49 protein-coding genes (2 of these 49 cut by a window edge) are annotated in these 57671 nt (G+C 67.3%); 28 read left to right on the top strand and 21 right to left on the bottom strand.

Annotated elements, in window-relative coordinates; translation table 11 throughout:
* The 4 genes from ABLE92_RS01480 to ABLE92_RS01465 all read right to left on the bottom strand — a co-directional run.
* A protein-coding gene (locus ABLE92_RS01480) for an SGNH/GDSL hydrolase family protein (RefSeq protein WP_348802739.1) crosses the window boundary here: on the bottom strand, window positions 1-669 show its 5' portion. Its footprint begins 213 nt before the window's first position; only the first 669 of its 882 coding nucleotides appear in the window; the start codon lies at window positions 667-669; its stop codon lies off the left edge, out of view.
* 118 nt (window positions 670-787) lie between these two features.
* Window positions 788-1285 carry a transcription elongation factor GreA gene (gene greA / locus ABLE92_RS01475; protein ID WP_348802738.1) on the bottom strand — a complete coding sequence of 166 codons (498 nt, stop codon included), beginning with the start codon at window positions 1283-1285 and terminating at the stop codon, window positions 788-790.
* Window positions 1286-1453: 168 nt separating this feature from the next.
* The gene (locus ABLE92_RS01470; RefSeq protein ID WP_348802737.1) at window positions 1454-2206 is read right to left on the bottom strand and encodes a queuosine precursor transporter; all 753 of its coding nucleotides are present in this window, start codon (window positions 2204-2206) and stop codon (window positions 1454-1456) included.
* Window positions 2207-2282: 76 nt separating this feature from the next.
* On the bottom strand, window positions 2283-2756 hold the full coding sequence (locus tag ABLE92_RS01465) for a DUF4307 domain-containing protein (RefSeq protein ID WP_348802736.1): 474 nt from the start codon (window positions 2754-2756) through the stop codon (window positions 2283-2285).
* Window positions 2757-2888: 132 nt separating this feature from the next.
* Between ABLE92_RS01465 and mca the strand changes: the two genes are divergently transcribed.
* Window positions 2889-3755, top strand: a complete 867-nt coding sequence (gene mca / locus ABLE92_RS01460; RefSeq protein ID WP_348803196.1) for a mycothiol conjugate amidase Mca — start codon at window positions 2889-2891, stop codon at window positions 3753-3755.
* Window positions 3752-4114 (top strand): hypothetical protein, encoded by a 363-nt coding sequence (locus ABLE92_RS01455; RefSeq protein ID WP_348802735.1) that lies wholly within the window; start codon window positions 3752-3754, stop codon window positions 4112-4114. Before mca ends, ABLE92_RS01455 begins: the two co-directional genes overlap by 4 nt.
* 17 nt (window positions 4115-4131) lie before the next feature.
* On the opposite strand, the gene ABLE92_RS01450 is transcribed toward ABLE92_RS01455, so the two are convergent.
* Window positions 4132-4353 (bottom strand): PIN domain-containing protein, encoded by a 222-nt coding sequence (locus ABLE92_RS01450; RefSeq protein ID WP_348802734.1) that lies wholly within the window; start codon window positions 4351-4353, stop codon window positions 4132-4134.
* Window positions 4354-4371: 18 nt separating this feature from the next.
* On the opposite strand from ABLE92_RS01450, the gene ABLE92_RS01445 reads away from it, so the two are divergent.
* Entirely contained in the window at window positions 4372-6378 is a 2007-nt protein-coding gene (locus ABLE92_RS01445) for a thioredoxin domain-containing protein (RefSeq protein ID WP_348802732.1), read from the top strand.
* Window positions 6379-6417: 39 nt separating this feature from the next.
* On the opposite strand, the gene ABLE92_RS01440 is transcribed toward ABLE92_RS01445, so the two are convergent.
* The 3 genes from ABLE92_RS01440 to rocD all read right to left on the bottom strand — a co-directional run bounded on the left by ABLE92_RS01440 (window position 6418) and on the right by rocD (window position 10002).
* Entirely contained in the window at window positions 6418-7242 is an 825-nt protein-coding gene (locus tag ABLE92_RS01440) for a patatin-like phospholipase family protein (protein WP_348802731.1), read from the bottom strand.
* Window positions 7242-7862 carry a histidine phosphatase family protein gene (locus tag ABLE92_RS01435; protein WP_348802730.1) on the bottom strand — a complete coding sequence of 207 codons (621 nt, stop codon included), beginning with the start codon at window positions 7860-7862 and terminating at the stop codon, window positions 7242-7244. Before ABLE92_RS01435 ends, ABLE92_RS01440 begins: the two co-directional genes overlap by 1 nt.
* Before the next feature lie 64 nt (window positions 7863-7926).
* Window positions 7927-10002, bottom strand: coding sequence for an ornithine--oxo-acid transaminase (gene rocD / locus ABLE92_RS01430; RefSeq protein WP_348802729.1), 2076 nt, complete (start codon window positions 10000-10002; stop codon window positions 7927-7929).
* A gap of 97 nt (window positions 10003-10099) precedes the next feature.
* Here rocD and ABLE92_RS01425 point away from each other — a divergent pair, with 97 nt between their 5' ends.
* The 5 genes from ABLE92_RS01425 to ABLE92_RS01405 all read left to right on the top strand — a co-directional run bounded on the left by ABLE92_RS01425 (window position 10100) and on the right by ABLE92_RS01405 (window position 16237).
* A complete protein-coding gene (locus tag ABLE92_RS01425) occupies window positions 10100-10546 on the top strand; it encodes an Lrp/AsnC family transcriptional regulator (protein WP_348802727.1) in 447 nt (148 codons plus the stop codon).
* Between the two features lie 71 nt (window positions 10547-10617).
* On the top strand, window positions 10618-11247 hold the full coding sequence (locus tag ABLE92_RS01420; protein ID WP_348802726.1) for a TetR/AcrR family transcriptional regulator: 630 nt from the start codon (window positions 10618-10620) through the stop codon (window positions 11245-11247).
* Between the two features lie 58 nt (window positions 11248-11305).
* Window positions 11306-12280, top strand: coding sequence for a DUF7064 domain-containing protein (locus ABLE92_RS01415; protein WP_348802725.1), 975 nt, complete (start codon window positions 11306-11308; stop codon window positions 12278-12280).
* Entirely contained in the window at window positions 12277-14868 is a 2592-nt protein-coding gene (locus ABLE92_RS01410; RefSeq protein ID WP_348802724.1) for a PEP/pyruvate-binding domain-containing protein, read from the top strand. The genes ABLE92_RS01415 and ABLE92_RS01410 overlap by 4 nt, the downstream gene beginning before the upstream one ends.
* A 274-nt stretch (window positions 14869-15142) precedes the next feature.
* Entirely contained in the window at window positions 15143-16237 is a 1095-nt protein-coding gene (locus ABLE92_RS01405) for a 3-deoxy-7-phosphoheptulonate synthase (protein WP_348802723.1), read from the top strand.
* 36 nt (window positions 16238-16273) lie between these two features.
* Here the strand turns inward: ABLE92_RS01405 and ABLE92_RS01400 are convergent, their stop codons facing one another.
* The 3 genes from ABLE92_RS01400 to ABLE92_RS01390 form a co-directional block, all read right to left on the bottom strand.
* Window positions 16274-17890: an alkaline phosphatase D family protein gene (locus ABLE92_RS01400; protein ID WP_348802722.1), complete on the bottom strand. Its 1617-nt coding sequence runs from the start codon at window positions 17888-17890 to the stop codon at window positions 16274-16276.
* Between the two features lie 110 nt (window positions 17891-18000).
* Window positions 18001-18666 carry a PAQR family membrane homeostasis protein TrhA gene (gene trhA, locus ABLE92_RS01395; RefSeq protein WP_348803195.1) on the bottom strand — a complete coding sequence of 222 codons (666 nt, stop codon included), beginning with the start codon at window positions 18664-18666 and terminating at the stop codon, window positions 18001-18003.
* Between the two features lie 85 nt (window positions 18667-18751).
* The gene (locus ABLE92_RS01390; RefSeq protein ID WP_348802721.1) at window positions 18752-19201 is read right to left on the bottom strand and encodes a MarR family winged helix-turn-helix transcriptional regulator; all 450 of its coding nucleotides are present in this window, start codon (window positions 19199-19201) and stop codon (window positions 18752-18754) included.
* 65 nt (window positions 19202-19266) lie between these two features.
* Here ABLE92_RS01390 and ABLE92_RS01385 point away from each other — a divergent pair, with 65 nt between their 5' ends.
* Together ABLE92_RS01385 and ABLE92_RS01380 are read left to right on the top strand one after the other, a co-directional pair.
* Window positions 19267-20340 carry an ABC-2 transporter permease gene (locus ABLE92_RS01385; RefSeq protein WP_348802720.1) on the top strand — a complete coding sequence of 358 codons (1074 nt, stop codon included), beginning with the start codon at window positions 19267-19269 and terminating at the stop codon, window positions 20338-20340.
* A gap of 41 nt (window positions 20341-20381) precedes the next feature.
* Window positions 20382-21194: an isoprenyl transferase gene (locus tag ABLE92_RS01380; RefSeq protein WP_348802719.1), complete on the top strand. Its 813-nt coding sequence runs from the start codon at window positions 20382-20384 to the stop codon at window positions 21192-21194.
* A gap of 57 nt (window positions 21195-21251) precedes the next feature.
* Here ABLE92_RS01380 and pdxR read toward each other — a convergent pair whose 3' ends face one another.
* Complete coding sequence (gene pdxR / locus ABLE92_RS01375; protein ID WP_348802718.1) at window positions 21252-22745, bottom strand: MocR-like pyridoxine biosynthesis transcription factor PdxR; 1494 nt, start codon at window positions 22743-22745, stop codon at window positions 21252-21254.
* A gap of 386 nt (window positions 22746-23131) precedes the next feature.
* Between pdxR and ABLE92_RS01370 the strand changes: the two genes are divergently transcribed.
* From ABLE92_RS01370 to ABLE92_RS01360, 3 genes are all read left to right on the top strand, one after another.
* Window positions 23132-25294 carry an HNH endonuclease signature motif containing protein gene (locus ABLE92_RS01370; protein ID WP_348802717.1) on the top strand — a complete coding sequence of 721 codons (2163 nt, stop codon included), beginning with the start codon at window positions 23132-23134 and terminating at the stop codon, window positions 25292-25294.
* Between the two features lie 176 nt (window positions 25295-25470).
* Window positions 25471-26238 carry an SDR family oxidoreductase gene (locus tag ABLE92_RS01365; protein WP_348802716.1) on the top strand — a complete coding sequence of 256 codons (768 nt, stop codon included), beginning with the start codon at window positions 25471-25473 and terminating at the stop codon, window positions 26236-26238.
* Window positions 26239-26264: 26 nt separating this feature from the next.
* Entirely contained in the window at window positions 26265-26732 is a 468-nt protein-coding gene (locus ABLE92_RS01360; protein WP_348802715.1) for a carboxymuconolactone decarboxylase family protein, read from the top strand.
* A gap of 49 nt (window positions 26733-26781) precedes the next feature.
* On the opposite strand, the gene coaA is transcribed toward ABLE92_RS01360, so the two are convergent.
* Entirely contained in the window at window positions 26782-27723 is a 942-nt protein-coding gene (gene coaA / locus ABLE92_RS01355; protein ID WP_348802714.1) for a type I pantothenate kinase, read from the bottom strand.
* A 143-nt stretch (window positions 27724-27866) separates the two neighbouring features.
* Here coaA and ABLE92_RS01350 point away from each other — a divergent pair, with 143 nt between their 5' ends.
* The 4 genes from ABLE92_RS01350 to phoH2 all read left to right on the top strand — a co-directional run bounded on the left by ABLE92_RS01350 (window position 27867) and on the right by phoH2 (window position 33259).
* Window positions 27867-29123: a DUF885 domain-containing protein gene (locus ABLE92_RS01350; protein ID WP_348802712.1), complete on the top strand. Its 1257-nt coding sequence runs from the start codon at window positions 27867-27869 to the stop codon at window positions 29121-29123.
* A 117-nt stretch (window positions 29124-29240) separates the two neighbouring features.
* Complete coding sequence (gene glyA, locus ABLE92_RS01345) at window positions 29241-30518, top strand: serine hydroxymethyltransferase (RefSeq protein ID WP_348803194.1); 1278 nt, start codon at window positions 29241-29243, stop codon at window positions 30516-30518.
* Window positions 30519-30615: 97 nt separating this feature from the next.
* Window positions 30616-31488: an acyl-ACP desaturase gene (locus tag ABLE92_RS01340; RefSeq protein WP_348802711.1), complete on the top strand. Its 873-nt coding sequence runs from the start codon at window positions 30616-30618 to the stop codon at window positions 31486-31488.
* Between the two features lie 463 nt (window positions 31489-31951).
* Window positions 31952-33259: an RNA 5'-3' helicase PhoH2 gene (gene phoH2 / locus ABLE92_RS01335; RefSeq protein WP_348802710.1), complete on the top strand. Its 1308-nt coding sequence runs from the start codon at window positions 31952-31954 to the stop codon at window positions 33257-33259.
* Between the two features lie 66 nt (window positions 33260-33325).
* Here phoH2 and ABLE92_RS01330 read toward each other — a convergent pair whose 3' ends face one another.
* Complete coding sequence (locus ABLE92_RS01330; protein WP_348802709.1) at window positions 33326-34714, bottom strand: NAD(P)/FAD-dependent oxidoreductase; 1389 nt, start codon at window positions 34712-34714, stop codon at window positions 33326-33328.
* Between the two features lie 170 nt (window positions 34715-34884).
* On the opposite strand from ABLE92_RS01330, the gene ABLE92_RS01325 reads away from it, so the two are divergent.
* The 8 genes from ABLE92_RS01325 (at window position 34885) to ABLE92_RS01290 (ending at window position 44853) form a co-directional block, all read left to right on the top strand.
* The gene (locus ABLE92_RS01325; protein ID WP_348802708.1) at window positions 34885-36534 is read left to right on the top strand and encodes an amidohydrolase; all 1650 of its coding nucleotides are present in this window, start codon (window positions 34885-34887) and stop codon (window positions 36532-36534) included.
* Entirely contained in the window at window positions 36531-37661 is a 1131-nt protein-coding gene (locus ABLE92_RS01320; RefSeq protein ID WP_348802707.1) for an ABC transporter ATP-binding protein, read from the top strand. Before ABLE92_RS01325 ends, ABLE92_RS01320 begins: the two co-directional genes overlap by 4 nt.
* Window positions 37658-38842: a polyamine ABC transporter substrate-binding protein gene (locus ABLE92_RS01315; protein ID WP_348802706.1), complete on the top strand. Its 1185-nt coding sequence runs from the start codon at window positions 37658-37660 to the stop codon at window positions 38840-38842. The genes ABLE92_RS01320 and ABLE92_RS01315 overlap by 4 nt, the downstream gene beginning before the upstream one ends.
* Complete coding sequence (locus ABLE92_RS01310; RefSeq protein ID WP_348802705.1) at window positions 38839-40698, top strand: ABC transporter permease subunit; 1860 nt, start codon at window positions 38839-38841, stop codon at window positions 40696-40698. The genes ABLE92_RS01315 and ABLE92_RS01310 overlap by 4 nt, the downstream gene beginning before the upstream one ends.
* Window positions 40699-40779: 81 nt before the next feature.
* Complete coding sequence (locus ABLE92_RS01305) at window positions 40780-41601, top strand: SDR family oxidoreductase (RefSeq protein WP_348802704.1); 822 nt, start codon at window positions 40780-40782, stop codon at window positions 41599-41601.
* 76 nt (window positions 41602-41677) lie between these two features.
* The gene (locus ABLE92_RS01300; RefSeq protein ID WP_348802703.1) at window positions 41678-42946 is read left to right on the top strand and encodes an acyl-CoA dehydrogenase family protein; all 1269 of its coding nucleotides are present in this window, start codon (window positions 41678-41680) and stop codon (window positions 42944-42946) included.
* A gap of 31 nt (window positions 42947-42977) precedes the next feature.
* A complete protein-coding gene (locus ABLE92_RS01295) occupies window positions 42978-44027 on the top strand; it encodes a phosphotransferase family protein (protein WP_496560759.1) in 1050 nt (349 codons plus the stop codon).
* A 106-nt stretch (window positions 44028-44133) separates the two neighbouring features.
* Window positions 44134-44853 carry a TetR/AcrR family transcriptional regulator gene (locus tag ABLE92_RS01290; protein WP_348802701.1) on the top strand — a complete coding sequence of 240 codons (720 nt, stop codon included), beginning with the start codon at window positions 44134-44136 and terminating at the stop codon, window positions 44851-44853.
* On the opposite strand, the gene ABLE92_RS01285 is transcribed toward ABLE92_RS01290, so the two are convergent.
* The 3 genes from ABLE92_RS01285 to ABLE92_RS01275 all read right to left on the bottom strand — a co-directional run bounded on the left by ABLE92_RS01285 (window position 44854) and on the right by ABLE92_RS01275 (window position 48823).
* Window positions 44854-46104 carry an MCE family protein gene (locus ABLE92_RS01285; RefSeq protein ID WP_348802699.1) on the bottom strand — a complete coding sequence of 417 codons (1251 nt, stop codon included), beginning with the start codon at window positions 46102-46104 and terminating at the stop codon, window positions 44854-44856. It lies immediately after the preceding gene.
* A gap of 147 nt (window positions 46105-46251) precedes the next feature.
* Window positions 46252-47754: a class I adenylate-forming enzyme family protein gene (locus ABLE92_RS01280; RefSeq protein WP_348802698.1), complete on the bottom strand. Its 1503-nt coding sequence runs from the start codon at window positions 47752-47754 to the stop codon at window positions 46252-46254.
* A 109-nt stretch (window positions 47755-47863) separates the two neighbouring features.
* Entirely contained in the window at window positions 47864-48823 is a 960-nt protein-coding gene (locus ABLE92_RS01275) for a phosphotriesterase family protein (RefSeq protein WP_348802697.1), read from the bottom strand.
* Between the two features lie 198 nt (window positions 48824-49021).
* Between ABLE92_RS01275 and ABLE92_RS01270 the strand changes: the two genes are divergently transcribed.
* Complete coding sequence (locus ABLE92_RS01270; protein WP_348802696.1) at window positions 49022-49984, top strand: L,D-transpeptidase family protein; 963 nt, start codon at window positions 49022-49024, stop codon at window positions 49982-49984.
* A 78-nt stretch (window positions 49985-50062) separates the two neighbouring features.
* Here ABLE92_RS01270 and ABLE92_RS01265 read toward each other — a convergent pair whose 3' ends face one another.
* The 3 genes from ABLE92_RS01265 to ABLE92_RS01255 form a co-directional block, all read right to left on the bottom strand.
* The gene (locus ABLE92_RS01265; protein WP_348802695.1) at window positions 50063-50749 is read right to left on the bottom strand and encodes a PIG-L deacetylase family protein; all 687 of its coding nucleotides are present in this window, start codon (window positions 50747-50749) and stop codon (window positions 50063-50065) included.
* Window positions 50750-51004: 255 nt separating this feature from the next.
* Complete coding sequence (locus tag ABLE92_RS01260) at window positions 51005-52420, bottom strand: class II fumarate hydratase (protein ID WP_348802694.1); 1416 nt, start codon at window positions 52418-52420, stop codon at window positions 51005-51007.
* Window positions 52421-52525: 105 nt separating this feature from the next.
* Complete coding sequence (locus ABLE92_RS01255; RefSeq protein WP_348802693.1) at window positions 52526-53269, bottom strand: VIT1/CCC1 transporter family protein; 744 nt, start codon at window positions 53267-53269, stop codon at window positions 52526-52528.
* Between the two features lie 173 nt (window positions 53270-53442).
* Between ABLE92_RS01255 and ABLE92_RS01250 the strand changes: the two genes are divergently transcribed.
* Window positions 53443-54402, top strand: a complete 960-nt coding sequence (locus ABLE92_RS01250) for a hypothetical protein (RefSeq protein WP_348802692.1) — start codon at window positions 53443-53445, stop codon at window positions 54400-54402.
* Between the two features lie 56 nt (window positions 54403-54458).
* Here the strand turns inward: ABLE92_RS01250 and ABLE92_RS01245 are convergent, their stop codons facing one another.
* The gene (locus ABLE92_RS01245; RefSeq protein ID WP_348803193.1) at window positions 54459-56159 is read right to left on the bottom strand and encodes a fumarate hydratase; all 1701 of its coding nucleotides are present in this window, start codon (window positions 56157-56159) and stop codon (window positions 54459-54461) included.
* Between the two features lie 126 nt (window positions 56160-56285).
* Between ABLE92_RS01245 and ABLE92_RS01240 the strand changes: the two genes are divergently transcribed.
* A protein-coding gene (locus ABLE92_RS01240) for a glycerol-3-phosphate 1-O-acyltransferase (RefSeq protein ID WP_425476170.1) crosses the window boundary here: on the top strand, window positions 56286-57671 show its 5' portion. Its footprint extends 882 nt past the window's final position; 1386 of the gene's 2268 nt are visible here — the first part of the coding sequence; it begins with the start codon at window positions 56286-56288; the stop codon falls past the right edge of the window.

The following is a 57671-nucleotide window of genomic DNA, read 5'->3' as shown; positions in this document are numbered from 1 at the left end:
CAGTGCCGCTTGGATTCGGTGGGTGTAGGCGACGTCTCCGGTGGCGACGGGGAAGGTCGGGCAGGGCTGGTATCGGGCGGGCATGATCCACGGATAGCCGATCACCGCGACGCGTGCCCGGGGGGCCTTGGCACGGACGGCGGCCATGGCGCGGACCAGCTTCGGGTAGGTCTCGGTGGTGATCTGCGCAATGATGCTGTCGCCGTAGGTGTTCGCGCACGGCGATCCCTGGCCGCCGGTGGTAGCCGCCGCGGCCACGCACTTGGCGACGGTCTCGGCGAAGACCATGCCGTCGTTGCCGCCGATCATGAAGGTCACCAGGTCGGCGTCCGGGGTGACCGCATCGAGTTGCGGTCGCAGGCCCGGATATTGGGCGGCGAAGAAATCGTCGGTCTTCGCGCCGCCGCAACTCGCGTCGGTGAGGTGATATCCGAGCCGGCGGGCGATGAGGTGGGCGTAATTGTGCTCGGACTGCGCGCACAGGGGAGACGTGCCCGGGGCGGTGGGCATCACGCCCGCCCCGGAGGAGTAACTGTCACCGATGTTGACGTAGGTGACCGGTGCCGGGGCGGGTGCGGCGGCGGCAGAACCGGCGCCGACGATCGCGGCCGCGAACCACGCGGATACGACGAGGACCCCCGCTCTGCGCGCGTATGCGAGCAGACTCATACCTCATGTGTAACACGTTCTAGTTTGCGTGGGGTGGGTTTGGTCGGCATCGAGCCCACAAACGCAACGATCGCGGCCGCCCGGGTGGGCGACCGCGATCGAGGACTCGTCGATCAGATCAGCTGTGGTACGGCTCCGCCTTGACCAGGGTCACCTTGACGGTGGCTCCGCTGGGCACGGTGTACTCACGGGTCTCGCCGACCTTGGCGTCGATCAGTGCCGCGCCGAGCGGGGAGCTCGGCGAGTAGGTCTCCAGCGAACCGCCGTTGGCGCCGCCCTCTTCGCGGGTGGCGATCAGGAAGGTCTCCGAATCGGACTCGTCGCCGTCGTAGTAGACGGTCACGACCGAACCGGGCAGTGCCACACCCGACTGGGTGGGTGCCTCGCCGACCTTGGCGTTGTTGAGCAGCTCCTGCAGTTGCCGGATGCGCGCTTCCTGCTGGCCCTGCTCCTCGCGGGCCGCGTGGTAACCGCCGTTCTCCTTGAGATCGCCCTCTTCGCGACGCTCGTTGATCTCGGCGGCAATGACCGGACGATTGGCGATCAGGGAGTCCAACTCGTCCTTGAGACGGTCATGCGACTCCTGGGTCAGCCAGGTCACCTGGGTGTCGGTCATCGGTCACTCCTTTGTGTTGTCCGCGCCCCGGGCGTTGGTTTCAACCGGGACATATGGACTGCTGTAAAACTTGTGTGTGGGACTGTCGTCCGCTCTAAATGCAGCAACACGACCCCTCGCGGAGCCGTGTTTCAATACAGGATAGCAGTGATTGCCATGAGGCGCACATCACGTGTCGGCGGAATGAACCCGTTCCAACGCCTGGGCATACGACGGTTCGGCACGTTTGAGCCAGCCGACCACCAGGTAGGTGATGGGCATGACGACCACCTCGACGAGGGTCTTCCAGACGAATCCGACCGCGGTGTAGTTGATGAAGTCGCCCCAGGTGGAGATGCCGAGGGCGGATGCGGCGACCGAACAGAAGACCAGGGTGTCGGCGAACTCGCCGACGACCGTCGAGCCGATCAGCCGGGCCCACAGGCGACGCTCGCCGGCGCGTTCCTTCATCTTCACCAGCACAAAGGAATTGAGGAACTCACCGGCCAGATATCCGAGCAATCCGGCGAGCAGGAATTGGGGGACCACGCCGGCGACGGTTTCGAAGGATTCCTGGCCGGAATAGAAGGGCGCGGCGGGCAGGTGAATCGTCAGCCAGAAGCAGGCGGAGGCGATCAGCAAGACCACGAATCCGGCCAGGATCACCCGGCGCATGGCGCGGAAGCCGTAGACCTCGCTGATGACGTCGCCGAGCACGTAGGCGAGCGGGAACAGGAAGAACGCGCCGTCGGTGACGAGGCCGTTGAGATGGATCGGGCCGGCGTCGAGATGCAGCCACTGGTCGAACAGCAGCACACCCTTGGTGCCGGTGATGTTGCTGATCAGCATCACCCCGACGAACAGGGCGGTCAGCATCGGCAGATAGGGGCTCGAGACGGTGGCGAAGATCGCCCGCGACTCGCGTGGTTCGGTCTGTGTCACCGGTGCTGCCCCGTCACTGTGGTTATCGGCACTGTGGTTGTCGGTCACTGTGGTGGTAGGTAATTGTGTTCGGCGGTCACTGCGGTTGCTCGGTGAGGTAGGCGGGCACGTCGGTGGTGCACCCGAACACCTCGCCGATCACCGGCGGTTCCGACGTCGCCACGTCGACGCGGTGGCCTTCTTGCACCTCACCGGGGCCGATCAGGACTTCGCGGCGACCGGTCTCCGAGCCGTCCTTGGATCGGGCGCGCACCACGCAGGCGACCGGGCGTGACGGATCGGCGCGGTTGACGGTGAACTGCACGGCCACCGTCGAGGGGTCGAGGATCTCGTAGCCGGTGGCCGATCCGGAGACGTCGGGGTCGGCGAACTTCTGGTAGCCGATGACCGCCAGGACGACGCCGGTGATGACGACGAGCGCCGACAATCCGAGGAACCAGAACCGGCGACTCGACGCCGATTGTGTGACGGGGTACGTCGCCCGCGGCCCACTGTGGGGGCGATCATGCAGGTCGGGGCCCGATGGGCGGCCCCCGTCTGAACTGTTCACGCGTCAATACCTACCATGAGAGGAGTAACGACCCGAAGGCGAGGAACTGTGCCCGAGACCCACACCGCCGGACCCGACGTATCGACGCCGTCGGTTCCCTCGACATCTGGGGCGCGTGGCGGATTCCGTCTGATGGCCGTGCATGCGCACCCCGATGACGAATCGAGCAAGGGGGCGGGTACCTCCGCCAAGTACGCCGCCGAGGGCAATGACGTCCTCATCGTCACCCTCACCGGCGGTGAACGCGGCGACATCCTGAACCCGGCGATGGATCGCCCGGGGGTCAAGGAACGGATGAGCGAGGTCCGCAAGGAGGAGATGGCCAAGGCCGCGGCGGCGCTCGGCGTCGAGCAGATGTGGCTCGGGTTCGTCGACTCCGGGCTTCCCGAGGGCGATCCGCTGCCGCCGCTGCCGGAGGGTTCGTTTGCGACGCTGCCGCTGGAGGTGCCCACCGAGGCGCTGGTCAAGGTGGTCCGGGAGTTCCGCCCGCACGTGATGATCACCTACGACGAGCACGGCGGATATCCGCATCCCGACCACATCATGTGCCACAAGGTGTCGGTCGCCGCCTTCGACGCGGCCGGCGATCCGGAGGCCTATCCGGGAACCGGCGAACCGTGGACGGTGTCCAAGCTGTATTACACGCACGGCTTCATCCGGGATCGGATGGTGCTGTTCTCCGACGAGTTCGAGCGGCACGGCCAGGAAAGCCCCTTCAAGGAGTGGCTGAGCAAATGGGACCCGAGTCGCGGCGACCTGATGGGGCGGGTGACCACCCAGGTCGAATGCGGCAAGTACTTCCCGCAACGTGACGACGCGCTGCGCGCCCACGCCACGCAGATCGATCCGAACGGCATGTTCTTCGCGGTGCCCCTCGAATGGCAGCAACGACTGTGGCCGACCGAGGAATTCGAACTCGCCCAGACGCGGGTGACCACCTCGATCCCGGAGAACGATCTGTTCACCGGCGTCGACGCGACCAGTGAGGTGCCGCGATGACCTCCGCGCTCTACACCACGATCCTGGCCGCGCAGGAACAGCCGCAGGGCCCCGAGTTCGGCAAGGCGTCCCCCCTCGGGCTGCTCATCATCATTCTGCTGCTCGTCGGTACGGCGCTGCTGATCTGGTCGATGAATCGCCAGCTCAAGAAGCTTCCGAAGACCTTCGACACCGATCACCCCGAGGCCGATCAGGCCTTCGATGAGGGAACCGATTTCGACGGCGGCAACGGGCCCGGGTCGGTCGTGGCGCGCGGTGCGGCCGGCGAGCAGGTCGGCAGCGAGAAGGTCGGCACCGAGAAGGTCGTCCCCGGAAAAGTCGTGACCGACAAGGGAATCGGGCGCTCGTCGGAGTCCTGAACTCGCGTGACGTGCCCTCAGTCCTCGGCGCCGACCAGTACCGTGCAGTCGGGCAGCGAAGCGACGAGGCCTTCGTCGAAGGTGGCGAGCACGCCGCCGTGGAGTTGGGCAAGCCGCGCGAGGTAGGCGTCGGTGACCTGACGATGTCCCCGGACATGAGCCAGATCGATGTCGGCGTAGGACGCCGTATCCGGCCAGAAGTCGCAATTCGGTAGTGCCCGCACGGCTGTGAGTACCACCCGTGCCACGCTGGAGTCATGGCCAACCTCCTCGCCGCGTCCACGAGTCCGTATCTGCGCCAGCATGCGCAGAACCCGGTGCACTGGCACGAATGGGGTGACGCCGCGCTCGACGAGGCGCGCCGTCGTGATGTGCCGGTGCTGCTGTCGGTGGGTTACGCCGCGTGCCACTGGTGTCACGTGATGGCGCACGAATCCTTCGAGGACGCCGCGACCGCCGAGCAGATGAACGCCGACTTCGTGTGCGTGAAGGTGGACCGGGAGGAACGTCCCGACATCGACGCGATCTACATGAATGCCACCGTCGCGATGACCGGCCAGGGTGGCTGGCCGATGACGTGTTTCCTGTTGCCCTCGGGGGAGCCGTTCTATTGCGGCACCTACTTCCCGTCGACACCGCGATCGGGGATGCCGTCGTTTCGTCAATTGCTCACGGCGATCACGCAGGCCTGGACCGAACGTCGCGAGGAGGTTCGAGACGTCGGGGCCAAGATCCGTGATCACCTGACTGCCAACGCATCCGCACTGCCCGCGGCGGCAATCCCGGTCGATGACCGGTTGCTGGCCCACGCGGTCACCAGCGCCCTGGGCGACGAGGACCGCGAATCCGGCGGATTCGGTGGTGCACCCAAGTTCCCGCCGTCGGCGCTGCTGGAGGGACTGATCCGCCACAGCGAACGCACCGGGGTACCCGACGCCGCCGACGCCGCGCGTCGCACATGTGAGGTGATGGCGCGCGGCGGCATCTACGATCAAATCGGTGGCGGCTTCGCCCGGTACGCCGTCGACAACGACTGGGTGATACCGCATTTCGAGAAGATGCTCTACGACAATGTGCAGCTGCTGCGGGCCTATGCGCATCTCGCGCGCATCGATGGTGATGCGTTCTCGCTGCGGGTGACCGGTGAGATCGTCGAGTTTCTGGTGCGGGATCTGCGGGTGCCCGGGGGCTTTGCCTCCGCGCTGGATGCCGACGCCGACGGGACCGAGGGGTCGACATACGTGTGGACGCCCGCTCAGTTGGTCGAGGTCCTCGGCGAGACCGATGGGCATTGGGCCGCAGACCTTTTCGGGGTGACCGCGGCGGGCACCTTCGAGCACGGTACGTCGACGCTGCAACTGCGGGCGGACCCCGACGACGCGCCACGCTACGCCGAGATCCGGCGTCGGCTGCTGGAGGTGCGCGCCGGTCGGCCACAACCCGAGCGTGACGACAAGGTCGTCACCGGCTGGAATGCCATGGCGATCACCGCGCTCGTCGAGGCCGGCGCGGGACTGGGCCGCCCCGATTGGGTTGATCTGGCCGCCGAGGTGGCACGCGAGGTGGTCGACGGCCACATCGTCGACGGGGTGCTGCACCGTTCGTCGCTGGGTGGTCGGGTCGGCGCTCCGATCGCCGCGCTGGACGATCATGCCGCGCTGGTCACGGCGCTGCTCGCGCTGTACCAGGTGGCCGGCGAGAAGCAATGGTACGACACCGCATTCGCGGTTCTCGAGGTCACGATCGACACGTTCGCCGACCCGGCGGAACCGGGCAGTTTCTACGACGCGGCCGGTGATGACCTGATCGCCCGCCCACGCGATCCGATCGATGGTGCCACACCGTCGGGTACCTCGTTGATGGCGGAGGCGCTGCTCGTCGCCTCGACACTCGCCCCGGTCGAGGCGGCATCACGCTACACCGAACTTCTCGACGCCACCCTGGCCCGGGGTGCGGTGGTGCTGGCCAAACTGGCCCGCTCGGGCGGCCACTGGCTGGCCGTCGCGGAGGCCGTCGTGGCCGGTCCGCTGCAGATCGCGGTCTCGCAGGCGCAGGGGAGTGCGGGGGAGTTGGCCGCGCGTGCTCGTGCGGTCGCTCCCGGCGGTACGACAATCGTTGCCGGAAAACGCGATTCGAATCCGTTGCTGGCCGACCGCGGGACCGTCGGCGGTGCCGACGCCGCCTACGTGTGCCGCGGTACGGTGTGCGATCTTCCGGTCACCGGCCTCGACGAGCTGACCGTGGAGTCCTTCCGTCGCCCGTGAATCGACGGGGTCTCATGCGCGCGGTGTGAACGGCCGCGGTCACGCAAGCCGGCTGAGCGAATCCAGGCCGTCCTCGTATCCCAGAACCGCTGCCACGCCTCGAACTTCGGGGTCGAACGGATCGGTGCCGAATCCGACGACGGTGCGCTGCGACGGGGTGATCACGGTGGCGGCCCTCAGTACCGCGGCCACCGCCGGTGTGGCGGTCTGCGGATCCTCCGGTACCGGTGCGAGCACCAGCGTCCGCGAATTCGGTTCCGCCAGATCCGCATTGGTGATCGACAGGACGCCGCCGTCGACATAGGTGGCGTCGCCGATGGTCACCGCGGGCCACAATCCGGGTACCGCACAACTCGCGGTGATCGCGTCGACGAGGTTCACCTCATCGGTGGCGGTGAACACCACGCGGCGGCCATCGGCGCGCATCGCGGTGACGGCCAAGGAACTCGGCCAGGTGTCGTCGGTCAGACGGGACTCGATGGCGGCGCGGCGTGCGCCCGGTTCGACGCCCGCCATCGATCGGGACAGCTCGACGAATCTGGCGACCTTGCCGTCGTCGGAGTCGGTGGAGGTGGAGATCTCGACGAAGGATGTCAGGGTGGTGACCACATCGGCCGTCGGTGTCAGTTCGGCGGATCGGCGTGAGCGGCGCACCATGGTGTCGAATTGTGTGGTGGCCGAACCGGATTGCAGGATCGCCGCGGCGGTTGCCGAACCGGCCGAGGTTCCGATGACGCGGTCGGCATCGCGGAGGTGGAAGCCGCCGTCTTCCTCCAGCGCGGCCAGAACCCCGGTGAGCCAGCCGATACCGGCCAGTCCGCCACCGCCGAGGACCACGGTGGTCGGCGAGATCGATTGCGCCATCAGATCGCCGTCGGGGATGCCCACTGTCCGGCCGGGAGCAGTTCGGACAGACGACGGTCTCCCTCCGCGTCGATGAGCAGCGCCGATCCGGCGGGACGCAGGTCGATGCTGGCGCCCTGGGCGATGGGCCAGTGCAGGAACCGGCAGATGAACGACCGGGAGAAGTGGCCGTGCGAGACGATGATCACGTCACGTGAGTCCCACGTCTCCTCGACGTGTGCGACGGCGGCGTCGACGCGTCGGGTCATCTGCTCCACCGATTCGCCGTCGGGCGCGCCCGTCGTCCAGATCGCCCACTCCGGGTCGTGTTCTGCGTGGATCTGGATCCGGGTCAGCCCCTCGTATCGCCCGTAATCCCATTCGGCGAACAATTCGCTGGTTTCGTCGACCGTCAAGCCCGCCAACTCCGCGGTGCGCTGAGCACGGCGTCTCGGGGACGCCATCACGTACGGCTCGACGAGGCCGACGCGGTCGGCGATTCCCCGCAGGCTCGTCGCATCCTGCTCACCCCGCGGCGTGAGATTGATGTCGGTCCGGCCGGTGTGCCGGTCGGTCAACGACCACTCGGTCTGGCCATGACGGATGAGCAGGACTCGACGACGAACACGTTCGGTGGACACGCTCGTCAGCGTAGTCGCACCGCACGTGTCGCGGCGGGAACCCGGCAGCGGGCCATCTACGGGCTCAGGCCTGCAGGGCTTCTGCGAAACGCCCGATCATCCAGTCGATCTCGTCGTGGGTGATCACGATCGGCGGCGCGAAACGGATCGTCGAGCCGTGGGTGTCCTTGGCGAGGACACCGAGGTCCGCCAGTCGCAGGCAGATCTCCTTGCCGGTGCCGAGCGCCGGGTCGATGTCGACGCCCGCCCACAGTCCCTTGCCGCGCACGGCGTGCACGCCCTTGCCGATGAACTCGCGCAGCCGGGTGTGCATGTACTCGCCGAGGTCGGCGGCGCGGGCCTGCCAGGTGCCCTCGGCCAGCATGCGGACGACGGTGTGGCCGACGGCGGCGGCCAGGGGATTGCCGCCGAAGGTCGAGCCGTGCTGTCCGGGATGCAGCACGCCGAGCACATCGGTGTTGGCGACCACCGCCGACACCGGCAGGATGCCGCCCCCGAGGGCCTTGCCGAGGGTGTAGACGTCGGGCACCACATCCCAGTGCTGGCAGGCGAAGGTCTTGCCGGTGCGGCCGAGGCCGGACTGGATCTCGTCGGCGATCATCAGCACGTCGTTGTCGGTGCAGAGTCGACGCACGGTGGGCAGGTAATCGTCCGGCGGCACGATGATGCCGGCCTCACCCTGGATGGGTTCGACGAGCACGGCGACGGTGCGCTCGGTGATCGCGTCGGCCAGCGCGGTGGCGTCGCCGTAGGGCACGCGCACGAAACCCGGTGTGAAGGGCCCGAATCCGCCGCGGGCATCCTCGTCGTCACTGAAGCTGACGATGCTGATGGTGCGGCCGTGGAAGTTGCCGCCGGCGACGATGATCTCGGCCTGCCCGTCGGGCACCCCCTTCACGTCGTAGCCCCACTTGCGGGCGACCTTGAGCGCCGACTCGACGGCCTCGGCGCCGGTGTTCATCGGCAGCACCATGTCCTTGCCGCAGAGGGTGGCCAGCGCCGCGCAGAACGGCTCGAGCTGATCGGACTGGAACGCGCGGCTCGTCAACGTCACCCGACCGAGCTGTTCCATGGCGGCGGCGGTGATCTCGGGATTGCGGTGCCCGAAGTTCACCGCCGAGTACGCGCCCAGGCAGTCGAGGTACCGGCGTCCGTCGACGTCGGTGATCCACGCGCCCTCGGCGGTCGCCGCGGTCACCGGAAGCGGTGAATAGTTGTGGGCCACATGGGGTTCTGCCGTCGCAGAGTGCATCGTTGCCTCCCTCGCATCCGTACCGGCCGCCGACGAACCGGTGTCGGCGAGCCGCATCTCCAGTGTGCAACACTTCACACCGCCGCCGCCCTTGAGCAGCTCGGACAGATCCAGGGGGACCGGTTCGTATCCGGCGTCGCGCAGCAATCCGGCCAGGTGTGGTGCCGCGTCGGTCATCACCACGTGATGTCCGTCGGACACCAGGTTCAGGCCGAGGACCTCGGCATCGGCGGCCGAGGCGATGATGGCGTCGGGGAACAGCTCCTCGAGCAGGTGCCGCGACGATTCGGAGAATGCGGCGGGGTAGTAGGCCACGGTGTTCTCGTCGAGCACGCCGAGGGCGGTGTCGAGGTGGTAGTAGCGCGGGTCGACGAGGTCGAGGGTGATCACCGGCAGCCCGGTGAGGGCGGCGATCTCGGCGTGGGTGTCGGGATGGGTGCGGAAACCGGTGCCGGCCAGGATGCGTTCACCGACGACGAGGAAGTCGCCCTCGCCCTCCTGGACACCACTGGTGCGGTGGACCTCGGTCAGGCCGGCCGTCTGGAACCACGCGGCGTAATGATCGGCCTCGGCGGCACGTTCGGGAAAGGTGAAGCGGGCCGCGATGGCACGGCCGTCGACGACGAGACCACCGTTGGCGGCGTAGACCATGTCGGGCAGCCCCGGCTGCGGATCGACCAGATGCACGGTGTGACCCAGCGACTCATAGGTGGCACGAAGCGTGTTCCATTGGGCGAGTGCGAGTTCGGTGTTCACCGGGATGCTCGGATCCATCCACGGATTGATCGCATAGCTGACCGTGTAGTGGGCCGGCGGGGTCATGGCGTAGGTCCGGGTGCGCGCGGACCGGAGCGAGGGCGCGGAGCAGTAGGGCGTCGTCAGCGTCATAATTCCAGGGTAGAAGCGCCCCTGGATGCAATCAATCACTGTACATTGCGCATTGACGAAACAATTCGTTGTTCAACCGTACGTGAAAGGCGATCCGTTGCGCGGACTCGATGATCTTGATGAGAAGGTGCTGGCATGCCTCACCCGCGACGCCCGCGCGACGTACGCGCAGATCGGCGACGAGGTGGGACTGTCGGCGCCCGCGGTCAAACGGCGGGTCGATCGGCTCCTCGATGACGGGGTGATCAAGGGCTTCACCACCGTCATCGACCCGGCGGCCATGCAATGGACCACCGAGGCCTACGTCCAGGTGTTCTGCCGGGGCAACATCTCGCCCGAGGTGCTCGCCGCGTCCTGGGAACCGATCCAGGAGGTGGTCAGTGCCGCCACCATCACCGGTCAGGCCGATGCGATCCTGCGCTTGATGGCCCGCGACGTCCACCACCTCGAGCAGGCGCTCGAACGGATTCGGCAGGCCGGTGGGGTGGACCGGACCGAGTCGATCATCGTGCTCAGCCACCTCATCGACCGGGGTCATCCCTGATCGGTACCTCGGCCCGGTCGCGCGCCGTTGTGACCGCCGGGCGACGCACGGGGCGTCCCTATACTGGTCGGGTGCCTCGTCCCATGGTCATCGGGGAGACCGAACTCCTTGAAAGTCTGCTCGACGCGTTCGCCGATCTCGGATTCGAGGGCACCAGTGTGCGCGGGATCTGCCGGCACCTCGGGATCAGCCACAATCTGATCCACAGTCGCTACCAATCCAAGGAGGCCGCGTGGTACGCGGCGGTGGATCATGGCTTCGCCCAATTGTTCTCGCTGATGACGATGGAACCCGACGAGGTTCCCGACGACACCATGGAACTGCTGCGGCACGCGATGCACAAGTACGTCGCCGCGACGCTGGCACATCCCGGGCTCGCACGCGTCATCCAAGAGGAGTCGTCACGGCCGGGCCCCCGGTTCGACTACATGCTCGAGCGCTACATCACCCCGACCCGCGAGTTGACGGCGGCGCTACTGCTCGAACTCCAGGAGGCGGGTGTGGTCCGCGAGGGAGCCGTGGAGGCCGTCTACTTCTTCCTCACCACCTGGGGGATCGGCGGACTGGCCAGCGCGGCCCCGGAGATCCGCGGGTCGGCGGCGTTGTCGAGCGAGGACGTCGCGCGATTGGCCGTCGACGTCGTCCTCGACGGTCTGCGTGTCCCGGGTTCCCGAGAAATCGACGTGGATCGCGCCGAATAGATTGACATCTGACAAACAACTCATAGAGTGATCTCAACTACTCTATGGAGGTGCTGTCGTGTCGATCACGATGTCCGACGAGGAAGCCCACACGCCCACGGGTGAGGCCGCATGGCAGGAGAGCTTCTACTTCAACTGGGCCGATCTCGACGGGGAGTCGTTCGGGCTGACCCGGATCGGCTTCAATCCCGCCGACGGCAAGGCCGACGGTCTGCTCATCACCGTGCGCGACGGTCGACTGGAATACGTCTATCCCGCCATCGGGGTACGCGTCGACGACGCCGAACGCACCACCCCGGCACGACGCGGCGTGCGCGTCGGCGCGTTGGGGTACACGATGCGAGAACCGTTGACCCGCTGGCACATCGACCTCGCCGGCCGCACCCGCGTCGATCTCTCCTTCACCGCGCTCGGACCACCGCACGATTACTCGCCGGCCGGTGCCGACACCAACGACGCCGCACCCTCGGGTGCGCACCACTTCGAGCAGTTCGGTGCGGTGACCGGACACATCACCGTCAACGGCCGCGAACACCGGGTCGACGCGTTCGGGCAGCGGGACAAGTCCTGGGGAGTGCGCGAATGGGGCGCCATCCGCGGTTGGGAGTGGCTCACCGGGCACTTCGGTCCGGACCTGGCGTTCAACGTCACCCTGTCGCTGGTCCCCGGTCAGGACGGGCCGTCGGGCTTCCTGTTCCGGGACGGCGAGAACGTCGCGGTGACCGACGCCTCGGTCGACTACACGTGGGGCCGGACCCCGCACGTCCCCGCTGCCGCCGACATCCGGTTGTGCGACGAGCGCGGGGACGTCCACCACATCCACGCCACCGCGCTGGCCCAGGTCCCGCTGGTGAAGAAGGGTTTGTTCCTGCAGGAAACCCACGCCCGATTCGAGATGCAGATCGACGGCGTCACCCGCACCGGCGCCGGCGTGCTCGAGCACGCATGGCACGCCGGAACCGGAGCCGCGCTGCGCCGGCTGCCCGACCTCGCCCCGGTCCTGGCCCGTTCGATCATGGGCCGGATTCGATGATCGCCCGCGTCACCGCCGAATCGCACTGGCGTATCGACGACGTCGGCGGCAAGACCCTGGGATTGGTCCGGCTGCTGCGCGCCGGGCTGCCCGTCCCGGACGCCTGGGTGATCCCGGCGAGCGATTCCCGCGACGAGGTGGCCCGCCGGCGCTGTCTCGATGCGCTGACCCGGTGGTGGCGCGACATCGCGTCGGTGTGGCCCGAATCCCGTTGGGCGGTGCGCTCATCGGCGGTCGCCGAGGATCTCGACGGTGCCTCGTTCGCGGGGGTGTACGAGACCGTGCTCGGCGTCGGCTCACCCGAGGAACTCGCCGCCGCGGTCCGCCGCTGCTGGGATGCGCACGCCGCGGACCGCGCCGAGGTCTACCGCGGCGAGCGCGACATCGACGCCGCCGGCGGCATCGCCCTCGTCGTGCAGCGGATGCTGATGCCCGACGCCGCCGGAGTCATGCTCACCGCCAATCCGCACCGGCCCTTCGCCGACGAGATCGTCATCGACGCGGCATGGGGATTGGGGGAGTCCGTCGTCTCCGGCATCGTCGACCCCGACCACATCGTTCTGCAGCGATCCGATGGCAGTGTCCGGCACCGGCGGATCGCCAGCAAAGAGGTCGAGACGGTGTACTCCGACGGTCTGCAGACCCGCCCGGTGGCGGAGTCCCGGCGCACCCGGCCGGCTCTCGACGAGGCGGGAATCGCTGCGCTGTATGCGATCTCGCGTACCGTGGGCACGCGGATCGGCCAAGCCCGCGACATCGAATGGGCGGTCTGCGACGGTCAGGTCTACGTGCTGCAGGATCGTCCGATGACGGCGATCCCGAGTGTCGATCCCACCACGGTCTTCTCGCGCCGCTGGGGCGATGAATACAAATCCGAGTACTCGCTGCCGTTGTCGTCCGCGGTGATCAACTCGTGGATGGACATCCCGCTCTTCGTCGAACTGCCGCGTCTGCAGAAGCGGGCCGACCTCGCGGCGCGGGAACCGTTCATCCTGTTCAACGGCTACATGTACATGGACGGAGACTACGCCGTCGGCATGGCCCGTTCGTTGCCGAAAGGGATGCGCGAGGGTGTCTTCTCGGCGTGGTTCACCCCGATGTGGTTGCGCCACATCGAATCCGCGGACTGGAGTCCGCGGCTGACACTGGAGATCGCGCGCTCGTTCCGCCGGGATCGTGACCGCGCGGGCCAGCACGCCAACCTCGCCGGGATGCGCCACCACGGTGAGCGGGTCGAAAGCGTCGTCGCGCCCCTGCTCACCCAGGACTATCGGGCCCTGGACTCGACGGAGTGGCGTCGGCAATACGATGAACTCGAGTCGATGGGTGTCGAGCATTTCCGCTTGCTGCGCTGGGGTATGGGGATGCACAACACGATGCTGCACCGGCTGTTGCCGCAACTGCTGGCGGCGTGGGTGGGCGACGACGACGGTCGGCTCTACACCGACCTGATCAGCGGTCTGCCCGGCACCCGCACCGCACAGATCAACCGGGAGATCTACCAACTGGCCCGGACGGCGTTGCGTGACAGCGAGTTCGCCGCGCAGATCGGTACCACCGAGGACTGGGCGGCACTGCGCCGCGACACCGACGACCACTCGTTCTGGACACGTTTCGACGCCTTTCTCGCCCGTCACGGGCACCGTGCGGACAGCCGTGATGTGGCCGCACTCCGGTGGCGGGAACAGCCCGAGGTGATCTTCGGTTTCGTGCGCGCCCAGGTCCTCGGCGGTGCGGCCGATCCCGACGTCGGCGAATCGCGGGCCGCTGCGCTTCGCGCCGAGGCGATGTCGACGGTGCTGGGCCGGGCCGGGCGTGGACCCTTGGGACGGATCCGCACCGGCATCCTCGAGTGGGCGATCCGGTGGACGCAGGAATTCACCGTGTATCGCGAGAATCAGCGGTACCTGCTGGATTACCTTCTCGCACATGCCCGGTCGTTGATCCTGGCGCGGGCGTACGATCTCGTCGAGGCCGGCGTGATCGCCGACGCCGACGACGTGTTCCTGCTGACCGACACCGAATGGTGGGGTGCGTTGTCGCGGTGGGAGGGCGTGGGTGTGCCGATCGACCCCGAGCAACTCGAGCGTCGACGGCAGAACTACCTCACCTACCGCAATCGGCTACCGGCCACCTACCTGTTCGACGACGTCGAAACCGAGGGGGAGATCGCCGAGGGGGACGCGCCCACCGACGACGACACCGACGGGCTGGTGGGTGTCGCGGCCGCGCGCGGTGTGGCCACCGGACCGACCCGCGCGGTCACCGACATCACCGAGCTCGCCGACGTCCGGGCCGGTGACATCCTGGTCGCCAAGAACATCGATCCGGGGTGGACCGCGGTCTTCCCGCTCCTCGGCGGGCTCATCACCGAAACCGGTGGCGTGTTGAGTCACGGCGCGATCCTGGCCCGCGAATACGGGATACCCACCGTCACCGGCATCCCGCACGCCGTCTCGAGGTTCGCGGCCGAGACCGTGGTCGAGGTCGACGGGGGACGCGGGGTCGTCACCGTCGTCGAGGACCCGATCACCGATGTCATCGCGGGTGTGCCCGATGGTGGGCGGGAGGCGTCCGCGGTCGTCTGATGTGGTGGGACCCGCCCCGGGTGTCTTTGGGCACCCGGGCGGGGCCGTGGTATCGTCGCTGACGTGATCAGCACCGTGCGCGCCTATTGGCGTTTCTTTATCGAGGCTCCGGGTGAGCCTGCGATGAAGCGCTGACCGCGTCGCACAACCTCAACCCGGAGCCCCGAGCAGTGACCATCAGGTCGCTGCTCTTGTCATGTCAAGGGCTTTCCGGCGAGATCGAGGCGGGCGGGCCCGAGATCCACGACAGGCCCCCACCGCGAAAGGCACCCACGTGACCACCCTCGGAGATCTGCCCCGAACATCGGCATCGACGATCGCTGCCGAATCCACCTCGGACCGCAGGATCAAAGCGTTCCGGGCCATTCCCTCGCCCGACAGCATCCGCACCGAACTGCCGCTGACCCCCCGTCGGGCGCTGGCCGTGCAGCGTGATCGCGACGAGATCGCCGCGATCCTCGCCGGCACCGACGACCGCCTGCTCGTCGTCGTCGGGCCGTGTTCGGTGCACGATCCGATCGCCGCCCTCGATTACGCCCGACGGCTCGCACCGCTCGCGCAGCGTTACGCCGAGAAGCTCAAGATCGTCATGCGGGTGTACTTCGAGAAGCCGCGCACCACGGTCGGCTGGAAGGGCCTGATCAACGATCCCGGGATGGACGAGACCTACGACGTCGAGCGGGGCCTGCGCACCGCGCGCTCGTTGCTGCTCGACATCATCGACCTCGGACTCCCGGTGGGATGCGAATTCCTCGAACCGACCAGCCCCCAGTACATCGCGGACGCGGTGGCGTGGGGAGCCATCGGTGCCCGCACCACCGAGTCGCAGGTGCACCGGCAGTTGGCGTCGGGTCTGTCGATGCCGATCGGTTTCAAGAACGGCACCGACGGCAATGTGCAGGTGGCCATCGACGGTGTGAAAGCGGCTGCTGCACAGCATGTCTTCTTCGGCGTCGACGACTTCGGGCACGGCGCGCTGGTGGAATCGGCGGGCAACGCCGACTGCCACATCATCCTGCGCGGCGGAACCCACGGGCCGAACTTCGACGACGACTCGGTCACCACCGCGGTCGCCGCGCTGGCGCAGGCCGGTCTGCCGGCGCGCGTGATGATCGATGCGAGCCATGCCAATTCGGGTAAGGACCACGTCCGTCAGGCCGAGGTCGCCCGCGAGATCGCGGCGTCGGTCCGCGCGCGACGCGCGGCAGGCCAGGAGTCGCAGATCAGCGGTGTGATGCTGGAAAGCTTCATCGAGGCGGGCGCGCAGTCACCCGACGCCACGCCGCTGGTGTACGGCAAGTCGGTCACCGACAAATGCATGGACTGGGAGGTCAGCGCCGCGGTGCTGGCGGAGCTGGCTCAGGCCTGATCATGGTGGCGCCCACGCCGATCGGCTGACCCGACCTCAGATCACGTCGATGTCGGGCCGTCCGTCGGGGATGGTGACGAGCGCGCGACGATGCAGCGGCGCGCCCCGATCGCCGATCGTCGGGGTGACGCGGAATTCGGCCTGCCACTGTGCGTGGGTGATCCGGTGCAGCACATACCCGCGTTGGGAACTGCCGAAGTGGATGTGCGGTGACCCGGCTTTGAGTGCGCGGTCCTGGTCGTCGCTGTCCTGCCCGTCGCCGCCCGAGGCGATCGAGGTGCCGGCGAGTTCGACCCCGACGGTGGGGGACGGGCGGGTGTAGGTGGATCGCAACTCCGACACGATGTTTCGGTGGATGTCGCCGACGATGGACACGAGGTTTCCCACCCTGCGCTGGCGGGCGCCATCGAGGATTCGGGCGCGCGACGCCTCGTATCCGCTCCACCCGTCCATGCTGGCGGCGCGAATTCCGTTGTCGTCGTGGGCCAGATCGGCGATCGGCGTTTGATGCGCGAGCACATTCCAGCGAGCCCGGCTCGCGGATAGCCCGTCGAGAATCCAGTGTTCCTGTGCCGCACCGGTGATGGTGCGACGTGTGTCGGCGGTGGCGGCGTTCTGGCCGGTGTCGTTGTCGCCGTTGACCTGATCGCTGCGGTAGGTCCGGGTGTCGAGCACGCTGACGGTGGCGAGGTCACCGAAGACGAATCGGCGGTAGGCGCGAAAACCGTTGCCGGGCGCGGAGACCCGGGTGGGTGTGTTCTCCCACCAGGCTCGGATCGCCTGGGCGTGACGGGTCACGAACTTCGGTATCGGCTGATCGTCCTCGGGGATGTCGCCGGCCCAGTTGTTGTCCACCTCGTGGTCGTCGAAGATCGTGATGAACGGGCTGGTGGCGTGTGCGCGTTGCAGATCGGCGTCGAGTTTGTAGAGCGCGTACCGGTCGCGGTAGTCGTCGAGGGTCGCACACTCCCGATGCGCGGAGGCCGGCATGGCCGTCGTCGCGCGGGCACCGCCATCGGGCGGGATGGGCTTCTCGTAGATGTAGTCGCCGAGGTGCGCGATCACGTCGGGTGCGGTGGCTGCCATGTCGGCGAAGGCATTGTAGAAGCCGTCGGCCCAGGACTGGCACGAGGCCATCGCGACGGTCAGTTGCCCCGTCGGTGATCCCGCGGCCGGTGCGGTGCGGGTGCGTCCGATTCGTGACGTCTCACCGAGCGCCCGGAATCGGTAGAAGTAGTCGGTCGCGGGAGCGAGTCCGCGGACGTCGACGTGCACACTGTGACCGCCGCGCGCGGTGGCCGTCGCCGTGCCGCGTCGCAGCACGATCCGCATGCCCTCGTCGGCGGCGAGTTCCCAGTCGACCCGATGCGACGCCGCGCCCATGCCGCCGGCGCGGGCCAGGGGATCGACGGCGAGGCGGGTCCAGAGCACGATGCCGTCGGGGAGGGGATCGCCGGAGGCCACACCGAGGGTGAACGGATTCCCGCCGGCGCGTGGTGCGGGCGCCGACGCCGCGTCGGTGGCGAAGAGGGTCGGTGCGGTGGCGAGTCCGGCGGCGACACCGGTCCAGGTGAGGAATCGGCGACGGGTGAGGCCGCCACGGACCACCTTGTCGGGTCCCACGCGCAGGGTCGAGAGTTGTGCACCGGGCATGCGGCTCAGCCGACCAGTGCCGGATGACGCCGAATCGGCCCACCGTCAACCGTGGGGTGAGGACGAGGTGAAGACGCGTGTCGGCGTCAGGTTGGCTGTCAGATCTGCCGTCAGATCGCGTAGGCCAGCACCAGCCACACCGCGATGTAGTGCAGCAGCGCGGCGACGGCGGTGCAGGCGTGGAAGACCTCGTGGTGCCCGAAATGTGTCGGCCACGGATTGGGCCAGCGGGCGGCGTAGAGGATGCCGCCGACGGTGTAGAAAATGCCACCCAGGGCGAGCAGGACGATGACGGTGATGCTCGTGTGGGCCACCAGGGTCGGTGCGACGGCGACGATCACCCAGCCGAGCAGGACGTAGAGCGAAACCCCGAGCCATCGGGGAGCGGCCGGCCAGGCGAGTTTGAGGACGACGCCGCTCAGTGCCCCGGCCCAGACGATCCCGAGGACCCACCATCGGGCCGGGGACGGCAGGCCGACCGCGCAGAACGGGGTGTAGGTGCCGGCGATGAACAGGAAGATCATCGAGTGGTCGGCGCGTTTCATGCGGATCTGCGCGCGCGGGGTCTTCCACGGGATGCGGTGATAGCTCGCCGAGACCGCGAAGACACCGAACACGGTGAGCGCGTAGATGGCGCAGGCCAGTGCCGCGCCGGTACCGCGCAGAAAGGCCGCACCGACGATCACGGCGACACCGCAGATCGCGGCGACGTAGGCCGAGTACTGGTGGATGACGCCGCGTAACCGTGGTCGGTCGGCGAGGTGTGGCGGCAGCATCGAGGTCACGAAACCTACGGTACCGTAACTTAGTGGGCGGACGGGATGATCTGTCGATCACCACCACGCTGTCCGGTGCGCGTGGTCACCGTGGTGGGAGTGGTTCGGAACCGTTGTACCTGCGCAGCAGTGCGGCGAACTGCTCGATGTCGTGCGTCGGCCAATCGGTCAATCGCGAGGCGATCTCGACGCCGCTGCGGTGTCGGATCTGATCGAGGACATCGCGTGCAGAGTCGGTGATCTCCAGCGCCTGCGTGCGCGGCGACTCGCGATTGTCACTGCGGGTGAGCAGTTCGCGGCGTCGTAACTCGCCCAGTTGTCTACTCGCCGTGGACTTGTCGATATGGGCGGCGCGCGCGAGGTCGGAGGCGCTGATGCCAGGGTTGTCGGCGACCAGGCTGAGCAGCGAGTACTCCACGAAGGTCAACCCGGCATCGCCGTAGATTTCCCGAGCCCCGTTCCGGAGGCGCCGGGATAGGGTCACCAGTTCGTGGGCGACCTGCTCGGCGGTCGTCGATTGCGGCTCGGCATCCATGGTTGTATTCTACAACTCAACGGAGTTGCATAATGCAACTCTGCTGACCTCTGGAGGAGAGCGACATGTCCGCTGCGCCCACGCCGCCGCTGCCGATCAAGACGATCGCGTCGCATGTGGCGGTGCCGTTCGTGATCGGCATCGTCATGGCCCTGTGTTATCTCGGCGGGTTCCACAAGCCCGATCCGCAGGGCCTTCGCATCGATGTGGTCGGGTCGGGTATGCAGACCGCGGTGACGGCGCAGCAGTTGCAGGAGAAACTCGGTGACAAGGTGTCCGTGCGCACCGTCGACAGTGTGGATGCGGCGCGCGACGCGATCGAACGGCGCGAGATCGTTGCCGCGTTCGTTCCGGACCGGCCGACCGCGCAGCTGATGGTGTCGACGGCGGCGGGCGACCCGACGGCCGTCACCGTCGAACGCATCTTCTCCGCCATCACCATCGCCCGTGACCAGCCGCTACGGATCGTCGACGTGGTGCCCGTCGATGCCACCCGTGATCCGTCCGGGCAGAGCATTTTCTTCTTCCTGGTGGCGTTGACGGTCGGGTCGTACGGCACGGGTATCGCCATCGCGGTGGCCGCGGGCGGCCGCGACATACGGGTCCGCGCGGGGATCGCCGTCGTGGCATCGGTGCTGGTGGCGGCGGTGATCTCGGCGATCGCGGTGTGGGGATTCGACGCGCTGCCCGGCGCCGAGTGGGAGATGTTCGGGTTGGCGATTCCGTATGCCCTGGCCACCATGCTCTTCGCGGTCGGGTTGCATCCGCTGATCGGGCGTTTCACGACGCTGGCGATGGTGACGATCTTCGTCGGACTGAACTTCACCAGTTCGGGCGGCGTGTTCCCGCCGCAGTTGCAGCCCCGGTTCTTCGGGGTGCTGCACGACTTCTGGATCGGTGCCGGCTTCCAGGAATCGGCTCGTGATCTCGCGTATTTCCCGCAGGTCGGCGTGGGCGGTGAGGTCGCCAAGATCATCGGCTGGCTGATCGCTGGGGTGGCGCTGGTCGGCGTGGCCGCGGCCGTGGAGCGTCGTCGGTATCCAGAGGTCGCCGCGCCCGGGGGTTCGGCCGGTCGGCACGAGCGTGCCGCACTGTCGCCGGCCGCCGAGGAGGAACTCGCCGAGGACGTAGTTGCCTGAGCGTGGCGGCGGTGTCAGCGTCGAGCGCTAATCTGGTCGCGATGAAACTGCTTCCCGATCGTCTGCGCGGACCGATGCTCAGCGTCTACGAGCGGCGGCTGGTCCAACTCATGGACACCACCCGGCTGCCGCAGCACGTCGCGATCATCTGTGACGGCAATCGGCGCTGGGCGCGTGAGGCCGGATTCGAGGATGTCAGTCACGGTCACCGGGTCGGGGCCCGGCGCATCGCCGACATGCTGGGCTGGTGTTCGGAACTCGACATCGAGACCGTCACCATCTACCTGCTGTCGACGGAGAACCTGCAACGCGAATCCGAGGAACTCGACGCCCTGATGGAGATCGTGCCCGACATCGTCGACGAGATCTCCGGGCCCGTCGGCGACGGGGCCGACGATGACGTCCCGGCCGGAGACTGGCGCGTTCGCATCGTCGGCACTCTCGATCAGTTGCCCGGGGCGGTGGCCGAGCGGTTGCGTGCGGCGTCGGAGCGGACGCAGGGACGTACCGGAATGAACGTCAACGTGGCCGTCGGGTACGGCGGGCGTCAGGAGATCGTCGACGCGGTGCGGGCGTTGTTGACCGATGCCGCCGATGCCGGTGCCACCCCGCAGGAGATGATCGGCGCGGTCACTGTCGAGGGGATCGATCGCAATCTCTATACGAAGGGGCAGCCCGATCCGGATCTGGTGATCCGGACCTCGGGGGAGCAGCGGTTGTCCGGTTTTCTGTTGTGGCAGAGCGCGTATTCGGAGATCTGGTTTACCGACGCGTACTGGCCGGAGTTTCGGCGGGTGGATTTCCTTCGCGCACTTCGTGATTACGCGGCGAGGAGTCGTCGGTTCGGGAAGTGAGTTTGGCTCCGGTCGGAATTGAGGTCACGCAGAGGCGTGACGCCAGGTGATGTCGTTTCACTCGAGCGGGCCGGGCGGGCTGCCATTCGTGATGAGTTCGGTCAGTGCGTTGACGTCGGTGTCGAATGTCGATGCGGCCGGGGTACCGAATCCGACGAGGATGCCACCCCCGGGGTTGCCGTCCCGGTCGATGACCGCCGGTGCATCGGGATGGCGGAGCGAGTCGAGGCCCACGAGCGAGAAACCGCGGTCCCACCCGGCGTTCAGCACCCGGCTCTCGGCGTCGTGACCCATTCCGACGACGGCGTGCAGGCCCGCCGGAATTCCGCCGACGGTGATGCCTTGTTCGGCCAAACGGGTGATCAGCGTGTCACGGCGGCGACGATAGAATTGCCTGCTGCGTCGGATGTGCTTGTCGTAAGCCCCCGTGGCGATCATGTCGGCCAACACCAGCTGATCGACGACGCTCGCATCGGGTTCGCGAATTCCCTTGGCCCACATGACCGTGTCCACCAGGCGAGGCGGCAAGACGATCCATCCGATCCGCACCGCGGGGGACAGGCTCTTACTGACCGAGCCGACGTAGATCACCTGTTCCGGCGCGAGCCCCTGCAGGGCGCCGACGGGTTCGCGGTCGTAACGGAGCTCGCCGTCGTAGTCGTCCTCGATGATCAGTGCATCGCTGCGGCGTGCCCACTCGATCACCTGGCGGCGGCGGTCGGGTTCCAGCGCAACGCCCAGGGGAAACTGGTGGCTCGGTGTGAGAAGAACGGCGGAGACATCCCGGTCGACGAGATCCTCGACGACGGCGCCGTGATGATCCACAGGGATGGGCTCGATCGAAACCCCTTGACGCGCAATGACGTCGCGGTGGAACGGTAGTCCGTAACCTTCGACCGCGATGCGTCGGCCGAGGACGGTGCGTCCGAGAAGCTCGAGCGCACTCATCACCGAGGTGGTCAGCACGATGCGGTCCGGCGTGGTGCGGACCCCGCGGGCCCGGGACAGATAGTGCGCGAGTTCGGTTCGTAGGCGTTCGCTGCCGTTCGGTGGTGACGGCCCGAACACTGCATCGGGTGCCTCGGCGAGCGCACGGCGGGTCGCGGCCACCCATTCGGCTCGCGGAAACAACGACGCGTTGGGCTGACCCAGTGAGAAGTCGTGTCTGACACTGGCGGTAGCCGATGGAACGTGGCTTCCGGGGCTTTCCACCGAACGGGCGGCCCCGGCAGCCACTGTGGTCCCCGATCCCTGTCGTGCGATCAGGCGCCCCTCGGCGACGAGTTCGTTGTACACCGCGGTCACCGTGCCGCGCGACAGGCCGACGTCGGCGGCCAGCGACCGATACGGAGGCAACGTCGTGCCGGCCGGGAGTCGGCCGTCGGCGATGGCATCGCGCAGCGCATCGGCGAGTCGGCGCCGCAACTGGGCGCCTCGACCGCGTGCCGTCGTGGACGGATCCGGCTGCAGGTCCAGGAACAGATCGGTGCCCAGCCGTGCCGCCAGCTCGTCCCACGGATCGGGCCCGCGAATGGCCTGTTGATCTGTCACCGAATTGACCCTCGATTCTGATGCACTCCGACGGTACCCGGATCGACGATAGTCCGCCGGTGAGGGGTGTTGTCGAACAACGAGAACCACGTGGGACGGGCGAAACCTGAGGGAAGAATGGTTCGTCCCCGGGGTTCGTGATCGTCCGTGGGAATTGCTGGGGGACGAATCTGTCAGTGGGGGAGGAGTTCTCGGCGCGGCAATCTGGCCGACCGGGTTGTGCACAGCCTGATCTGGTGCGGATGCCGCTTGATCCGTTTTGTCGGTGGTCGGGTATAGCGTGGGGGTCAGAGGGTTGGAGATGGTTCCGGCGGCGTGATCTCCGGGATCGGATTCGACTGTGAGCGAATGGTTATCCGGTTCTGCTGACTGCGTGGGAGGGGGTGGTGTCGGTGTTCACCTATGACGTCGATGCCGATCTCGCGCGGGTGCGGTCGATGTCGTTGGCCGAGTGTGGGGAGCAGGCGCGGTTGGCGTTGATGCGGTCGCGTCGTGAGGAAGCGCGAGTGGTGTTGTTGGCCGGGGAGATCGGTCGGCGTTCCTATGAGGAGGCCCTTGCCGGGTTGCCGGGGTTGCGGCAGATGGTGGTGCGGGATCGGGCGGTGAAGGCGGCGGTGGGGGATGTGTCGTTGGCGTTGGGGATCACGCGGTCCAGGGCGCGGCAGTGGATGAATCTCGAGGATCTGTTGCTGGATTTCCCGAAGATCCGGGTGGCGTTCTTGGAGGGGCAGTATTCGACGCATCGGGTGAGGATTCTGGTGCAGGCGGCTGAGCGTGCGGCGATGAACGCCAAGCCCGAGCCGAGCACCGGAGGTGGGGACAGTGCTGGTGGTGAGGACGGCACCGGCGGTGACGGCAGCACGTGTGATGGTGATGGTGTGCCGCAACCGGATTCCGATGGTGCGCAGGGTCAGACCAACGACGACGCCGCCGACGGTGATGCCGGCGAGGCTGATCGTGTCGACGGCGGTGATGCCGATCGTGACGCGGAGGTGGATGCCGAGGGTCGTGGCGTCGACGGAGATGACGCCGATCCCGACGCCGATCCCGATGCCGATGAGACTGACGCCGAGCGGCCGTCGTTTGAGGATATTGCGTTGGAGTTGGGTGCGCGGGATACCGCTGATTCGGTGTTGCGTGACGATCTGGATGACGCGTTGATCGCTGATGACGCGGATCGGGCGACGCGGTCGCGGGAGGAGTTCGAGCAGGACTGGGCGGATGTGATCGTCCGGAATGATATCGATGGTCACGCCACGATTGCTGCGTGTGTGCTGGCGCAGGATGGGATTTATCTGCGGGAGCGGATGGCGAAGTTGATTGCGCGGCGGGTGTGTCAGCATGATCCGCGGTGGGTGGGGTTGTTGCGGACGGTCGCGTTCGGTGAGTTGCTCGGCGCGCCGGGGGTGCGGTTGGGGTGTCAGTGCGGGTTGGATAATTGCCCTGCTCCGGCCGCTCGTCGGCAGCGACGGCACGAGGCCAAGGCGGCTGCGGGCCGCGCTGCGGGCAAGTCCACGCCGTCCGAGTCCTCGCCGACCCCGGCATCCGAGCCGGTCCAGGATTCCCCGCCGATCTCGTCTGAATCTGGCCCGTTCGAGTCCGCGCCGTCGGAGTCCGAGCCTGTCACGTCCGAGTCCTCGACCGAGGTGGTGGTGTTCGGCGAGGCGTCGTTCACGGTGTCCGGTCCCGACGAGGTGCTCGCTCCGAGACATGATGATGCCGAGGAGTACCTGCCCGACGAGGACACCGCGCCCGAGCCCGATGACCTGCACGCTCATCACGACCTGCAGTGGGACCCCGATGACGATCGTAATGTCAACGGCGACCACGACATCAACGACACCGATGGCGACAGCGACGACCACGAAGCCCAGACCGGCGGCATGGACGCCGCAGGCGCGTCGACGGCGGTGGTGCCGGTCGACACCTCTCCGGTGCCCGTGATGGCGGTGACCTCCCCGATCGTGCCGGCCCCGCCGGTATCGGGGGAGGTCGTGCCGGTGACCCCGGCGCAGCCGCCGGCGTTTCTGCTGGTGCGTGATGCGAGTGGGCAGATCCCGGACCGGTTGCACGGGTACGGGGCGATCGATCCGGTCCAGGCCGAACATGTCGCAGCCCATGCGCGGGTGATCTGGGTGCCCGATCACGCCCGACCGGCCCTGCAGCGCTTACAGAAGGTGGTGGATCGGGCGCAGGCGCCGCCGGTGGATCCGACCGGTCATGGTGGCTACACCACACCGCCGCCGGGGGCGTTGACCTATGCCCCGCCGCAGCGGATACGTGATGAGATCTTGTCCACCGACCTGTGGTGTCGGTACCCGTTCTGCGGGATGCCCGCACACCTCTGCGAACTCGATCACCTGGTCGCGTTCCTCCATGCCAACCCCGCCGAGGGTGGCTGGACCGTGGTGGAAAACCTTGCGCCCCTGTGCAAACCGGACCATCACCGCAAGCACGTCGGGCATTGGCGTGGCGTCATGCACCTCGACCGGTCCATCACCTGGACCAACATCCACACCGGACAAATCCTCATCACCTACCCCAGGTGATCGCGGGGCAAGGGAGGGTGGCACGTTCGGCGGGCCGTGGTCGGTACTCCTGCACATTGGCACCGCCGCACAATTGGCACAGATATCTACACCCGGATTGCACTGCATTTCCGATGCAATCAGTCGGTACCGTCGAACTACGCCACTGTGGCGGAGGATCACACAAGGAGGCAGTGATGAAGGTTGTGGTGTTGGGGGCCAGCGGGATGATCGGACGTCATCTCGTCGGGGAACTCGCTGCGAAGGAAGTCGATACCGTTGCGGCGCAACGGTCGTCAGGTGTCGATGCCTACTCCGGAAGTGGACTCGAGGCTGCCTTCGCCGGCGCCGATGCCGTGGTGGACGCGACCAACGTCACCACCACCCGAGCCAAGGTCGCCCTCGACTTCTTCGGCACAGTCGCCGCCAACGTGTCGGCGGCCGCACGTTCTGCCGGGGTGTCACGCGTGGTCTGCCTGTCCATCATCAACGCCGCCAACCCCGAGGTGAACGCCAAGTTCGGCTACTACCAGGGAAAAGGCGAGCAGGAGAAGGTGTATCGCGAGCGCCTCGACGCCGAGACGCTGACCGTGGTCCGATCGGCCCAGTGGTATGAGCTGGCGGGACAGATGATCGAACGCACCCGGTTCGGGCCCGTCGCCGTCGTTCCGCACATGCTCAGCCGCCCACTGGCGGCCGCGGACGCCGCACGGGTCCTCGCCGACGCCGTCACGGCGCCCACCGCCGGCGACGTCGAGGTTGCCGGGCCGGCGGAAATGGATATGGTCGACGTCGCCAAATCCTATGCGCGGCACGAAGGTAACCCGCGGTGGGTGATGGGGGTCAACATCGGCGGGTCCGCCATGCGCAGCGGTGGACTGCTGCCGCACGGAGACTACGAGACGGCGTCGACGACGTTCGGAGACTGGCTGGAGCATCAGACCACCGACGGGGCCCGACGATGACCCCAGCGACGACGACCCCACCGACGATGACCGCACCCGACGGTGTCCGGTACTGGTTGCCCGGAGAGAACCCGGACATCTACAAGGCGCTCGTCGCGCTGCAACGGGCCGTCGGACGTGGTCTCGATCCAGAACTGGTGGAGCTCATCAAGATCCGGGCATCCCAGTGCAACGGGTGCGCCTACTGCCTGCACATGCACGTCTCCGACGCGCTCGCCATGGGCATCGCGAATCTGAAGGTGTCGTTGGTCTCGGTCTGGCGAGAAGCGGGCGACCACTTCACCGCTCGCGAACGCGCAGCCCTCGAACTCACCGAATATGTGACGAAGGTGGGCGAGCGGGGCGTCCCCGACGACGTATTCACCCGTGTACGAACCGAATTCGACGACGCCGACTTCGGTCGTGTGCTGGCGTCGATCACGATGATCAACACCTGGAATCGCATCGCGCTGACCGGTGGCTACCCCGCGGGTCTGGACGAGCGGCGCACGTGAGGCCGCGTCGTCCGCGCGGCCGCGGTCGTCGTCGGTGGGCCCACGCCCGTCACAGTTTGCGCAGCCGCACCCGATTGATCGAATGGTCGGTGTCCTTGCGCAACACCAGCGTCGCGCGCGGCCGCGTCGGCAGGATGTTCTCCCGCAGATTGGGCAGATTGATCGAGGTCCAGATGTCGCGGGCCGCGATGGTGGCCTGCTCGTCGGTCAACGAGGCATAGTGGTGGAAATGCGAATTCGGGTCCGAGAACGACGTCGACCGCATCTGCAGGAACCGCGAGACGTACCACTTCTCGATGTCGTCGGTCTTGGCGTCGACGTAAATGGAGAAGTCGAAGAGGTCCGACACCATCAGCGTCTCGCCCGTCTGTAAGACGTTGAGACCCTCCAAGATCAGGATGTCGGGCTGCCGGATGTAATGACGGACGTCGGGCACGATGTCGTAGGTGAGGTGCGAGTACACCGGCGCCGTCACCTCACGCGCCCCCGACTTCACCTCGGTGACGAACCGCAACAATGCCCGACGATCGTACGATTCGGGAAAACCCTTGCGATGCATGATGGCTCGGCGTTCGAGCTCCGCGGTCGGCAACAGGAATCCGTCGGTCGTCACCAGGTCGACCTTGGGGTGCGATTCCCACCGCGCCAACAGGGCGGCGAGAACACGCGCCGTCGTCGACTTCCCGACGGCGACGGAACCCGCGATGCCGATGATGAACGGCACCTGCTTGTCGGTACGACGATCACCCAGGAAGGTCGACGTCGCCGCGAACAACCGTTGCCGCGCCGCCACCTGCAGGTGGATCAGACGCGAGAGCGGCAGATAGACCTCGGCGACCTCGGTCAGATCGATCTGCTCACCGAGACCGACGAGTTGATCGAGTTCATCCGAGTTGAGCACCATCGGCATCGATTCACGCAGTTCACGCCACTGTTTGCGGTCCAGTTCCATGTACAGACTGGGATCCCGGTCGCTCGAGTGACGTGCCATCAGCCCTGCCTCGGACCCGAAACGGCCGCTGCTGAGGTGCGAATCATGCGTACACCCTATAAGGCCCACCTGACCGAGTGGACAGGGCACACCCTGCGCGCCATCCGGGCGCAATCTGCCGGCCATCGGTAGCCTTCGGTGTCATGTCACGTTCCCACGGGGAGACGGTCGCCTCTGCCGAGTCGACGCTCGTCATCGACTACCTCCGGCTCGGGCTCGCCTTCGATCGCATCGAGGAAGGGTTCGTCGACGCATTCACCGGAGATCCCGAACTGCGCGCCGAGGTTCAGGCCGCCCCCGCACCCGAACCAGCCCGTCTCGCCGACACCGCCCGCGGCCTGCTCGCCGATCTCCCCGGCGATCTCGACGACGATCGCGCCGCGTTCATCGCCGCGCACCTGCGGGCGCTGGAATGTTCGGCGCGCAAGTTCGCCGGCGAGGACATCGGTTTCGTCGACGAGGTACGTGCCTACTTCGACGTCGACATCGCCCTCGGCGACACCGACGACTACCGGGCGGCGCACGGTCAACTCGCCGCCGCACTGGGCGTAGAGGGTACGACCGGAGCGCAACTGACCGACGCCTACGCCGCCTATCGCCGCGCCGACGAGATCCCCGCGGACCGCGTCGACGAATGCGTTCGGGAATTCAGTGGCGCGCTGCGCGAAAAGGTGCGGGAGGCATACCCGTTGCCGGACTCCGAGATCGTCGACTTCGAGGTGGTCACCGACAAACCGTGGTCGGGTTTCAACTATTACCTCGGCGGTTATCGGTCGCGGGTGGCGATCAACGTCGACCTGACTCAGCACATGTCGAACCTTCCGCACCTGATCGCGCATGAGGCGTACCCGGGCCATCACACCGAGCACTGCCGCAAGGAACAACGCCTCGTCGGCGGTGGCCAGACCGAGCAGACGATCTTCCTGGTGAACACCCCGCAGTGCCTGATGGCCGAGGGACTCGCCGACCACGCGCTCGGCGCGATCATCGGCCCCGAGTGGGGGACCTGGGCCGCCGAGATCTACGCCGACCTCGGACTCCGCTTCGACGGCGAACGCGCCCAACGGGTTTCGCGCGCCACCGCCGGCCTGCTCGGCGTGCGGCAGGACGCGGCCCTGCTCCTGCACGATCAGCATGCCGACACCGACACGGTCGCGGCATTCCTGCAGCGGTGGCTACTGGCCCCTGAACCCCGCGCCCGGCAGATGCTGCGCTTCCTCACCTCGCCGCTGTGGCGGGCCTACATCTCCACCTATGTGGAGGGGTACCGGTTGCTGCAGCGCTGGCTCGACTCGTCCGCGCCGGGGATCGCCGGAGCTGACCGGTCCGCACGGTTCGGTCGGCTCCTCGACGAACCGCTGATCCCGGCGTCCCTGCGCGCCGAACTCGGTGAATCCTGACGCCGCAGCTATCGGACCGGCGACGGCAGGTGAGCACCCACTTCGTCGGCGGGGGCCTCGGGCCATAGACTTGCGGGCATGACCGACAACGTCACCTCCGAACAGTCTGTGAACGCGATGTCGCTGGCCGACCTCGACCCCGATGTCGCCGCGGCGATGAACGGCGAGCTGAGCCGGCAGCGCGACACGCTGGAGATGATCGCGTCGGAGAATTTCGTGCCGCGCGCGGTCCTGCAGGCGCAGGGCAGCGTCCTGACCAACAAGTACGCCGAGGGGTATCCCGGTCGCCGCTACTACGGCGGTTGCGAGTACGTCGACGTCGTCGAGGACATCGCGCGTGACCGTGCCAAGGCACTGTTCGGTGCCGACTTCGCCAACGTGCAGCCGCACTCGGGCGCGCAGGCCAACGCCGCGGTCCTGATGGCGCTGATGAGCCCCGGCGAAACTCTGCTCGGCCTCGATCTGGCCCACGGCGGTCACCTCACCCACGGCATGCGGCTGAACTTCTCCGGCAAGCTCTACGAGAACGCCTTCTACGGAGTCAGCAAGGAAGACTTCCGCGTCGACATGGACGAGGTCCGCAAGATCGCCCTCGACACCCGCCCCAAGGTGATCGTCGCCGGCTGGTCGGCCTACCCCCGCACCCTGGACTTCGACGCATTCCGCTCGATCGCCGACGAGGTGGGCGCCTATCTGTGGACCGACATGGCCCACTTCGCCGGTCTCGTCGCCGCCGGCCTGCACCCGAACCCGGTGCCCGCCTCCGACGTCGTGTCCTCCACCGTGCACAAGACACTCGGCGGACCGCGTTCGGGCATCATCCTGGCCAAGCAGGAATGGGCCAAGAAGCTCAACTCGGCGGTGTTCCCCGGCCAGCAGGGCGGCCCGCTCATGCACGTCATCGCCGGCAAGGCCGTCGCGTTGAAGATCGCCGGCACCGAGGAGTTCGCCGAGCGTCAGCGTCGGACACTGTCGGGCGCGAAGATCCTCGCCGAGCGTCTGACCGGCGAGGACGTCAGCAAGGCCGGCGTGTCGGTGCTGACCGGCGGCACCGATGTGCACCTGGTGCTCGTCGACCTGCGCAACAGCCCGCTCGACGGCCAGCAGGCCGAGGACCTGCTCCACGAGGTCGGCATCACCGTCAACCGCAACGCCGTCCCCTTCGACCCGCGCCCCCCGATGGTCACCTCCGGTCTGCGGATCGGAACGCCCGCGCTGGCCACCCGCGGTTTCGGCGACGAGCAGTTCACCGAGGTCGCCGATATCATTGCCACCGCGCTGGCCGCGGGCACCTCCGCCGACGTCTCCGCACTCCGCGCGCGGGTGTCGCAGTTGGCGCTGGACTTCCCGCTCTACGACGGGCTCGAGTCCTGGGGCCTGATGAGCCGCATCTGATCTGGGGCGGTCCTCGATATCACCGGATTGCCCCATGTCCGGATTGCCCCATGTCCGGATTGCCCACAGCCGTGACGAATCCGTATCCTGTATCGCGATGAACGCACTCACCGAAGACGACCTGATCATCGCGCTCGAGAAGGCGCTTCCCGAGATCGCCGAGGACCACGCGGCGGCAGCCACCGTGTGGAACCCGCACGACTGGGTGCCGTGGGACGACGGCCGCAACTTCGCCTTCCTCGGCGGCGACGACTGGGATCCGTCCCAGGGCACGCTGTCCGACGAGGCCCGTGCCGGAGCCCTGGCGCTGCTGCTGACCAAGGACAATCTGCCGTCCTTCCACCGGGTGCTGGCCAAGTACTTCCCGGCCTTCTCCGACTGGCGACAGCTCGTCGGTGTCTGGACCGCCGAGGACAACCGCCACGCCGTGGTGCTGCGTGACTACCTCGTGGTCACCCGCGCCATCGACCCCGTCGACTCCGAGGAACGTCGCCGCGAGCACGTCACCAAGGGGTACCGGCAGAACCCGCAGGCCGTCGCCGAACTCGGCCCGCTCGACGTCCTCGCTCTGATGGCGGTGCACGAGTACCAGTGCGTGCAGTTCATCAAGAAGCATGCGGGCGCCGTCGTCGACGACAACTACCTCCAGATCCTCGCCAAGATCTCCGGTGACGATGCACTGCAGGCGACCACCTTCGCCAACTTCCTCAACGCCGCGCTGGTCGCCGATCAGGACGCCACCGTCATCGCCGTCGACAAGGCGCTCACGCGTCTGACGGTCGAGCCGCTCGGCTTCGACATCGACGACTTCGACGCCGAGCGGGCCCTGATCGCCGGGTACGAGAACGACGAGACGCACGCCGCGATCGCCGCGTCCCTGGCCGATGCCCTCAAGCTCGACAGCGTGCAGGGCCTGGGTGACGACGCCGAGGCCGCGCGGGGGCGCATCCTCGCGCTGGCCGGTCGCTGAGCAACCGGGTCGCCGAGCAGGCACCACACGATCGACCGACACCACTGCCGGTTCCGCACCGCGGGACCGGCAGTGGTGTTTTTCACTCGGTTCACCAGCGAATCAGGTGCGGTCGGGGAAGGGTGAGAAGTGGGAGTGTGGTGGGAGAAACCCGCTCTGAACACGGATTTCACCGTCGTGGCGGCCCCGGACGTCACTGGGACCCACGATAGCGCCGTTAACGCGAAATTCACGCCGACACACCCTTTCCGACGCGCCGCGCCGCGCCATTCCGCGTACGTTGACCAGTGACGGGCCGCGGGGAAGCGGTTCGTCCGGGAGGTTCGATTCGTGGTTTGCAACAGCAGCGCGAGAGGGCCGGCCCCGGTCCTCGTCCTCACCGGCCCACGCCGCTGAAGACACGAGAACCGACCGGCCCACTTGAACTGGTTTGTGCGGGCGCCGCACAAACGTAGGAGCCCACGTGACCACACGCACCTACGTCCTCGACACCTCCGTCCTGCTCTCTGATCCCTGGGCGGTCACGCGTTTCGCCGAACACCATGTGGTTCTTCCACTGGTGGTCATCGGCGAACTCGAGGGCAAACGTCACCACCACGAGCTCGGCTGGTTCGCACGTGAGGCCTTGCGGCTCCTCGACGACCTCCGCCTCGAACACGGCCGCCTCGACGTCCCGTTCCCGATCGGCGAGGCGGGCGGCACCCTTCAGGTGGAGCTCAATCACACCGATCCCGCCGTCCTGCCGTCGGGATTCCGCACCGAGACAAACGATTCGCGGATTCTCGCATGCGCCCTGAATCTTCGGGCCGAGGGCAAACACGTCACGCTGGTCTCCAAGGACACCCCGCTGCGCGTAAAGGCCGGCGCCGTCGGACTCGACGCCGACGAATACCACGCCCAGGATGTGGTGGTCTCCGGGTGGTCGGGGATGACCGAACTCGAGGTCGAGTCGCCGGCCATCGACACCCTGTTCGCCGAGGGTGTCGTGGATATCGACGAGGCCCGAGAACTGCCGTGCCACACCGGTGTTCGGCTGGTCGGCCACGGATCGTCGAGCGCTCTCGGCCGGGTGAACGAGGCCAAGCAGATCCAGCTCGTCCGCGGTGACCGGGAAGCCTTTGGGCTGCATGGTCGTTCGGCCGAACAGCGGGTCGCCCTCGACCTGCTGCTCGACGACAGCGTGGGTATCGTCTCGCTCGGCGGCAAGGCCGGCACCGGAAAGTCGGCACTGGCACTGTGTGCCGGGCTCGAGGCGGTGCTCGAACGCCGCACCCAGCGTAAGGTCGTCGTCTTCCGTCCGCTGTATGCCGTTGGCGGACAACAGCTCGGCTATCTCCCCGGTGGTGAGGCGGAGAAGATGGGGCCGTGGGCGCAGGCCGTCTTCGACACCCTCGAAGGCCTGGCGTCGACCGAGGTCATCGAGGAGGTGCTCTCCCGTGGCATGCTGGAAGTGTTGCCGCTCACCCACATTCGTGGACGGTCGTTGCACGATTCGTTCGTCATCGTCGACGAGGCGCAGTCGCTGGAACGCAACGTGCTGCTGACGGTGCTCTCCCGACTCGGCTCCGGATCGCGCGTCGTACTGACCCACGATGTCGCCCAGCGTGACAACCTGCGCGTCGGCCGGCATGACGGTGTCGCCGCCGTCATCGAGAAGTTGAAGGGCCATCCGCTCTTCGCCCACATCACCCTCACCCGCAGCGAGCGTTCACCGATCGCCGCGCTGGTGACGGAGGTGCTCGAGGAGTTCGCTCCGGGCGCTGCATACTGACGTCCCACACCGACCGCGCCATCCTCGACTCCACGGGATGGCGCGGTCGGTGCGTTGATGGCGGTCTCACGCCCGACCGGACACCCGATCCGCCAGGCGCGCAACGAGATCGTTCGTCGGCGAGGCGCTCGCGAGCTCTCTGCGATCGGCGCCGCGGTAGGCGGCATACATGGTCGCGACACCGAGCCAGCGCAACGGTTCGGGTTCCCACCGTCGCGTATGGTGACCCACCCACGGCAGCGTGGTCAGCTCCGTCCGATCACCGACGACGAGGTCACGCAGGGTGCGGCCGGCGACATTGGTGGTGGTCAGTCCCGAGCCGACATATCCACTGGCCGAACCGATCCCGGTGACCGGGTCGTAGCCGATCGTCGCCGACCAGTCCCGGTTCACCCCGAGCACCCCGCACCACGCGTGGGCGATCGCCACGTCGCGGGTGGCCGGGAACATCTCGTGCAGCGCGCGGACCAGCGAATCGATGGTGCGCTGTTGGGTGCGCCCGTGATCGTCGACGCCGGAGCCGAACCGATACGGGACGCCCCGGCCGCCCAACGCGATCCGGCCGTCGGCGGTGCGCTGGGAGTAGGTGTAGGCGTGCGCCGTCTCGCCCAGCAATTCTGCCCCGGCCCAACCGATCTCGTCCCAGACATGCTCGGGCAGCGGCTCGGTGACGATCATCGACGAGTTCATCGGCAGCAGCCGACGCCGCCACCCGGGCATGGTGGGCGTAAAACCCTCGAGACACACCAGGATGGTCTCGGCGGAGACGACGCCGTGATCGGTGGACACCCGGCGTGGCGCGACGTCGAGCACGCGCGTGTTCTCGAAGATCGACACGCCGGAGCGTTCGACCGCCGCGGCCACCCCGGCGGTGAGTCTGGCGGGATTCACCCGCGCGCACTGCGCCGAGAACATGGCGGCGCGGGCGCCGGGGATGGCCAGCCGGTCGCGCAGTGCCGCCGCGTCGAGGAGATCCCACTGCCCACCGAAACGCTGCTCGTGCTCGAGGTCGTCGCCGAGCCTGCGCTCCTGCGCGGCGCACCGCGCGATGTGCAGCACACCGGACTTCACAGCATCGCAGTCGATGCCCTCCTCCTCGATGCGGTCGAGGACCTCGTCGACGCCGGCGCGCATCGTCGCGGTGAGCCGACGGTTCGCGTCGAGGCCGTCGCGGCCCCTCGACTCGGCGATCGCGGCGTAACGCGCCCGATTGCCCGCCACCTCGGCCGACAGCCAACCACCATTGCGGCCGGACGCACCGAAGCCGCAGAACTCGCGTTCGAGGACGGCGATCCGGGCGTCGGGCAGCGTGCGGGCCAGGTAGTAGGCCGACCAGAGCCCGGTGAGCCCTCCGCCGACGATCGCGATGTCGACATCGAGATTCCCGGGCAGGGCCGATCGGCGGGGGAGTTCGTCGAGGGTGGTGTGCCAGAAGGACACGTCGCCGTTGCGCATATCCATCACCGTATTCGAGCGAATGTTGCGAGCACATTAATAATCAGTCGCCGATGTGGCATTCAGCCACGAAATCCGTGACGATTATCCAGTCAGACTGATGATTACGCCAGTTCGACCGCATGGGCGGTATCGGATCGGATGCACGACAGGAAGGACCCGGTCCGCCCGTGTCACGAGCTCTCCCGGACACCGTGTTCCACTCGGGACCGGTCTTCGACGGTCGCCGCGTGCACCCCGACCTGGCCGTCGGGGTGCGCGACGGACGGGTGATCGCCCTGGGTGACGTGCGGCGGGTGCGCGAGGTCATTCCCGACGCCGCAGACATCGACCTGGCCGGACGTCTGCTGCATCCCGGCTTCACCGACGCCCACATCCACGCACTCTCGGCGGGGATCGACCGCAATGCCTGCGACCTGACCGACGCCGTCGACGCCTCGAGTGCCATCGCGACGATCGCCGCCCACGCCGCCGGTCATGACGGCGAATGGATCGCCGGATCGGGGTGGTCGATGAGCCATTTCGACCGCGGGTGCCCGACGGCCGCGGCACTGGATGCGGTGGTGCCCGACCGCCCCGCCTTTCTGCTGAACCGCGACCACCACGGCGCATGGGTCAACTCCCGTGCCCTGCACCTCGCCGGGATCGATGCGGACACCCCGGACCCGCCCGACGGCCGCATCGAACGAGACACCGACGGCACTCCCACCGGCACCCTGCACGAGGGTGCGATGGATCTGGTGTCGGCGCTGATCCCGCCGCCCGGCGACGCCGAGCAGGCGGCGGGGCTGGCGACCGCCCAGCGTTATCTGCATTCTCTGGGCGTCACCGGTTGGCAGGAGGCCATCGTCGGTGACTACCCGGGGATGACCGACCTCGCACGCACCTATGCGGCGGCCGAGGACGCGGGACGGCTCACCGGGCGCGTCGTCGGAGCATCCTGGCTGCCGCGCGGCACGACCCTCGGAGACATCGACGACGTGGTCGCCGAGTTCGTCAACCGCCGCGACCGCACGGCCGGGCGACGCTGGAGCATGCCCGCGGTGAAGATCATGGTCGACGGGGTCGTCGAGAACCAGACGGCACTGATGTCGGCACCGTACTGCACCTGCGGCGGAGATCCGGTCGGATCGGGACTCGCCTACTTCGACGAGAAGGTCCTCACCGCGGCCGTGATCGCCTGCGACGCGGCGGGACTCGACATCCACTTCCACGCCATCGGGGACGCCGCGGTCACCGCCGCCCTCGACGCGATGACCGCCGCGCGGCGCGCGAACGGCATCACCCCCGGTCGCCACCACATCGCACATGTCCAACTCGTCCGCCCCGACGACATCGAACGCTTCACCCACCTCGACGTCGCGGTCAACATGCAGGCGCTGTGGGCGTGCAACGACGACTCGATGACCGCGCTCGTGCATCCCGCGATCGGCGCGGACCGCTACCGATGGCACTATCCGTTCGCCTCACTGGCCGCCACCGGCGCGACGATGGTCGCCGGCAGTGACTGGCCGGTGTCGACGCCGGACCCGTGGGCGGCGATCTCGGTGGCGGTCAACCGCGTCGAACCGGATTCCGAGCGCCCACCACTGCTTCCCGGCGAGGCCCTGGACCTGGTCACCGCACTCGGCGCCTACACCCGCGGTTCCGCCCGGATCAACCGCCGCGACCGCAGCGGCACGATCCGGATCGGCGCCGTCGCCGATCTCGTCGTCGCCGACCGCAATCCGTTCTCCGAGCCCAGTGATTCGCTTTGGCAGACCCGATCCGATCTCGTCGTCGCCGACGGTGTCATCGTCCATGAAAGGCCCGATACATGACCGCACTTCCCGACGCCCCCCACAGCCCGGACACCGTCCCGGCGGACGGCTCCGCACCACGCGGAGCGGTCAGCCTGCGCGGGATCACCAAGGTCTACGACAACGGGCACGTCGCCGTGACCGACATCGACCTCGACGTCGCCGCAGGCGAATTCGTGTCGCTCCTCGGGCCGTCGGGCTGCGGCAAGACGACGCTGCTGCGCATGCTCGCCGGCTTCGAACGACCCACCGCCGGTGACATCTCGCTCGACGGTGCCTCGATCATCGACGTGCCACCGGAACGGCGGCCGGTGAACACCGTCTTCCAGTCCTACGCCCTGTTTCCGCACATGTCGGTGGCCCAGAACGTCGGATTCGGGCTGCGCCAACGCAAGGTCGGAAAGAAGGAGATCGGCCGGCGCGTCGCCGACGCACTCGAACTGGTGCAGATGACCCGCTTCGCCGACCGCAAACCGTCGATGCTGTCGGGTGGTCAGCAGCAGCGTGTGGCGCTGGCGCGGGCACTGGCCAACCGGCCCGACGTCCTGCTCCTCGACGAACCGATGAGCGCGCTGGATCGCAAACTCCGCGAGGAGATGCAGATCGAACTCAAACTCCTGCAGAAGGAGCTCGGCACCACCTTCATCTTCGTCACCCACGACCAGGAGGAAGCGCTCTCGATGAGCGACCGCATCGTCGTGATGAGCGAGGGCCACATCGCCCAGGTCGGCCAGGGGCAGGAGATCTACGCGGCCCCGGTCAACCGGTTCGTCGCCGACTTCATCGGCAAACAAACCTTTTTCGACGTCACCGGCGGCTACGTGGACGGACGGGTGCAGACCACCGACGGCGCGTTCGCCGCCTCCGGCGACGTCGACAACCTCACCGGCGAACTGGTGGTCGCGGTGCGTCCGGAGGCGATCTGGTTCGCCGAGGGCCAGGCCGACATCGACGCGGCCGACAATGTGGTGTCGGGCACGGCCTCCGGGGTGTCCTTCCTCGGTGACCTCACTCAGGTCGTGGTCACCACCGACGCCGGCACCGAGATCCTCGTCCGCGGCGCGACCCGCAACTTCCCGCCGCTGCACGAGGGGCAGCACGTGACCGCGACCTTCGCCGCCGCCGACACCCGGGTGTACGCCAAGTGAAGGGCCGCAACCGATCTCACACGGATTCGGCCACCGTCAATGCCCTCGTCCCGCGGGCGAGTGTGACGCGGATCAGCCGCCGCAGCTTCCTGGCCGGCATCGGGGTGGCGGCCGCCGGAGTGGCCGTCTCGGCCTGCGGCGGCAGCCACAAGGTGGCCGGGTCGGCGCCGATGGGTGACACCACCGAGAACCGACTCAACTACTACAGCTGGGGTGACTACGAGGACCCGGCCGATCTGGAGGCCTTCGAGGATGAGGTCGGGCTCACCCTGCAGGTCGACTCCTTCGGCTCCAACGAGGAGATGATCGCCAAACTCGCTGCGGCACGCGGCACCTCGGGCTACGACGTGGTGGTGCCGACCGGTGTCTACATTCCGCAGATGGTGGAGCACGGACTGCTCGACCCGCTCGACCACTCCCGCATCCCGAACCTGGCGAATCTGGAGGAACGCTTCTTCAACCCGTCGTGGAATCCGCAGTCACGGTACGGGGCGTGTAAGGACTGGGGCACCACCGGTTTCATGTACCGCAAGGACCTCACCGCCACCACGCCGACCACCTGGCGCGACTTCATCGAACTCGCCCGGGGCCCGGCGCGTGGCAAGGTGAGCGTGCTCGAGGACCCGTGGGAGGTCGTCTCGATTGCCATGGGCGCCTTGAACATCGACCCCAACACCACCGAACAGAAGGACCTCGACGCCGCGCGCGCACTGCTCGTCAACGAGCTCGCGCCAACGGTGCAGGGATACAACTCGTCGATCACCTCGGTGGTCTCCGGCGGTGCCTACACCCTGCTGCAGGCGTGGAACGGCGATGCGCGCCTGACCCTGTCGGAGGAGGACGACCCCGACGCGTGGGGCTTCGTCTATCCGCTGCCCACCGCAAACCTGTTCGTGGACAACTTCTCCATCGTGCGGGGCACCCAACACCCGGTCGCCGCACACGAATTCATCAACTACATGCTCGATCCGGAGGTCTCCTTCCGCGAGATGGAATACATCGGCTATCAGACCGGTGTGAAAGGACTTGCGGAGAAGGGGCGGGCGGCCGACCTCGACTTCCCGGATCTGCTGTTCCCACCCGACGAGGTTGTCAACCGGCTGGTGTCGGCCAACGTCGACTCGGCCACCCAGGAACGGACCGAGATCCTGAACCAGATGCAGGCGAGGAGCGCCCGATGACCACAGTCACCACCCCGGGCGGTCCCCGCCACGCCGCGCCCGAACCCGAGTCCATCCCCACCCCGAAACCCCCACTGCGGCAGCGGATCTTCGGTGCCGGTGGCCTCACCTTCCCGGCCTGGGCGTACCTGGTCTTCTTCTTCGTGATCCCGCTGGCGCTGGTGATCTGGTACAGCTTCGGCTACAAACCCGATCAGTTCACCACCTACGCCACCGACCAATTGGGCTTCGGCCGCTACTCCGAGGCCTTCGGCGCGGATTACCGTTCGACCTTCGTCAACACTCTCGGCATCGCGGTCACCGGGGTGGTGATCTCGCTGCTGGTGGGTATCCCGTTCGCGTATTGGCTTGCGGTGAAATCGAATCCGCGTCGACGTCCGGTCTACCTCGCCCTGATCATCATCCCGTTCTTCACCAACTTCCTGGTCCGCACCATCGGCTGGCAGATCACCCTGGCACCGTCGGGCTGGCTGTCGGGTCTGATGCAGAGCGTCGGCCTCGGCGAACTCGGCATCCTCTACACGCGCGCCGCGGTGCAGATCGGTGTCGTCTACAACTACCTGCCGCTGATGGTGTTCCCGCTGTTCGTCGCGATGGACCGGGCCGGGGTGTCGTTGCGGGAGGCCGGACGCGATCTCGGCGCCAACCGGGTGACCACGTTCTTCCGCATCACCCTGCCACTGGCGTCCCCGGGCATCGTCTCCGGTGCGTTGCTGGTGTTCATCCCGCTGATGGGTGACTACGTCACCCCGTCGGTCCTCGGTGGCGCCAAGGGCACGATGGCCGGTCAGATGATCGCGGCCCAGTTCGAGACCGCCCAGAACTGGGCGCTCGGCTCGGCGATGACGGTGTCGCTCATGCTGGTCGTGCTGGCGTGTGTGGTGATCGTCGGAGTGGTCATCAAGGGGATCGCGGTGGCGCTGGATCGGGGACCGTTCGCGGTGACGCTGCCCGCGCCGGCCGGTGATGCCGGCTCGCTGCCGCCGCTGGCCCCGTTGCGGATGACACCGCTACGCACACAGACGGATTGGTACAGCATCTGCCTGAAGGTGTGGGCGGTGCTGGTGTACCTCTTCCTGTTCCTGCCCATCCTGGTGATCGTCGTCTACTCGTTCAACACCGGCCGGGTGCTCAGCTCGTTCGAGGGGTTCGGGCTGAGTGCCTACACCGACGCCATCGGGAATGACACGATCCTGCAGTCGGTGAAGGTGTCCCTCGAGGTCGGGTTGCTCTCGGCGCTGCTCGCCACCGTGCTGGGTTCCTTCGCGGGCATCGCGATCGGGATGTCACGCCGGCCGCGGTGGTGGTCGGTCGGTCTGCTCGGTCTGCTGACCGTCACGCTGGTGACCCCCGACATCGCCGACGCGGTGGCCTTCCTGCCCTGGTATGTGACGCTCGGCGTGGACTGGAGCATCGTGCCGTTCAACAACGGCCTGGTCCGCCTGGTGATCTCGCATGCGGTGGTGTCGATGGTGGTGGTCACCTTCATCGTCCGGGCGCGCATCGCGGCGCTCGATCCGTCGCTGGAGGAGGCCGCCGCCGACCTCTACGCGTCGCCGCTCGCCCGCCTGCGGCACGTCATCGCACCGGCCGCCATGCCGGGGGTGTTCGCCGGCATGATGCTGGCCTTCACCTTCAGCCTCGACGACGTGGTGATCTCGTCGTTCGTGCAGCAGCCGGGCTACACCCCGTGGCCGGTGTACATCTTCTCGTCGGTCCGTGTCGCGCTGCGCCCGGAGATCGCGGCGATGTCGACCCTGATGCTGCTCCTCACCCTGGTGGTGCTCGCGTTGTCCGGGCTCATCCTGCGGCGATCCGGGGAGGACTCGACGTCGATGGCCAAGATGATCGGGTGAGCACCGGGACCCTCCGAGGGAACCGCGCCGACGTGAACCGACCTGCTTGAACTTGAAACCGGGTTCAAGTACGGTCGGTTCATGGAGATCCAGAACACAGTCGCCATCGTCACCGGAGCGGGCGGCGGTATCGGGGGAGCGATCGCGAAGGGCTTGAGTCGGGCCGGTGCGCGCGTGGTGGTCACCGACCTCGATGCCGACGCGGTCGCCGCCACCGCCGCCGCGATCACGGCCGACGGTGGGTCGGCGATCGCGGTCTCCGGGGACGCCGCCAGTGACGCCCACATCGACGAGGCCATCGCCGCCGCCGAGGCGTCATTCGGCCCGGTCGACATGTACTTCGCCAACGCCGGCATCGGCGGCAAGTCCGGTCTCGACGCCACCGACGCCGACTGGGCCACCGTCATCGACGTCAACCTGATGGCGCACATCCGCGCCGCACGGCGCCTCGTCCCCGAATGGACCGGGCGGGGCAGCGGCTACTTCGTCAGCACCGCATCGGCCGCGGGCCTGCTGACCCAGCTCGGATCGGCGACGTACTCGGTGACCAAGCACGCCGCGGTCGGATTCGCCGAATGGCTCAGCGCCACCTACGGTGACGCCGGTGTCCGGGTGAGCTGCCTGTGCCCGATGGGCGTCGACACCAAACTCCTGCGTCCCGACGCCGGCGGCGACGATGCCGGTGAACGTCTCATGCAGCGCGCCGTGGAGACCGCCGGCGCGGTCCTCGACGCCGACGACGTCGCCGACGTCGTGCTGGCCGCCATCGCCGCCGAACACTTCCTGATCCTGCCGCATCCGGAGGTGCTGGAGATGTACCGGCACAAGGGATCCGACTATGACCGGTGGCTGCGCGGAATGCGCCGCTTCCAGCAGTCGCTGCTCGCGACCGCCGATTCGTGAGATCCCCGATTGTGAGATCCCCGATTTTGAGATCTCTGACCCCACCCTTCTACCCTTTTCCCTACCAGGAGGAACAATGACCTTGTTCGAGCCCTCACCGCGCGCCGAGGAGTACCGGCAGAAGCTGCTCGCCTTCATGGACGCCTACGTCTATCCGAACGAGGCGGTCTATGAGCAGCAGATGCGCGAGTCGTCGAATCCCCATGCGACACCGGACATTCTGATCGAGCTGAAGCAGAAGGCGAAGGCCGACGGACTCTGGAACTTGTTCCACCCGCATGCGGAATGGGGGCCGGGGCTGAGCAATCTGGAGTACGCGCACCTCGCCGAGATCATGGGCCGGGTCGGCTGGGCGTCGGAGGTGTTCAACTGCAACGCCCCCGATACCGGGAACATGGAGGTGCTCACCCTCTTCGGCACCGACGAGCACAAGAAGAAGTACCTGCAGCCCCTCCTCGACGGCGAGATCGCATCGGCCTTCGCCATGACCGAACCCGCGGTGGCGAGCTCGGATGCCACCAACATCGAACTGCAGATGGTCCGCGACGGCGACGAGTACGTCCTCAACGGACGGAAGTGGTTCGCCTCCAACGCCGTTCGCCCGGACTGCACGGTGCTCATCGTGATGGGCAAGACCGACCCGAGTGCCCCGACGCACCGGCAGCAGTCGATGATGGTCGTGCCGTCGGATGCCCCGGGACTCACCATCGTGCGCAACCTTCCGGTCTTCGGCTACGTCGACCGGGAAAGCCACGGCGAGTTGATCTTCGACAATGTCCGGGTGCCGGCGACCGACGTGCTCAAGGGTGAAGGCGAGGGATTCGCCATCGCGCAGGCGCGGCTGGGGCCGGGCCGCATCCATCACTGCATGCGGACCATCGGCATGGCCGAACGGGCCCTGGAACTGATGTGCAAGCGGGCCACCGAACGCACCACGTTCGGTCGTCCGATCGCCGACCGCGCCAACATCCAGGACTGGATTGCCGAGGCGCGCATCGACATCGAGATGGTGCGTCTGCTCACCCTCAAGGCCGCCTACATGATGGACACCGTCGGCAACAAGGCCGCGGCCACCGAGATCGCCGCCATCAAGGTCGCCGCACCGAACATGGCGCTCAAGATCATCGACCGGGCCATCCAGGTGCACGGCGGCGGTGGCGTCACCGACGACTTCCCGCTCGCCATGGCGTACGCGCACATCCGCACCCTGCGGCTGGCCGACGGTCCCGACGAGGTGCACAAGCGGGCCATCGCCCGTCGCGAACTCCGCAGCTACCGGGACGCGGCCACGGTGCCCGAGACGGTGGCCGGGGTGTCCGACGACGCGCTCTCGGCGCGGTACTGAGCACCGTCGGGAAGGAATCCCAGTGAGTGACGTGAGTGCGCCGGCCTCGGGGCTGTCGGTCATCCCGGAGGTCGACGCCGCCGCCCTGGCCGCCTGGCTCGGTGGCATCGGGGTCGAACCGCAGGGTGAATCGACTTGCACGCGAGTCGGTTTCGGCCAGTCGAATCTCACCTACCTGCTCGCCGACGAGGCCGGCGCGAAGTGGGTGCTGCGTCGACCGCCGGTGGGCAATCTGCTGGCGTCGGCCCATGACGTGGTCCGCGAGGCACGGATACTGTCGGCGTTGTCCACCACCGACGTTCCGGTGCCGCACATCCTCGGAGTATGCGACGACGCGGCCGTCGCCCCGGTACCGCTGGTGGTGATGGAGTTCGTCGACGGCGTCGTCCTGGACTCGATGGACAAGGCGACGGCACTGTCGCCGGCAACACGGTCCGCCGTCGGCGAGTCGATGGTGGCCACGCTGGCGAAAATCCATGCCGTCGACATCGACACGGTGGGCCTGTCGGATCTGGCGAGTCACAAACCCTATGCCGCACGACAACTGAAGCGGTGGAGTGCACAGTGGGAGAAGTCGAAGACGCGGGAGGTCCCCGAACTCGACGCGCTGACCGCGCGGCTGTCGGCGAACATTCCCGAACAACGCGAAACCCGATTGGTGCACGGCGACTTCCATATTCGCAACGTCATGGTCGACCCGGGCGACGGGCACGTCCGCGCGGCACTCGACTGGGAACTGTCCACCCTCGGTGATCCGCTCGCCGACATCGGCAGCACCCTCGCGTACTGGCCGGCACCCGGGGAGGCGCCGCTCAGCGCCGCGCCGGTCGAACTGCTCGACGGCTTCCCGGACCGAGACCGATTGGCGGCCTGCTACCTCGAGCGCACCGGCCGCGACGCCCAGGCCCTGCGATTCTGGCATGCGCTCGGATTGTGGAAGGTGGCCATCATCGCCGAGGGCGTACTCCGGCGCGCACAGGACAACCCCGGCAACCGCGCCGCCTCGGGTGTACCGACCACGACGGTGATCGACGGACTCGTCGCCAAGGCGACAACCGTCGCCGACGCCGCCGGGCTGTGACGACACCGGCTGTGACGACACCGGCTGTGACGACACGGGCAGTACATGGATGACAGGGGACAGGTCATGAATGTGAATTCGGCCTCGGGCCTGAGATGATGACGTCATGACCGCACGCGAGACCACCGATCGTGATCCGCTGCCGCCGCTGGCGGTGACGCAGGCCGACAAGGCACCGCCGGTCACCGCCCGCGGTGAGCGGACCCGGTCGGCGCTGATCGCGGCGGCTCGCCGGATCTTTGAACGCGACGGCTTCTCGGATGCGCGGCTGACCGACATCACCGCCGAGGCGAAGTGTTCGACCGGCACCTTCTACACCTACTTCGACAGCAAGGAAGAGATCCTCGACGCGGTGTTGGCCCTCGCGCACGAGGACATGCTGCATCCGGGCTATCCGCACGTCGAGCCGGGACAGCAGGACGATCCGATCGCCGTCCTCGAGGCGGCCAACCGCGCCTACTTCGAGGCGTACAAACGCAATGCGAAACTGCGGCTCGTGCTCGAGCAGGTGTCGGCCAACATCCCCGAGTTCCGCGAGAAGCGCCGTGCGCGCGGACAGGTCTTCGCCCTGCGCAATGCACGGCACGTCGCCGAACTCCAGGAACGCGGCCTCGCCGACCCCGACCTCGATCCGCTCGCGGCGGCAAGTGCGCTCTCGGGCATGGTTTCTCGAATGGCCTATCAGGCGTTCGCCGTCGGAGTCGACCCGGACACGGAGGGCCCGGACAGCCCGGACACGGGAGGCGCCGACATGGACCAGCTCGTGTTCACCGCAACCCGGCTGTGGGCCAATGCGATCGGGCTGAATCATCCCGACACGCGGTGATCAGCGGACGGGACGCACACCCATCAGCGTCGCCAGTTGCTGCGCCAGCGGAGTGAGGTTGAGCTTGTCCGGATCCTTCTTGGGGGTGGCATCCCACGGCTGCGCGGTATCGGGATCGGCGTAGACGGTGCGGGCGGCGCCACGCACTCCCGTCGGATTGCCCAGCGGCACATCGCAATGGGCGTCGGTGTTGAACGGGAAATCGTCGTAGCGGATGTCGAACTGCGGGTTCGTGCGCTTGATCTCGTCGATCATGCGCTGCGTGCTCTCGTATCCCCGGGTGCATGCCGGCGGATTGTTGGTCTCGAGCACGATGCCGAAGTGGATCTGACCATCCCCGGGGGCGGGGGAGTGGGCGCCACCGGACAACAACGACAGCAGTGAAAAGGTGGTCGCCGTGGTGTAGGTGGCCGGTTCGATGGTGCGCGCGGTGTCGGCGAGCTGACGGACCACGGTCGCGAGGTCGTCACCGTTGTTCTGCACGAGGGCAGAGATCTCGGTGGCCGAGGCCGAACCGGTCGTCAACAGTCGCCGCAGGTCGGGATCGGCGGTCGCCAGGGTCGCGGTGACGACGTCGAGTCCGCGTGACCACGTGAGAATCGCGTCGGCCTGATCCTCCTGGGTGGCCAGCGCGACGTCGGCGTCACGGATCAGCCCGATGGTCTGCGGCAGATTGTCGGCACCGGCGGCGGCCAGCGCCGACAGCGAATCGACCAGTCGCGGGAGGTTCTCGTGTTGCCCGGCGAAGGCCGTACCCAGCTCGGTGATCACGGTGTGCAGGTCATCGAGCGGGATCGACGAGGTGAGATCGATCGCCGACGACACCACATCCTCGAGGCGAGGCGGTACCGACGATCGCGTGACCGACGCCCCATCGGTGAGATATTCGCCGTCGATCGCGGCGGGTTGCAGATCGATGTACTGCTCGCCGATGGCCGAACGGTTGGCCACCACCGCCACCGACGATGCGGGGACCTGTGGGGCCGAGGAGTCGAGGATCATCTCCACGTCGACGCCGTCGGCGGTCAACCGCAGGTCACCCACCCGCCCGACCGGTACGCCGAGGTAGGTCACCTCGGCGTTGGTGAAGATGCCACCGGAGTCCGGGAGCGACGCGGTGACGGTGTAGACCCCGATGCCGGCCAGTCGATTGAGATGCACATACCGGATTCCGGCGAACACGCTCACGGCGAGCCCGATGATGAGAATCGCCGCAATCTGGAGGCGCGCAAGACGACTGAGAGGTGGCATGTGCCGCGGGGACCCGACCCTTCCTGTCCCCGACCGGGACTCGGTAACCCTACTCGTCGGTCAGTTCGGTGGGGAAGGGCTCGGTGATGTGGCCGCGCACCGACTCGCACAGTAGCGGCGGCCACACTCACCGATCGCTGTGGCGCGTCACCTCACCGTGGCGCTCAGGGGATCCCGGTCGATGGCCCGTTTCAGGATCTTGCCGGTCGCGCCCTTCGGCAGCGCGTCCACACAGTGGATGATCCGCGGCACCTTGTACGCCGACAGCCGTTCCTTGGCCCAGGAACGCAACGCCTCGATGTCGATCTCGGTGCCCGGACGCGGCGCGATCACCGCCGCGATCTCCTCGCCGTAATGATCGTCGGGAACGCCGATCACGGCCACCTCGACGATATCCGGGTGTTCGTAGAGCACCTCCTCGACCTCGCGGGGATAGACGTTGTACCCACCCCGGATGATCAGGTCCTTGGCGCGGTCGACGATTCGGACGTCGCCGTCGGCGTCCATCGATCCGAGATCGCCGGTCTTGAGCCAGCCGTCGACGAGGTCGGCCGCGGTGGCCTCGGGTCGGTTCCAGTAGCCGGTCATCACGGTCGGGCCGGAGATGACGATCTCACCGACCTGGCCGTCGGGCACCACCCGGCCCTCGGGGTCGCGCACCTCGATGCGGAATCCGGGTAGGGGGGTACCGACCGTGCCGACCTTGGCCGGTCCGTCCAGGTTGCGGAACGTTGCGGTACCCGCGGTCTCGGTGAGTCCGTAACCCTCGAGGATGGAACAACCGAAGCGCTCCTCGAAGGCGCGGATCACCTCGCCGGGCAACGACGCTCCACCCGAGCAGGCGAGCCGCAGATGCGTGAAGTCGTCCGGGCGGTAGCCGGTGGTGACGTGCAGCATGGCATTCCACATCGTCGGCACCCCGCACGCGATGGTGATCTGCTCGTCGCGCAGGCGATCCATGAACTCGCGCGGCGAGAACGGGCTCAGCAGCGACAGAGTGCCGCCCCAGGTGAGTGCGCCGTGCATGACGACCACCTGACCGAAGCAGTGGAACAGTGGGAGGGCGGTGGCCCAGCGTTCCTGTTCGCCCAGTCGCAGGGCGGGGCGGAAGGCCTGTGGTGCGGCATCGACGTTCGCGACACTGAGCTGCGCACCCTTGGGTCGGCCGGTGGTGCCGGAGGTGTAGAGGATGACCGCCGTGCTGTTGTCATCCCGGTCCACATAGGTGCTCACCCGGTCGGTGTCGGTGTCGGTGTTCTCACAGGGTTCGACCACGACGAGCGGCAGGCCAGCCGAGTCGGCGACCCGGCGGGCGGCGTCGGCGCAGTCCTGCCACGCCACGATCATCGAGGTCCCGGAATCGGTTGTCACATACTCGATCTCGGGTGCCGTGGACATCACATTCACGGTGATGACGGTGGCGCCGACGGTGTGCAGGGCATAGTAGGTGATGGCGAACTCCGGGATCGTCGGAGCGATGAGCAGGACGCGGTCGCCGGGGGTGACGCCTCTGCTTCGGAAATCGGCTGCTGCACACGCGATGTGATCGACCAGTTCGGCGTAGGTGAGGGTGCGTGCCCCGCTGCGCACCGCGATGCGGTCGGGGTGGTGCTCGGCGCCGCGCCACAGTGCGGCAACGGGGTTGGCCATCAGTGCTCTCCTTCTCGAGGGTGTGGCCGGTGAGACCGTGCGGCAACGGGGTTGGCCATCAGGGATGTTCCTTCATCGGGTGGGGTCGGGGAGTGGGTGATCGCGTGGCTCATTCGAAGTAGCGGCGTGGGACGTCGACGAGCATGGTGGTGATCTGTTCGTCGGTGACACCGCGTTCGCGCAATGCCGGTAGCACGTCCTCACTGATGTGCCGGAAGTTCCACTTGGGCACCACTTTCCGCTTGTCCTCCGGGTCGAACCAGTCGATGAAGCAGGATGCGTCGTGGGCGAGGCCGATGCGGTCGGCGTAGCCGCGCTTGACGAGCTCGACGATGGTGTTGATGCGGTCGTCGAAGGGCAGCAGGACGTCGAGGCCGAACCGGTCCATCCCGAGAATCGACCCGGCGTCGGCGATCTTCATCAGATAGTCGAGGTCGGTGCTGTCGCCGGAGTGGCCGATGACCACCTTGGTGAGGTCGGCGCCCTCCTCGGCGAGGACGCGTTGGGCGACCAGGCCCGACTCGGTGTGCGGGTTGGTGTGCACGGTGATCGGCGCACCGGTCTGCACACTGGCCTGCCCGACGGCCCGCATGACGCGTTCGACGCCGGGCGTCAGGCCGGGTTCCTCGATGGCGCATTTCAGGAAGGCGGCGCGGACGCCGGTGTCGGCGATTCCCTTGGTCAGGTCGGTGACGAAGTAGGTGACCAGCGGCTCGTCGACGTCGAAAAGCAGGCCCGGGCCGGTGTAGTGGAACTGGAACGGGACGTCGTTGTAGGTGTAGACGCCGGTGGCGACGACGATGTTGAGGTCGATCTGTTCGGCGATGCGCTGGATGCGGGGGATGTAGCGGCCGAGGCCGAGCACGGTCGGATCGAAGATCGTGTCGATGCCGAGGGACTTGAGTTCGGTGAGGTCACGCACGGCCTCGGCGATCTTCTGCTCCTCGTCCCAGTCGTACTGGTAGTTCTCGCGGAACTCCTCACCGAGCACGAAGACGTGTTCGTGGATCAGCGTGCGGCCGAGATCGGCCGAGTCGATGGTGCCGGTGACGGTGTTGACGGCGGACATGCGCTTCCCTTCGCTGCGAGCGGTATCCCCGCGACGTCCGAATGTGGTCTGCGTCACGGTCAGGCCAGCGTAATTGAGTGTGAGTTCAAGTTCAAGGGCATGGGTGATCGGATTCATGCCGCACCGTGACCATCGCGAGACTCAACGCCTCTTGCCTTTTGTCACACTGGTGTGGTGCAGAAGTTACTGATGAGGCGAATGAGGTTTTTGGGACTACTGGTGATTGCGCTGTTCGCCGCGCTCGCCGGTGGAGCCGGCCACGCGGTCGCCGCACCGGAAACCACGACACCCACGACGACGCCGGGTGCCGGTGCCACGCTGCCCGGGGGGATCAGCATTCCGCAGACCGGTATCCCCGAGGTCGACGGGATTCTGAACACGTTGTCGGGTAGTGGTTCCGGCGACGGCGCGACCTCCGGTGACACCAGCCAGATGATCGTGGTCACCGCTCCGAATGCGAGCGACGAGACCGGCACACTCACCGCGTTCGAGAAGGATGCGAGCGGAACGTGGAAGCCGGTCTTCGGGCCGACGAAGGCCTACCTCGGCGAACTCGGAATGGGTCAGGCGGCCGACAATGTCTACCGGACGCCGGAGGGCACCTTCGCCCTGGATCAGGCCTTCGGGCGACTGGCCAACCCGGGCACCAAAATGCCGTACTTCAAGACCGACACCCAGGACTGGTGGGACTCGGACATGAAGTCGCCGACCTACAACACCCACGTACGCCAGGTGCAGAGCCCCGGCGGTGACAGTGAGAACCTGTACAACTCCGGCGCGGCCTACGACTACGCGGTGAACATCGCGTCCAACCCGCAGCGTATCCCGGGCAAGGCGTCGGCGATCTTCCTGCACGCCAGCACCGGCGAACCGACGATGGGATGTGTGGCCATCGACAAGGAGGTGCTGCGCAACATCCTCGTCTGGCTCGACCCGGCCAAACGTCCCAAGATCACCATCGGCGTGAACCAGGGAGCACCGACCGGCACCGCGCCCGCGGTGACCACGCCGGGTACGACGACTCCGGGTACGACCACTCCGGGAACGACGACTCCGGGTACCACCACCCCCGGTACCAGTGACCTCGGCTCGAATGCGTTGACCCAGTTGCTCGGTCAGCTCGTCGGACTGCTGCCGGCGCTGCTGGGAGCGGGTGGATAACGCACACAGACTCATCGGTGACGAGGTGACGCCGTCGATCGTGATGATCGGCGGCGTCGCTGCGTGTATCGCACTGTGTCACAACAGCTTCGCTGCGAATCCCACCGCGCGGCGGCCGTCGTAGTCCGGTCGGGCGGCGGTCATCTGATCGACCTGTGCGCGGGCCTGCTCGGCGACCGGCGTGTCGGGATCGAGGACTTCCAGATAGACGCGGTGGGCCGCCAGAGCCCGGATCGCGGAGTCGATGTCGGTAGCGCTCACCGGGACGGCGTGCGTGGCATCAGGACCGTTCTCGAACAACCACCGCGGTCGATCGGCCTGCTCCAACGCCGAGAATGCCTCGCGGACCGCGGCCGAGAACTCGATGTGGTCGGGCTGATTGGGTGCATCGGGGGCCCAGTGCGTGCCGCCGTAGAGCGACACGATGAGGTCGGGACGAATACGGCGGATGGCGTCGGCGATGGTCGCGCGCAGGGTCGCGCTGTTGCGGATGTCGCTGTCGGGGTACCCCCAGAATTCGACCTCGTCGACCCCGACGATCGCCGCCGAGATTCGTTGTTCATTCTCGCGGAGCGGGCCGGCCTCGGCGGGATCCATTCCGGCGATCCCCTTTTCGCCGCTCGAGGCGAGCGCGTAGACGACGTGCTTGCCCTCGTCGGTCCATCGGCGTACGGCGGCGGCGATCCCGTACTCGGGGTCGTCGGGATGGGCGACGAGCACCAGTGCGGTGTGCCAGTCCTCGGGAAAATCGGAGAGGGTGGACATGGACCGACCTTACAGCGGGCCACCCACCGTGATGCCCCCGATGAGCGATGCCCCCGATGAGGAGCACCGCCACGAAAACCGCTCGAAACCGCGCGCGGCCGGTCCGCTACTCTCGTTTCGGCCTCGCCCAAGGCGCCGTGGCCACCGGATGACGGCGCCCGCAGTTGGTGAGGGTGGTAGCCCGTTCGAGCCGGGCCGAGGACCGGGGGGCGCCCCATCCGGGCGCCCCCACGCCTCGTCGGGCTCGGGGTCGGGTCAGCGCTCCCGATCCAGATTGGCCATCTTGAGCACGTCGAGGCGCTTGTCGAGTTCGGCCTCGCTGAGATTCTCACCGATCAGTCCGCGATCGATGACCGTCTGCCGAATCGTCTTGTGCTCCTTGAGGGCCTGCTTGGCGACCGCGGCCGCTTCCTCATAGCCGATCGCGCTGTTCAGTGGTGTCACGATCGACGGCGAACTCTCGGCCAGGGTTTTGAGATGCTCGGTGTTTGCGGTGAGTCCGCTGATGCACCGATCGGCGAAGATCCGGGAGACGTTGGCGAGCAGCTTCAGTGACTCGAGCACGTTGCGGGCCATCATCGGGATGTAGACGTTGAGTTCGAAGGCGCCGTTGCCGCCGCCCCAGGTGACCGCGGCGTCGTTGCCGATGACCTGTGCCGCGACCTGCGTCACCGCCTCGGGCAGAACCGGATTCACCTTGCCGGGCATGATCGAGCTGCCGGGCTGCAGGTCCGGCAGATGGATCTCGCCGAGGCCGGTCAGCGGACCGGAGCCCATCCAGCGGACATCGTTGGCGATCTTGGTCAACGACACCGCCACCGTCTTGAGCTGACCGGACAACTCGACGAGGCCGTCACGCGCGGCCTGCGCCTCGAAGTTGTCCTTCGCCAGCGCGAGGGCGTCGACGTCGGTGAGATTGCGGAGTTCGGCGACGACCTTGGTGCCGAATCCGGCGGGCGCATTGAGGCCGGTACCCACGGCGGTCCCGCCGATCGGCAGTTCACCGACGCGCGGCAGGGTCGCGGTGAGACGCTCCATGCCGGCCTCGACCTGTCGTGCGTACCCGCCGAATTCCTGGCCGAGGGTCACCGGCACCGCATCCATCAGGTGGGTGCGGCCACTCTTGACCACCTCGCGCCACTCCTCCGACTTCGCCAACAGGGCGAGCCGCAGATGATCCAGCGCCGGAATCAGGTCGCTGACCACCGCCTCGGTGGCGGCCACATGGGTGGCGGTGGGGAAGGTGTCGTTGGACGACTGAGACATGTTGACGTGGTCGTTGGGATGGACTTCGACGCCGGCGGCCTTCGCGATCGAGGCGATCACCTCGTTGGTGTTCATGTTGGAGCTGGTACCCGAACCGGTCTGGAACACGTCGATCGGGAACTGGTCGTCATGCTTGCCGTCGGCGATCTCCTTGGCCGCGGCGATGATCGCGTCGGCCTTGGTGGCGTCGAGCAACCCCAGATCCTTGTTGACCTGCGCGCATGCCGCCTTCAGCAAGCCCATCGCCCGGATCTGGGTGCGTTCGAGCGGCCGGTGACTGATCGGGAAGTTCTCCACCGCGCGTTGGGTCTGCGCCCGCCACAGCGCGTCGACGGGCACCTTGACCTCGCCCATCGTGTCGTGCTCGATGCGGTACTGCTGTTCGGCGGGGTGCTGCTCGGCCATGGTTGCAATGCCTCCGGCTTCGTCGGGGAGATAAGGGTGTCCTTGGTCCACCGTACTCAGCGTCTGCAGAACCAACTCCACCCGCTCGTCACAACGGGTTGTTGGTCACAACAGTAGATCGCCGAGCAGATAGGAGATCCCCAATGCCGAGACGCCCACGATGACCGATCGCAGAATCGTGGGCCAGATCGCCGAATGTCCCAATCGGGCAAGGAGCACCGATGTCACGACGAGGGATGCCATCATCGCCAGAATCACCGAGCCGACGTGCCAGCGCCACGGCGTGACGATGGCGAAGAACGCCGGGATCAGCGCACCCAGGGCGAAGCCGACTCCCGCCATCACCGATTCCTGCCACGCCTGACGTGGCGTCGTCCGCTCGCGGATGCCGTATTCGATCTCCAACTGGGTCGACAACGAGTCGGCCGCGGAGAGTTCTTCCGCCACCGTCCGCGATGTCTCCGGGCTGACGCCTTTGTGTTCGAACCATTCGATCATCTCGGCGAGTTCCTCGTCGGGACTGAGTTCCAGCAGTCGCTGCTCGTGAGCGATCGTGGCCTGCTCGGCTTCGAGTCCGGCGAACTCCTCGCCGAGGCGAACGCCGAAGACCGCGAGCGCTCCCACCACCGTGTTGAGGATGATGATCGCGTACGTGGTGTGGGATGCGACGTCGGCGCCGGCCAGACCGAGTCCCATACCGGCGACCGCGATCACGCCGTCGTTGACGTCGACCAGCCGGGTTCGCACGGCGTCGGCGTCGATGCTGCCCCACCGGGAGGTGACGCGTGTGAGGAACGACGACCGACTCAGTTCAGGCTTCTTTCCTCGGATGGGACGACGTCGCTTCACGCTACTCGTGCGTCGCGGCGATCGGGTGGCCGAGAGCCCAGTGCCGTACGCAGGTGTCACGGGGTGGCACCTACATACGGCACTGATCGAGGGTGGGGTGCGCCGTTGTCCACAGGGACGCCGACGCGCGGGCCGACCCTCGTCTCACACGGCCACAATGAGCGTCCATGACGGTGACCTCACGTGTGACCCAGCCCGATGCGACTCGTCTCGACCAACTGCTCGTCGCGCAGGACGGTGTCATTGCTCGTAGGCAGGTCGTCGAGTGCGGATTCTCCGCCGCGTTTCTCCGTCGAAAGCTACGACGCCGGGAGTGGGTGACGGTGTACCCGGGCGTCTACGTCAACCACACCGGGCCGATCACCGGGACGCAGCGGGCGTGGAGCGTCGTGCTCGACGCATTTCCGGCGGCATTGAGTCACCTGTCCGCGATCTCCGACGGTGAGCCGAATGCCGGCGGGCCGGTGCACATCCTGGTCGACCGCCACCGTCGGGTGACCCGACGCGCGGGCGTCGTCGTCCACTACGGCTCACGACTCGATGACAGGGTGTTGTGGCATGCGCATCCACCGCGCGTCCGCCTCGACGAGGCGGTGCTCGACGTCGTCGCCGAGGCCACGTCGACCACCGCCGTCATCGCCTGCCTGGCCGATGTGGTGGGTGCGCGCAGGACAACCGCGGACCGACTGCTCGCGGCGCTGGAGAGCAGGCCGCGCATGGCGAAGCGGGAGTTCGTCGCCGGCGTCCTCCGCGATGTTCGTGACGGTACGTGTTCGGTTCTCGAGCATGGCTACCTGACGAGGATCGAACGAGCACACGGCCTACCCACACCGGAGCGGCAGGCTCCGACAACCGCAGGGCGGCACGGCTTTCGCGACGTCGACTACGAGGACTGGGGGCTCGTCGTCGAACTCGACGGTCGGCTCGGTCATGACGGCCCGGTGGCGCGTGACCGTGACCTCGAGCGGGACCTCGATGCCGCGGTGGCAGCGAGCCGGTTGACACTGCGTCTGGGGTGGGGACAGGTTTTCGGAAGGCCATGTGCCACGGCGGTGAAGCTCGCTCGCGCTCTGCATGCCCGCGGCTGGCGGGGACCAGTCGTCCGCTGTGCGGAGTGTCCACCTGTGCCGTAGATCGGTGTCACATACTGGCACCGATCTACGGCACTGTGCTCCAGCTGTCTCGGGGTTCAGCGTTCCCGGGACCGAATCCGCACCCCGCCCAGCGGAACCGTCACGGCCCCACCGGGATCGGTGAAGAAGTCGTTGCCCTTGTCGTCGACGACGATGAAGGCGGGGAAGTCCTCGACCTCGATCTTCCAGACGGCCTCCATCCCCAACTCGGGGTATTCGATGACCTCCTGGCTCTTGATGCAGTCCAGGGCCAGGCGTGCGGCGGGTCCGCCGATCGAGCCGAGGTAGAACCCGCCGTGGGTGGCGCAGGCGTCGGTGACCTGCTTGGAGCGATTGCCCTTGGCCAGCATCACCATCGAGCCGCCGGCCGCCTGGAACTGCTCGACGTAGGAGTCCATCCGGCCCGCGGTGGTCGGACCGAAGGAGCCCGACGCCATGCCCTCGGGGGTCTTGGCCGGGCCCGCGTAGTAGACGGGATGATCGCGCAGATAGTCCGGCATCGGTTCGCCGGCGTCGAGACGTTCCTTGATCTTGGCGTGCGCGATGTCGCGGGCGACGACGAGTGGACCGGTCAGCGACAGGCGGGTCTTGACCGGATACTTCGACAATTCGGCGAGGATCTCCGGCATCGGCCGGTTCAGGTCGATCGCGACGACCTCACCGCCCTCGATGTCCTCGGTGACCCCGGCATCGGGCATGTAGTGGGCGGGGTCGGTTTCGAGTTGCTCGAGGAAGACGCCGTCGGCGGTGATCTTGCCGAGCGCCTGACGGTCGGCCGAGCAGGAGACCGCGATGGCGACGGGGCACGACGCGCCGTGCCGCGGCAGGCGGACGACGCGGACGTCGTGGCAGAAGTACTTGCCGCCGAATTGTGCTCCGATACCGAAGGATTGGGTCAGCTTGAACACCTCCTCCTCGAGTTCGAGGTCGCGGAAGCCGTGCGCCGACATCGAACCCGAGGTGGGCAGGGTGTCGAGGTAGTGCGCGGAGGCGTACTTCGCGGTCTTGAGCGCGAATTCGGCCGAGGTGCCGCCGATGACGACGGCGAGGTGATACGGCGGGCAGGCCGCGGTTCCCAGCGAACGGATCTTCTCGTCGAGAAACTCCAAGAGGCGCTTGGGATTCAGGATGGCCTTGGTCTCCTGGAACAGGAAGGACTTGTTGGCCGAGCCGCCGCCCTTGGCCATGAACAGGAACTTGTACTCCGGGCCCTTCGGTCCCTGCTCGGTGGCATAGATCTCCACCTGTGCGGGCAGGTTGGTGCCGGTGTTGCGCTCCTCGTAGGTGGTCAGCGGGGCCAGCTGGGAGTAGCGCAGGTTGAGTTTGGTGTAGGCGTCATACACCCCGCGCGAAATCCATTGCGCGTCATCGGCTCCGGTCAGCACGCCCTCGGATTTCTTGCCCATCACGATCGCGGTGCCGGTGTCCTGGCACATCGGCAGCACGCCGCCGGCGGAGATGTTGACGTTCTTGAGCAGGTCGAGCGCGACGAAGCGGTCGTTGCCCGACGCCTCCGGGTCGTCGATGATCTTGCGCAACTGGGCGAGGTGCGCGGGACGCAGGTAGTGGCTGATGTCGTGCATCGCCTCGGCGGTCAGCCTCTGCAATGCCTCGGGGGCGACCTTGAGGAAGCGGTGACCGTCGACGTCGACGGTGGACACCCCCTCGGTGGTGATCAGGCGATAGGGGGTCTCGTCGGCGCCGGAGGGCAGCAAATCGGCATAGCGGAACTCCGGAGCAAGGGCTGGTTTGCTCACCATCGGATTCTATCGTGGCCGGTCAGCGTCGCAATGGGCGCCCGCCGGCCCCGTTCCGAACGGCGGAGGCGGGGATGTGTGTGCCACAGATCACATGCGATGGCTATTGTGGCCTCATCATCAGTGATGGCGGGGAGGAAGGCGGGTGGTCAGGTGCCGGCAATCGTGTTGGCGGAGGTTCGAACGTCGTGTGAGCGGGAGGCGGTGGCCGAGTGGGCTGCGGCCACCCACCCCGAGGCGACGCTGCGCACCCTCGGCGAGGTCGACCCGGACGGCCTCGATCCCGACACCTCGTTGATACCCGCACGGGCCGTGTGGCTCCCGCCGGTACGTCGCGGTGAGCGGCGGGTGTCGATGGCCGATGTCCTCGCACTGTCGAATCCTCGGCGTCCGATGGCCTTCCGGCAGTCGGCCATCCGCAACCGGGCACCGGACCGGCTGCGGGTGGTGGCCGGTGAGGCGGCCACCGTCGACGATCTGCGCACCCGGCACGCGTCGGCGTCGGCCGAAGGGGAATCGTTCGCGAGTTACGTTGCGCTGCAAGCGTCTCTGTCGGCCGAACGCGCCGAACGGCAGCTGGTGGGTGACCGCTACAAGGTGCCCCGGCTGGTCGCCGAACAGATCGGGTCGTCGGCGCGGTTCCGCACCAACGCGGCGAAACTGGCGGCCGAACTCGGGCGTCCGGCGGCCGCGGTGGTGGCCGAGGCCACCGACAAGATGTCGACCTTCGTGGCGACCCAGTCACGATTGATGGACGACGTCTTCTCCTCGACGTTCCGCGCCCTCTACGAGCGCACCTGGACGGTGTCGGCCGACCTCGACACCCTGGGGAAGCTACGGACCCTCAACAAGACCCACGGGTTGATCTTCCTGCCGTCGCATCGCTCCTACGTCGACACCCTGGTGCTCTCGGAAATCCTTCGCTCCCATGACTTCCCACCGAATCTGGTGCTGGGGGGCAACAATCTGGCGCTGTGGCCGCTGGCCCCGATCGCGCGGCGCGCGGGGGTGATCTTCATCCGCCGCCGCTTCGGTGGCGACCCGGTGTACAAGTTCGCGATGCGCTCCTATCTGTCGTTCATCGTGGAGAAACGCTTCAACCTCGAGTGGTACATCGAGGGCGGCCGCAGCCGCACCGGCAAGCTGCGCCCACCGAAGCTCGGCCTGCTGTCCTATGTGGTCGACGCCCTCGCCAACCTCGAGAACGCCGACATGATGGTGGTCCCGACGTCGATCGTCTACGACCAGCTCCACGAGATCGGGGCGATCGCCCGCGAATCGGCCGGCGGGACCAAGAAGCCCGAGAGCGTCACCTGGCTGCTGAAGTACGCCAAGGCGCAACGCACCTACATGGGTGAGGCGCGGGTGCGTTTCGGCGAACCGTTCTCGTTGCGGGAGGCGATCGACAAGGTCGCCGACGACCCGGCCGGGCTGGAGAAGGTCGCGTTCACGGTGATGGACGAGATCAACGCGGCCACCCCGATCTCGGCGACGTCGCTCGCAGGGTTCGCG

The organism is Gordonia oleivorans, assembly GCF_040044975.1.
Classification (GTDB): domain Bacteria; phylum Actinomycetota; class Actinomycetes; order Mycobacteriales; family Mycobacteriaceae; genus Gordonia; species Gordonia oleivorans.
The sequence above is the reverse complement of the archived record's forward strand: the minus strand, read 5'-3'. Positions and strand labels throughout refer to the sequence as shown.

Excerpts from the sequence above, each read along its gene's own strand:
- greA (WP_348802738.1), bottom strand. The coding sequence starts at position 1,285 with ATGACCGACACCCAGGTGACCTGGCTGACCCAGGAGTCGCATGACCGT.
- mca (WP_348803196.1), top strand. The coding sequence starts at position 2,889 with ATGGCCGTGCATGCGCACCCCGATGACGAATCGAGCAAGGGGGCGGGT.
- ABLE92_RS01455 (WP_348802735.1), top strand. The coding sequence starts at position 3,752 with ATGACCTCCGCGCTCTACACCACGATCCTGGCCGCGCAGGAACAGCCG.
- ABLE92_RS01445 (WP_348802732.1), top strand. The coding sequence starts at position 4,372 with ATGGCCAACCTCCTCGCCGCGTCCACGAGTCCGTATCTGCGCCAGCAT.
- ABLE92_RS01440 (WP_348802731.1), bottom strand. The coding sequence starts at position 7,242 with ATGGCGCAATCGATCTCGCCGACCACCGTGGTCCTCGGCGGTGGCGGA.
- rocD (WP_348802729.1), bottom strand. The coding sequence starts at position 10,002 with ATGACGCTGACGACGCCCTACTGCTCCGCGCCCTCGCTCCGGTCCGCG.
- ABLE92_RS01410 (WP_348802724.1), top strand. The coding sequence starts at position 12,277 with ATGATCGCCCGCGTCACCGCCGAATCGCACTGGCGTATCGACGACGTC.
- ABLE92_RS01400 (WP_348802722.1), bottom strand. The coding sequence starts at position 17,890 with ATGCCCGGTGCACAACTCTCGACCCTGCGCGTGGGACCCGACAAGGTG.
- trhA (WP_348803195.1), bottom strand. The coding sequence starts at position 18,666 with ATGCTGCCGCCACACCTCGCCGACCGACCACGGTTACGCGGCGTCATC.
- ABLE92_RS01390 (WP_348802721.1), bottom strand. The coding sequence starts at position 19,201 with ATGGATGCCGAGCCGCAATCGACGACCGCCGAGCAGGTCGCCCACGAA.
- ABLE92_RS01385 (WP_348802720.1), top strand. The coding sequence starts at position 19,267 with ATGTCCGCTGCGCCCACGCCGCCGCTGCCGATCAAGACGATCGCGTCG.
- ABLE92_RS01380 (WP_348802719.1), top strand. The coding sequence starts at position 20,382 with ATGAAACTGCTTCCCGATCGTCTGCGCGGACCGATGCTCAGCGTCTAC.
- ABLE92_RS01365 (WP_348802716.1), top strand. The coding sequence starts at position 25,471 with ATGAAGGTTGTGGTGTTGGGGGCCAGCGGGATGATCGGACGTCATCTC.
- ABLE92_RS01360 (WP_348802715.1), top strand. The coding sequence starts at position 26,265 with ATGACCGCACCCGACGGTGTCCGGTACTGGTTGCCCGGAGAGAACCCG.
- coaA (WP_348802714.1), bottom strand. The coding sequence starts at position 27,723 with ATGGCACGTCACTCGAGCGACCGGGATCCCAGTCTGTACATGGAACTG.
- ABLE92_RS01350 (WP_348802712.1), top strand. The coding sequence starts at position 27,867 with ATGTCACGTTCCCACGGGGAGACGGTCGCCTCTGCCGAGTCGACGCTC.
- glyA (WP_348803194.1), top strand. The coding sequence starts at position 29,241 with ATGTCGCTGGCCGACCTCGACCCCGATGTCGCCGCGGCGATGAACGGC.
- ABLE92_RS01340 (WP_348802711.1), top strand. The coding sequence starts at position 30,616 with ATGAACGCACTCACCGAAGACGACCTGATCATCGCGCTCGAGAAGGCG.
- ABLE92_RS01330 (WP_348802709.1), bottom strand. The coding sequence starts at position 34,714 with ATGCGCAACGGCGACGTGTCCTTCTGGCACACCACCCTCGACGAACTC.
- ABLE92_RS01320 (WP_348802707.1), top strand. The coding sequence starts at position 36,531 with ATGACCGCACTTCCCGACGCCCCCCACAGCCCGGACACCGTCCCGGCG.
- ABLE92_RS01310 (WP_348802705.1), top strand. The coding sequence starts at position 38,839 with ATGACCACAGTCACCACCCCGGGCGGTCCCCGCCACGCCGCGCCCGAA.
- ABLE92_RS01305 (WP_348802704.1), top strand. The coding sequence starts at position 40,780 with ATGGAGATCCAGAACACAGTCGCCATCGTCACCGGAGCGGGCGGCGGT.
- ABLE92_RS01300 (WP_348802703.1), top strand. The coding sequence starts at position 41,678 with ATGACCTTGTTCGAGCCCTCACCGCGCGCCGAGGAGTACCGGCAGAAG.
- ABLE92_RS01290 (WP_348802701.1), top strand. The coding sequence starts at position 44,134 with ATGACCGCACGCGAGACCACCGATCGTGATCCGCTGCCGCCGCTGGCG.
- ABLE92_RS01285 (WP_348802699.1), bottom strand. The coding sequence starts at position 46,104 with ATGCCACCTCTCAGTCGTCTTGCGCGCCTCCAGATTGCGGCGATTCTC.
- ABLE92_RS01280 (WP_348802698.1), bottom strand. The coding sequence starts at position 47,754 with ATGGCCAACCCCGTTGCCGCACTGTGGCGCGGCGCCGAGCACCACCCC.
- ABLE92_RS01275 (WP_348802697.1), bottom strand. The coding sequence starts at position 48,823 with ATGTCCGCCGTCAACACCGTCACCGGCACCATCGACTCGGCCGATCTC.
- ABLE92_RS01270 (WP_348802696.1), top strand. The coding sequence starts at position 49,022 with ATGAGGTTTTTGGGACTACTGGTGATTGCGCTGTTCGCCGCGCTCGCC.
- ABLE92_RS01265 (WP_348802695.1), bottom strand. The coding sequence starts at position 50,749 with ATGTCCACCCTCTCCGATTTTCCCGAGGACTGGCACACCGCACTGGTG.
- ABLE92_RS01260 (WP_348802694.1), bottom strand. The coding sequence starts at position 52,420 with ATGGCCGAGCAGCACCCCGCCGAACAGCAGTACCGCATCGAGCACGAC.